Source organism: Xanthomarina spongicola (assembly GCF_003148645.1).
GTDB classification, from domain to species: domain Bacteria; phylum Bacteroidota; class Bacteroidia; order Flavobacteriales; family Flavobacteriaceae; genus Xanthomarina; species Xanthomarina spongicola.
Genome location: NZ_QGGP01000001.1, coordinates 346,029 through 403,699, shown reverse-complemented (window position 1 = coordinate 403,699; position 57,671 = coordinate 346,029). Strand labels below are relative to the sequence as shown.

The following is a 57,671-nucleotide window of genomic DNA, read 5'->3' as shown; positions in this document are numbered from 1 at the left end:
ATGCTAAACAACGATATTGATATCGCTGTTCATTCTTTAAAAGATGTCCCTACAATTTTACCTATTGGTATTGTACAAGCTGCAGTAATAAAACGTGGGAATATTAAAGACACGCTGGTTTTTAAAAATAATGAAGAATTTTTATCGCATAAAGAGGCTATAATTGCAACTGGAAGTCTTCGTCGTCGTGCGCAATGGTTAAACAGGTATCCAACTCATACAGTAGTAGGTTTAAGAGGTAATGTTAATTTAAGATTGCAAAAACTAGAAGATAATAAGAATTGGAATGGAGCCATTTTTGCTGCTGCAGGATTAGGTAGGTTAGATATTAGACCCGAAGAATCTATAAATTTAGATTGGATGATTCCTGCTCCAGCACAAGGCGCCATCATGGTTACTGCTTTAAAAGAAGATGAAGATATAAGAGCCATTTGTGCCGAAATTAATGATGAAGAAACCGAAATCTGTACTACCATAGAACGTAAGTTTTTAAATTTACTTGAAGGTGGATGTTCTGCACCAATTGGTGCTTTGGCCTATATTAATAAAAACGAAGAAGTTGTTTTTAAAGGTGTTTTATTAAGTCCAGATGGTTCTAAGAAAATTGAAGTAACTAAAACTGAAAAGCTTGGTGGACATCATAATATTGCGCAATTCTGTTCTAATTACATTATTGAAAGAGGTGGAAAAACCTTAATGGATAGTATTAAAAACCAAAATAAAAAAACCAATATTTACTCTACAAAATCTTTAACAGAAGGGCAAACACAATTATTTAACGATGGAATTTCTGCAACAAGTAATGATGCTGTAAAAATAAGTTTAAATAGAATTTCGCTAGCTGTTTTAAAAGCACCAATAAAGAACGCTATTATTACTAGTAAAAATGCCGTAGAAGCAATTTTAACCAATTGTCCTGCAGAAGAAATACAATTCGAAAACATTTATTGTGTTGGTCGTAGAACCAAACGTATGGTCGAAAAACGAATTGGTAAAGTAACCCATTCAGAAAATAATGCTAAAGATTTAGCTAACTATTTAGTTGAATATATAGATGGTACAGAAGTTACTTATTTTTGTAGCGATTTAAGATTAGATTATATTCCTATTATTTTAAATGAAAACAAAATAAAAGTCAACGAAATTGAAGCCTATCAAACCAAGTATGATGCCTTTGAAATAGATAAAAATATTGAAGGTATTATGTTTTACAGTCCTTCAACAGTACAAAGCTTTATTAAGAAGAACCATGGAATTGGTATTGCTTTTTGTATTGGAGAAACAACAGCCTTAGAAGCAAAAAAACATTTTAAAGATGTTAGAGTTGCAAAGGTCCCAACGGTTGAAAGCGTTATAGAGTTAGTGAACGAACATTATATATAAACCATTGTCATGCTTAGCTTGTCTAAGCATCTCAATTTTTAAGTAGTTAGATTAAACAAATTCCTGTTTTTTCTCCTTAGGAGAAAGAAGAATAATAAAAATTATGATTAAAAACGATTTATTTTTAAGAGCTTTAAAAGGAGAAACGGTAGATCGTCCACCAGTTTGGATGATGCGTCAAGCTGGACGTTACTTGCCAGAATTTATGGCTATCAAAGAAAAATACGATTTCTTTACTCGTTGTCAGACACCTGAATTAGCTAGTGAAATTACAGTTCAACCAATTAGAAGATACGGAATGGATGCAGCTATATTGTTTAGCGACATTTTAGTAATTCCTCAGGCAATGAATATAGAAGTGCAAATGAAACCAAATTTCGGGCCTTATTTGCCAAATCCTATTCGCAATCAAAAAGATGTAGATAATGTTGTAGTACCAGATGTTACTATAGAATTAGATTATGTATATCAAGCTATAAAAGCAACTAAAGAAAAACTAAACAACGAAATTCCACTTATTGGTTTTGCAGGTTCACCATGGACTATTCTATGCTATTGCGTACAAGGTCAAGGCAGTAAAAATTTCGACAAAGCCAAAGAGTTTTGTTTTACAAACCCAATAGCTGCACATCAGTTACTTCAAAAAATAACAGATACAACCATCGCTTATTTAAAAGAAAAAGTAAAAGCTGGTTGTAATGCTGTTCAGGTTTTCGATTCTTGGGGAGGCATGTTATCTCCTGTAGATTATCAAGAGTTTTCTTGGCAATATATCCAACAAATTATTGATGCTTTAAAAGATGAAACTCCTGTAATTGCTTTTGGAAAAGGGTGTTGGTTTGCTCTTGGAGAAATGGCGAAATCTGGTGCTTCTGCATTAGGTGTTGATTGGACCTGTTCGGCTCAAAATGCTCGTTATCTAACTGGTGGAAACATCACGTTACAAGGGAATTTTGATCCTACAAGATTATTTTCTCCTCCTTCTGAAATTAAGAAAATGGTACATCAAATGATTAACGATTTCGGAAAAGATAAATATATCGTAAATTTAGGTCATGGTATTTTGCCAAACATTCCTTTAGATAATGCCAAAGCATTTATAGATGCTGTAAAAGAATACAAAGTATAAAAATGACTTTTTCTACCGAAACATTTAAACTTGAAGCACTTAAACTCGAAGATGCTTCAAGTTTAAGTGCTTTAATGATAAATAACGGTAAAAGTTTTCAAGAGTATTTACCTAAAACCTTAGCTCAAAATCTATCTGAAATAGATTCTGAAAATTATATTTTAAAAAAAAATAAAGCCCTAAAAGATCAAACAGAATTTACTTTTGCTATAAAAGATATTGACACAAATAAGGTAGCAGGTTTAGTGATTTTAAAAAATTTGGATTACCAGATTAATCAAGGAGAATTTGCTTATTGTATTGGGAGAAAATTTTCTGGAAAAGGATGGATTACACAAAGCATTAAAGCTTTTACCAAATTTGCTTTTAGAGACTTAGGTATAAAAACGCTGCAAATTATTATTCATAAAACAAACGCTAGTAGTATTAATGTAGCTGAGCGTTGTGGTTTTAAGTGGTCTAAAACACTTACAAATGAATTTAAACCTTCCGGAAGAAACCCAATAGACATGGAACTTTATGAATTACATGATGAAAAATAAATTCTACCATTACATACAAAATTTACAAGACTCTATAACCTCTAAACTAGAGGCTGTGGATGGCAAGTCTAAATTTCAAGAGGACATCTGGATTCGTCCAGAAGGTGGTGGAGGACGAACTCGTGTAATTGAAAATGGTCGGGTTTTCGAAAAAGGAGGTGTTAATATTTCTGCTGTCCATGGAGAGCTTCCTGAAACTATGCGTAGCCATTTTGGCGTAAAAGATGCTCAGTTTTTTGCTTGTGGTTTGAGTTTAGTTTTACATCCTAAAAACCCAATGGTTCCTACTGTTCATGCTAATTGGCGTTATTTTGAAATGTATAATCAAGAAGGGCAAATAGTAGATCAATGGTTTGGTGGTGGACAAGATTTAACACCTTACTATTTATTTGAAGAAGATGCCATACATTTTCACCAAACCTGTAAAACAGCTTGCGACAAACACAATCCTGATTTCTATCCAAAATATAAAGAACGTTGCGACGAGTATTTTTACAATTCACATAGAAATGAAGCTAGAGGAATAGGAGGTTTGTTTTTCGATTATTGCAAAGCGACAGACAGTATGAGTATGGAAAATTGGTTTAGCTTTGTTACAGAAGTTGGCAATAGCTTTTTAGAAGCTTATGTGCCTATAGTTGAAAAACGCAAGGAATTAGCATATACTGATTCACAACGTACATGGCAAGAAATCCGTCGTGGTCGTTATGTTGAATTTAATTTGGTACATGATAAAGGAACACTTTTTGGATTAAAAACTAACGGAAGAATAGAAAGTATTTTAATGAGTTTACCTCCTCATGTGCAATGGGTTTATGATCATCAACCTGAACCTGAAAGTGCTGAAGAAAAATTATTAAGTGTCTTAAAACACCCTTTACAATGGGTCTAAAATTAATTAAATATTTCGTCTTAGTTACATTCTATTATTCAGCATATTCACAAAACGATAGCCTCACCAAAAGCACGTATATTAAAGCATTTCAAGATAAAATTTCTACAAGAATTTCTTTAATTAACACATCTAATAGTTTTTATATATATGATAAAAACAATGAAGAGCATTTTAAATTAGAACCCAATAAAACAAATTATTTAGGTTTTTCAGTACTTTTTCGTTCTTTAGAAATTGATTATGGTTTTTCGCCTAATTTTCTGTCTGCAAATAAAGACAATAAAGATTCAAGATTATTTACACTAAACTTTAGAATGTTTTATAATCAATGGATGCAAACCATAGATTTTTACAATCAAAAAGGGTTTTACATTAAAGGTAATAGCAATACTTTTGAATTGCCTGGAGTAAAAACCTTGAAAATAGGAGGCTCTACTTCCTATATATTTAATAAAAATTTCTCCTTTAGAGCTATTGGATTTCAAAATGAGTGGCAATTAAAAAGTGCTGGAAGTTTTATTCCAAGACTTTATTATTACTATACAAAATATAAACTTGAAGAGGATGAAATTAGTGAAAAAGCATATACTTATAATATTGCCATTGCACCTTCGTATTATTATAATTTGGTAGTAACAAAAAATCTGCTTTTCTCATTAGGTGGTTCTGCAGGAATTGGAGTTAATCATAGTAATAATCTAGGTTCAGAAAACATAACATCTGCTTTATACGAATTTACCGGAAGAGCTGTTTTAAGCTATAATTCCGATTCATTTTTTGGTGGAATTAATTCGAACATTATAATTCTAAAGCAAAATGCAGATAAAACTACAAGATTGGATGATGAAATTACTTATCTAGAGTTTTATATTGGATATCGTTTCAAGGCTCCAAAAAAATGGATTAATTTTGCAGACAAGTTTAATGAAAAATACGGTTTTTAAATAATAAGTTATGTACCCAATAAGAAGAAATAGAAGACTAAGAACCAACGAAGCCATTCGTTCTTTAGTTCGTGAAACCATTATCTCACCAAACGATTTTCTGGTCCCTCTTTTTGTCGTTGAGGGAAAAGGTATTAAAGAAGAAATTGCTTCTATGCCTAATTACTATCGTTACAGTTTAGATTTACTTGAAAAAGAGGTTAAAGATCTTTGGAAACTGGGTTTAAAATCTGTGTTACTATTTGTAAAAGTACCCGACAAGCTAAAAGACAATACTGGTAAAGAAGCATTAAACAAAAAAGGACTCATGCAACGAGCTATTAAAACCGTAAAAAATGCTTGTCCAGATATGTTAGTCATGACAGATGTTGCTTTAGATCCATACTCTATTTATGGGCATGATGGTATAATAGAAAATGGTCTAATACTAAATGATGAAACTGCCGATGTTTTAGCTGAAATGAGTATCTCTCATGCCAAAACTGGAGCAGATTTTGTAGCTCCAAGCGATATGATGGATGGTAGAATTTTAACTATTCGTGAGGCATTAGAAGATGAAGGATTTGTCAATACAGGTATTATGAGTTATTCGGCCAAATATGCTTCTGCTTTTTATGGTCCTTTTCGTGATGCTTTAGATTCAGCACCTGTAGATTTAAAAAATATTCCAAAAGATAAAAAAACCTATCAAATGGATTATGCCAACCGTTTTGAAGCACTTCGTGAAACCGAAATGGATATAGATGAAGGTGCAGATATTGTGATGGTAAAACCAGGCTTGTGTTATTTAGATATTGTTAGAGAAATTAAAAACGAAGTCGATGTGCCAGTTGCTGTCTATCAGGTTTCTGGAGAATATGCTATGCTTAAAGCTGCTGCAGAAAAAGGTTGGCTAGACCACGATGCTGTAATGATGGAGCAAATTACTGCCATAAAACGTGCTGGAGCAGATATTATAGCTAGCTATTTCGCAAAAGATGTTGTTAAATTATTAAATAAGTAATATTTAACGCACATATTATTAATTAAAAAATTATATTTAACTATCTTAAATTAATAAATCCTACTTCTATAGCTAAAAAACCCATTTCAATTAATGAATACCTCACGTAAACTCGGTCTCTTTTCATTTTTATTTTTTTTAACTTTTAGTCAAGTTCAAGCACAACTTGAAGCTCATTTAATAGACGGAGACGGTTGGGCTAAAGGAGATTTTATAGAAATAGGAATAAATGAAAAAGGAGTATTTGGGGCTAAGACTAATAATAAGCCTCCAAATTTTCATGATAATAGAGAGTCTGATGGAAATTTCAAATTTGGGTTTATTGCAAACCCATTAGCCGATGGCTGGGTAGATTATGATGGTGATTTTTTTACACCTGGAGTCCCAGAAGAAGGATTCACCATAGAAATTAGTGGTATAAACTATAACAATAATAATTCTGATTACTTGTTCCAAATACCTGGAGAAGTTACAAATGTTAATGTTGTTTCATCTGATTGTTTTGAAGATACAGCACAAATTACTTGGGAAGGCAATGTTGCTGGCTTAAACATTAAACGATACTACAGTGTGACTCAAGATGGTTTATTTATTCAAATGAAAACTATAATAAAAAACTTATCTGATTCTGTTAAAAACGATGTGTTTTTTATGCACAATGTCGATCCAGACAATAATATTACTTTAAGTGGTTCATATGAGACCGATATGAGCTTAATTTCGCAAGCCAGTTCTGCTACAGATGATGTTTGTCTTGTTACTGCTTCTCAATCAGCGCTTGGAATTCCTCAAGATATGGATGGATCGCATGTAAGCTTTTATGCAAAAAATGAAAACATAAGAGTATCATATGGTGGATTCGACAATCGAGTAGCAAGTGATATCTGGAATTCAACCCCTACGCATTTTAGCACTGAAGGTAGTACTACAAATTTTATTGATGCAGCTATTTCATTAGCAATAAATATTGGAGATATTGAATCAAATCAAACCGTAAGTTTTACCTACTTTTATATATTAGAAGAGATTGACGAATCTTTTATCCCTTTTATTGTTAATGTTTTTCAAGAAAACCCTTCAATATGTAATGGTTTAGATGGAAGAATTGTGTTCTCAGGTTTAGATCCTGGAGAATCCTACACCATCAACTATGAAGATGATGGTGTTTTTATTCCTAATGAAACATTTGTTGCAGATGTTGATGGAAATATAGCTATAGAAAATTTAGACGCTGGAACTTATGCTAATATTAATCTATTTTATGCTGCTTGTAACACCAGTATAAATACCGTTTTTGAACTAACAGACCCAGAAGCGCCTAACTATACTATTACTAAAGAGGATGTTACAGATTGCGATAATATTGATGGTGAAATAATAATTCATGGCTTAACTCCATATACAAATTATACATACCAATATACTTATAACGGAGAATTGATAGATGAAATTACTATTGAAGCCAACGCGAATGGTGAAATTATTATTGAGAATCTAGATAGAGGAATTTATTCCAATTTTGTATTAGAACAGTATAGCTGTTTAACTGCTAGTAATGATATTATAGAAATAACTGGTCCACCAATACCATTGTCATACCCTATTCCAGAACAATTTTATTGTGATGAAGATTACGACTATATAACAACTATAGATCTTTCTGGGGCAGATATGTTTATTATTGGTCCTGATAATCCAGCAGATTATGACATTTCCTACCATGAAACTGAATTGGATGTTATTAATAATATTGCTGTTTCAAAAACTAACTATTCAACACCTGGTTTACCTAGCTTTACTTTGTATGCCAAAAAAAGGGATTTGAGTAATGGTTGTTATACTTACATTCCTTTTACAGTAACAATAAATATCCCTCCACAATTTGAATTAAATGATGATTTTTTATGTGTTAATAGCGATGATACACCTAACACTTTTTATGAGCTCCCTATATTATCAACAGGTTTATCTAATACACTACACACATTTGAATGGTATTTTGAAGGCGTTTTAATTCTAGGTGAATCTCTAAGCGATTTAACAGTTACCAATTATGGAAACTATTCTGTTAATGTAACTAATAATTTAACAGGTTGTTTTATAGAAAAACATGCTGTTATTACTCCTTCTGGACCACCTCAAACACTTGAAGTAAATATTGTCTCTGAACCATTTTCTGAAAATCATATAGTAGAAATAATAGCTATAGGACATGGTAACTATATGTATGGAATTGATGAAAGTCCTTATCAAGAAAGTTCAATATTTTATAATGTCCCAAATGGATATCATGAATTTCATATTGGAGATGTTAATGGATGTGGTATAGTTACGGTTGGAAAAACACTAGTAGATTATATAAAATTTTTCACGCCTAATAATGATGGCTTTAATGATCTTTGGCAGATAATTGGTGTAGAAAAATTAATTGAACCTAAAATATATATTTTCGATAGGCATGGAAAGCTTCTAAAAGAATTAAACTCAAATAGTCCTGGTTGGGATGGAACATTTAAAGGTGAAAATTTACCAAGTTCAGACTATTGGTTTAAAGTTCTATTTAAAGATGACGATAATGTAGATCGTGAGTTCACTTCACATTTTACTTTAAAACGTTAAGCGTAAACATAATCGTACTTAAAGTAATTTATAAATTGGATTTTGTAAATTAGCAAAAAATTAAATACACTTTAATGAGCACACTCATTCTTTGGGCCACTATATCTATTTTCTTTTCGTTTTTATGTTCCATTTTGGAAGCTGTATTGTTAAGTGTAACACAAACTTTTATTAGTGTTAAAAAACAAGAAGGTAAAGCCTATGCTTTTAAGCTGGAAGCCCTTAAATCAGATGTTGACCAGCCATTAATTGCAATCCTTACCTTAAACACTATAGCTCATACTTTAGGAGCCATGATGGTAGGTATTGAAGCTGAAAAATTACCTTTTAAATTAGAAATATTAGGTATAAATACTGTTGGAATTATTTCTGCAATCATGACGTTGCTTATATTAATAGTTTCAGAAATTATTCCAAAAACTATTGGTGCTTCTTATTGGAAACATTTAGTTGGGTTTACAGCAACTACTCTTAATATTTTAATTTTTCCACTAAAATATACAGGCATTTTATGGCTATTAAGACTTACAACCAAGCTAATTGGAGGTAATGCACATGGAAGTGTTTTAAGTCGTGAAGATTTTCACGCTATGACAGATTTAGCAGAAGAAGAAGGTATTTTTCATGAATCTGAAAGTAAGGTCATAAAAAACATGCTAACTTTTAAAGAGGTGTTGGCGAAAGATGTTATGACACCTAGAACGGTTATGTCTATAGAAGATGAAAACCAAACCATTGAAACTTTTTTTAAAAATAATGCCAATATAAAATTCTCTAGAATTCCTGTTTTTACCGAAAATCCGGATAATATCACAGGACTGGTTTTAAAAGACGAAGTGTTTAAAGAAATGGCCTTTGGAAATGGGAAAAAATTACTTAAAAATATTAAGAGAAACATTATAATCATCAATCGAAGTATGCCAATACCTCGTTTGTTTGAACAATTAATAGAAAGCAAAAATCACATGGCGCTAATTGTAGATGAATACGGTTCTGTAAGTGGTCTAGTAACCATGGAGGATGTTATAGAAACTCTTTTAGGCTTAGAGATTATGGATGAGCACGACGATGTACCAGATTTACAGCTTTTAGCAAGAAAAAGTTGGGAAGCTCGCGCCAAAAGACTTGGGTTAATTGACGATATTAAACCAAAAGATTAATGGAGATATGTATTATCAAATCACTTTTAGGGTTTACTAAAATAACAGGTGATAATGATGGTGTTTTGTCTATTATAGTTTTAAATTCTGAAGAAAAAGTTACAGATATTATTCCTGATTGTCTTCAAGATTGTGTCTACCAACTTCAAGAATATTTTGAAGGAACACGCAAGAGTTTCGACCTACAGCTAAATCCAGATGGAACCGATTTTCAAAGAAAAGTTTGGGATGCTCTATTGAATATTCCTTATGGGAAAACCGTGTCTTATCTTGATCTTTCAAAACAATTAGGCGACGTAAAAGCCATAAGAGCTGTTGCCAATGCCAATGGTAAAAATCCCTTGTGGATTGTCGTGCCTTGTCATCGTGTAATTGGCAGTGATGGCAGTTTAACAGGTTATGCTGGAGGATTACACAGAAAAAAATGGTTGCTAGATCATGAAAGTCCTTATAAACAGCAATCCTTATTTTAATTAAAGGCTCTAACTCTCTTTAGAGTTCAAATTCAACAAAAAAATATATCTTTAGTCTATAAATTTTTATTAAATGAAATACCTCAAATTTTTTGTTTCACTAATACTTCTAATTAGTGTTTTTTATGCATTGAATACAAAATTTGGTTCTGTGCCAGCTATAGGCGAATTTTTAAATCCTGCTCAAGGCATTTGGCAAAATGAACAAACCGAATCTATAACTGGTAATCTTCAAATTAATGGGCTTTCAGATAAAGTTATAGTCCATTACGACGAAAATCTTATTCCTCATATATTTGCTCAAAATGACACCGATTTATATAAAGCTCAAGGCTATATTACAGCTAAACATAGATTATGGCAGATGGAATTTCAAACTTTTGCAGCTGCAGGACGTCTTTCAGAAATAATAGGAGAAAAAGCTCTAGATTATGATAGAGCTCAACGAAGAAAAGGTATGGGTTTTGGTGCAGAAAATGCTATTGCTAAAATGGAAGCAGACGATCCAGAAATACTAGTGTTCCTTCAAGCATACAGTGAAGGAGTAAATAGCTTCATTGAATCTTTAAAACCAAAAGATTATCCGGTAGAATACAAGTTATTAGGTTATAAGCCTGAATTATGGTCAATTGATAAAACAGCTTATTTATTGATGTACATGACAGACATGTTGTGTAGCAGAGAACACGATTTAGAGTACACTAATGCGCTAAGATTATTAGGCGAAGATAAATTCGATTTATTATATCCAGATTTTTTTGATGTAAATGATCCAATAATTCCAATAGAAACCGATTGGAGTTATATAGATTCAGCCATGACAAAAACACCACAAAGCGAACTACCACTAGACTCTATTTCTGAAACTATGGAAAAACCTCATGCCAATAATGGTAGTAATAATTGGGCTGTTTCTGGAGAAAAATCTTATTCAGGAAATCCTATTCTTGCAAACGATCCACATTTAGGACTCAACTTACCTTCTATTTGGTTTGTTATGCAATTAGCAACTCCTGAACACAATGCATATGGAGCCACACTGCCTGGAGCTATGGGAGTTATCTCTGGGTTTAATACAGATATCGCTTGGGGAGAAACCAATGCCACAAGAGATGTGAAAGATTGGTACAAAATTGAATTTAAAGACGAAAATAGAACTCAATACAGATACAATAACACTTGGAAAAATACAACTGTTAGAGTTGAAGAAATAAAAATACGAGGTAAAGAAACTTATCTAGATTCTGTTATATACACACATCATGGACCTGTAAGTTATGACCATACATTTAAAGGAAATGGGCAAAAAGAAGGTTATGCTATGAAATGGATTGGGCATATAGGAGGAAATAATCAGAGAACCTTAATAGATTTGAATTCCTCTAAAAATTACGACGATTATTTAGCAGCTCTGCAACATTGGATAGCGCCAGCACAAAATTTTGTTTTTGCATCCACCAATGGAGATATTGCACTTTGGATTCAAGGGTTATTTCCAAATAAATGGCAAGGACAAGGCAAATTTTTAATGGATGGAAGCAATCCAGAGCACGACTGGCAAGGCTTTATTCCAAAAGAAAACAATGCTTTTTCAAAAAATCCAGATCGTGGCTTTGTTAGTTCTGCCAATCAGCATCCTGTAGATGCATCGTATCCATTTTATGTGTTTAACGATGGTTATGAAACCTATCGAAATCGTGTAATTAACGATTTTTTCAATTCGAAAGAAACATTCAGTATTGAAGATTTTAAGGACCTTCAAAACAATAATTATAATTTAAAAGCTTCAGAATTAATGCCATACATGCTTGAAAACATGGATACTTCTAATTTAAATCAAGAAGAGCAAGACATCTTAAAGCTAGTTAAAGCTTGGGACTATAATAGCGATATTGATAAAATAGCTCCAAGTATCTGGGATTTATGGTGGAAAAAATTGTATCCATTAACATGGGATGAATTAGATCTTGAAAACACTGCTTTGATGGATCCTTTCATTTATCAAACTATTTACATGCTTAAAAATCATCCAGAAAACGAGTTTATGGATATTGTAGATACTCCGGAAAAAGAATCTGCAAAAGATTTATTTTTAATTACTTTTAAAGAAACTGCACAAGAACTCACCGAATGGAAAAAAGAACATGGTGATTATAATTGGCAAGCCTACAAAGGTGCTTATGTTGGACATTTATTACAAGGATTACCTGCGTTTTCAAGATTTAATTTACCTATTGGAGGAGACAGAAATACAGTAAATGCAGCCGACACAAATCATGGGCCTTCTTGGCGAATGATTGTGGAAATGACTTCTCCACCAACAGCTTTAGGAATTTATCCTGGAGGACAATCTGGAAATCCAGGAAGTAAATATTACGATAATTTTATAGACCAATGGGCAGTTGGAGACTATTTTCAAGCCTTATTTATTCAAGATTCAAATAAAACGGAAGGTGTAATTTCAACACAAATCTTAACTCCATAATCATGACAAAAAATAGCATCAATTTTATAGCAACTATACTCATAGCGTTTCTTCTTTCACAAATTATGCCTTGGTGGTCTATTATGGTTGCTGCATTTGCAACAAGTATTTTTATTAGCTTAAAACGTGCTTCTGTATTTGTAGTTCCTTTTTTAGCAATTACATTATTTTGGATAGCTTATGCTTTTTGGCTAAGTAATACCAACGATTTTATACTTGCAAAAAAGATTGCTGTTCTTTTACCTTTAAACGGAAATGGCTATCTTCTAACACTAGTGACTGGAATTATTGGTGGTATTGCAGCAGGAATTTCTGGAATATTTGGAAAACAATGTGTAACTTTATTAGCGAAACGCTAAAGTTTTAATAATATGATTGACAAGCTAAATCTCGAAAATATTCTCTTCCTAGACATTGAAACGGTTCCAGAAACTCAATATTTTTCTGATTTAGATGAAACCAAAAAAGCACTTTGGGAACATAAAACTCAATACCAAAGAAAAGACGAATTTACAGCAGAAGAATTTTACGATAGAGCAGGCATTTGGGCCGAATTTGGAAAAATTGTTTGTATTTCGGTTGGTTATTTTACTTTTCAAGGAGATATTAGAAAATTTAGAGTGACCTCTTTTTATGGTGAAGAAATTAAAATTTTAAAAGAATTTAAAAACCTTATTATTTCTCATTTTAGTCAGACTAAACATTTATTATGTGCTCATAATGGCAAGGAATTCGATTTCCCTTATATAGCCAGACGCATGATTATCCACAATATAGAACTACCTTACAAACTGAATCTCTTCGGGAAAAAACCTTGGGAAGTACCACATTTAGATACTTTGGATTTATGGAAATTTGGTGATTACAAACATTATACGTCATTAAAATTGCTTACTAATATTTTAGGGATTCCTTCACCAAAAGATGATATTGATGGTAGTGAAGTCTATAGAGTTTATTACGAAGAAAACCAAATAGACAGAATTATTACCTACTGCGAAAAAGACACTATTGCTGTGGCACAAATATTTTTAAGGCTTCGTGGTGACGAGCTACTTCATGATAGTGAGATTATTCATATATAATGTAGATTCTGAAGCTATTTACACTAAAGAAAGAAATCAAAAACCTAACAAAATAAAAAAGTCCAGAATTAAATTCTGGACTTTTAGTTTATTATAAAATTTATATCTTATTTAAGTATAATTTTTTGAGTTTTACCTTGAGTAGCACTCTCCAGTTTAATAACATAAACACCTACACTAAAATCTTTAACATCAATTTCATTTAAAGACGTACCCTCTTTTAAAGTTGTAGAGTACACCAATCTTCCTTGAATATCATATAATTTTGCTGATGTATTTTCATTAATCTGTCCTTTAATTATAATTGATTTAACGCTTTTTGGTGTAAATATTGACACATAATTTAAAGCATTTTCAGGGCTTGACAATGTTTCAGATTCAAATCGTAAAAAGAAACGTCCAGTACCTGATAAATTTGCGTCTGCTGTAAAAACATAATCAGAATTATTCAATAATGTAAATGTGTTAGATAAATTATCTTCAAGAAACACCTCAACATTTTCTGGTAAACTAGAATTATCAATACTAATTGTTATCTGTTGTCCTTGAGCTGCATTTATTCCTAAAGGAATAACTATATCACTACTAAACTCATTATATCCTACAGATTGAATAGCCATATCTTCTCCTTCATTCTCTTCAACTAAAGCAGAATAAATAGCAAAATCAGGAGCAACACCATTAAATACTGTAGCATCATAGCCAAGGTCTAAACCACGTGAAGCGTTATCTGTAAAATAAAAATCCGTATTATATGTGTCTGAAGCACTTGCCATTTGCAGGCTTAAATAAGCGATATCATTATTTTGGTTTTCTCTACCTATAATAAAATCGTCGCTAGACCCTATAGTTCTATATCCTGGTGAAAACGTTATAGTTCCTCCTCCTACTCTTGATGACACTAAGAAACCTTGTCCTGGTGTCAATATTTCATTTGGATTATTTTGGGAATAAGCTAAATTTAAAATCGTCCATTTTCCACCTACAACAGTATCATCGTTATATCCATATATTGCAGCACTTGTACTCAAGAGCTGATTCAAATTTGTTGGATTTAAGAAATCTGCTAATTTAATATATGAAGGATAAGGGTTTCCTATTAAATTCCATTCTGGATAAATTGTCCCTAAATTATATATATTGATAAATACATCACCTGTATTCACATTCCCTTTAAAGGTCAATGTGCCATCATCTGAGGTTGCTGCTCTATAACCAATTCCTGAATCTAGAGTTACTGCTGCTTCTGAAGGGATATCTGTATCATAAGTTAAATATGATTCTGAAGCTTTATCAAATGGTCCAAACATTTTTTCTGAAAGATTAGATGGATTAGAAAAAATATTAGGGTTAGCTGCTGCAAAAGCACCAAATGTTTGTCCAGTTACAGGTGCAGAAATTAAATCGTTTCCTCCTGAACTCGCATTCATATTTACATGTCGATTATATGTAACATCGCCTGTTGCAGTTCCTAATACTATTAAACTTGAATACTGATCTGAAACCGAATTTAGTGTCAAATCTCCATTATTCACTAAATCTCCATTAACATACATCGATAGTGCTTCAGGAATTTCTATAGCAGCTGATGAATTTACTATTAAATTGTTTACAGTAACATCTGTATTTACATTATAGGTTCCATTAAAAACCAATGCATTATCACTACCTGTAGCTCCTGATGGTGCATTAGGAATCCAAGAACTATTTAAATAAAGAAGACCATTGTATTTTAAATTAATGGTGTAATCTTCAACTTCGCCATAACCAAAAGACTCACAGGATGTTGGAATACCATTCCATTTTAAAGACACTCTCATTCTAGTGCTTTCTTCGAATGCGATATCGTCTGGGACAGTAAAGCTTCCTGATACTGGTGTGTTTTGTGTAGCTACTTGCGTCCAAACTTGTTCGCCAGCATCATCAAAATCACCATCATGATTATAATCAATCCATACAGCATATCCTTCATTATAAACAGTTCCTGTCCAATATGGCGTTATCGTTATAGTATATTGTGTGCCACTATATAAATCTGTACTTAAATTTGTGTAATCAGAATATCCTTGACTGGTAATTCCAGGGTTTAAATTATTATTATCAATGGAATTTAATTGAACGCGACCAATATATTCATCGTTAGTGTTATTTCCATTTGAATCACAATAGATAGGATCAAATGTATCTGTAAGTCCAATATGGTCAATCGCTATATCGCTAGCCCATCCATCTCCTGTTAACCCAATAAATCTAAACTTTACATTCCCACCTATATAGCTATTTAAATCGATGTTTTGAAAATTCCATTGGTTCCCTAAATCTCTATTAACAGTAAAGATATTATTCCAATTAGCTCCATCGTCAATAGAAATTTCCAAATCTAATGTTCCAATATCTCCTCCATACATGTGGTAATAAAATGAAAAATATGCTTCTGTAAGACCCGACAAATCATAACATGGACTATTTAAAATTACTGTAGCATTAGCACCAACTTCTCCTGGTGAACCGTTGCTAGATGCTTCAGTAAAGAAATAGTTTCCTCCTCCTGTAATATCATCTGAAGGCCCAGTACCACCAGAAGGAGTTCCATTGGCATCTAAAGTCCAATTTCCATCATCACCTGATGCTTGTGTCCAATCTCCAATACCTGAATCAAAAGTCTCTAAATATGGAAACGTATTAATAATTGTTCCTGTACATGCTGGAATATCTTGAGTTGTAAATTGCCAAGCAGTAGACCAACTACCAATTGTGCAATTATTTACAGCTCGAACTCTCCAAAAATAATTTGTATTATACGATAATCCTGATGCAACAGTTGACATATTAGTTTCACCAGTTTGATTAAATATAATATTTGAAAAGGCAACATCTGTTGCAACATCAATCTCATAAGAATCTGCATTAGCCTCTGTATTCCAACTTAAAGTTGGCGAAGTACTTACAAAAACCTCACCATCAGTTGGTGATAATAATGTAATGGTGTTAAGTGTTCCTGCAGATATTGTGTAACTAATATCATATGTTTGGGTTATTCCACCTCCAACTCCACTAACGGTCACAATATAAGTTCCAAAATTTGCAGTTCCTGGGTCTAAAGTTAATACAGAGCTATTTGTTGGAGTTACCGGATTTACAGAGAAGTTTTCTATAGCACCTGAAGGAAGACCAGAAGTTGATAAAGTAACAGGTGAGTTAAAACCTAATAAAGAGGTTAAATCAATAGTATAATCTGCTGTTGCTGGTGTACAAGACTCATTGTTATCTGGTGTTGCAGACAATAAAAAAGTAGGTGATGAAAGGTTAATTGTAAAATTCGTGTTTGATATATCAAAGAATATATTATTTGATGCTTTTACCATAATTCGATTTTGAGTCCCTGGATTGTTTGGAACGCTAATATCATGTGAACCATCATTAGGTGTCGCTAATGCCAAAGTGATTGGGTATGTAAAACCTCCATCTGTTGATAAAAATATATCGACATTTGCAGCATTAATTCCGTTTCCAGTTGTACCAGCAACATCCCAGGTTACCGTTTCTGTAGATCCTGTATCCCAAGTCACATTTGTATTTGGCGTGCTAACAAGAAATGGTCCTGCTGAAGCAACTGTATTTACAGTCATTAAATCGCTTGCAGTACAACCAGACATCGAATTATTGTCTCTTACAATAAATGAGAATTCCATACTTCTGGAGATAGAAGGTAACACTTCAAAGGTTGGGCTTGTATTATTAACTATAGCTGAAATATTCGGCATATATCTATAAGGTTCTGCTACAGGTAATAACGATCTAAACATAGGTCCAACAGCTCTTGTTGAAGTTGGTGCTGAATTCGAACCAGGGTTTTCCGGATCATTTTGCTCCCAACAATAGGTTAATCCACTATCGTCTGCATCAGTTCCAATTCCTTCTAATTTAAAAGGAGTTGAACTAGGAATCGAATAATTTAAACCTGCGTCTGCTGTTGGTCCACTATTATTTGAAACAATCAACTCTGCGCAACCACTTCCATTACCAAAGTTAATTGATGTCACTATATCTCTAATATTTACATAAGCAAAATAATCATCACTTGCATTTTGAACATTAGCAGAACATATTCCAGCATATCCCATAATAGTACTTGCACTACCAGGCTCTACTTCTGTTGCTCCACTTCCTGAACGACAACTCTGATTACTTTGAGTATGGTATCCTCCAAATTGATGACCCATTTCGTGTGCCACATAATCTATATCAAAAGGATCTCCAATTGGTGCTGCACGTCCTGTATAACCTCTACCTTTATGAGTCCCACTTTGACTAACCGCTAAACATACGCAATCTAAACATCCTGCATTTCCTCCACCAGACGTATTAAAATTATGACCAATATCATAATTATTAACGCCAATTTGAGAATCTAATGTTTGAGCTGTCGTGGTATTATATTCACCATTCCACGGATCTGATCCTGCATTTAAATAAATAACCAAATCGTTATTAGCCACAAATTGCATAATAATACCAAGATCTCTTTGGTAAATACCATTTACTCTATTCATGGTAACATTCATAGCAGCTTGAACAATCGCTTTGTCACCAGCAGTATTACCTGTTGATCCTCCAGCTTGTGCAATGTGATATTGTGCATATTCACCAGTACATGATTGAGCCAATCGATAGCGTCTTAAATTACAGTCTCCCAAAGCATCAACTCGCTGAACATCTTCAACTCTATTAATTAAACCATCACTACTTTCATCTGTATAACATTGAAAATCAATTGAAGTTTGCACCAACTCTTTTCTATAATAAGACATGTAAAATACATTATCCTTAGTAATAGGGTCAATATAAACTGTACTATGTTTTCCTGAAAGAATCATTCCACTAAATCCAAAATATGGTGAATAAGTTATTCGAATAGTTGCTGTTTTATCATCTATACCTTTTCCTGAATAGGTTTTTAATTGAGGAAATTTATTAGCTAATTCAGGATGCATTATTTCTGAATCTTCAAGAGTAAACCTTTCATTTTCTCCATTAGGCATTGGTAATACTAATTCCAGAGTATTGCCTTGTCTCTCGCTAAACATCGATCTTGCATTACTAGCAAAATTTAAAAAAGCTTCGGCATTAAATGAAACTGTTCTATAGGAAGTAGGAATTGAAACTCTATCTTTTAATTCAGTTCTAAAATCGTTAGTATTAGCATTGGTCCAGAAATTATTTTGAGCATAGACATTAACACTCATAATAACAACACTCACTAAAAACAAAATATTTTTTTTCATATCTCTTTTAATAATTTATTGACACTTTTTTGATGTCAAATAATTTTTCTCATTTTTTGCTAAAATAAAGTAATAAAATTAATGAGAAGTTTAAAAGAATCCTTTTTCGATTAAATACTGTAAAAACTAAATTTATTTAGAGTAAACCGTAATTGAAAAACAGAAAATAGTTATTTTTACATATGCCAAGTAAAAATTTGCTCTCTATAGAAAACGTTTCAATTTCATTTATTTCCAATAAGATTGAAAAGGAAATTATCAAAGATATTTCTTTTCAATTAAACACCAACGAAATTCTAGGAATTGTAGGAGAATCTGGCTCAGGAAAATCTGTGTCTTCTCTTGCTATACTTGGTTTATTACCAAAAAATATATCTAAAATCACTAATGGAAGTATCTTGTTTAACGACTTAGACTTAACCCAAATTGGTTCTAAGGAATTTCAAAAAATAAGAGGCAATGATATTGCAATAATTTTTCAAGAACCTATGAGCTCTTTAAACCCTTCTATGACTTGTGGAAAACAAGTACAAGAGATTTTATTGCAGCATACAACTCTGTCTAAAAATGAAGCTAGAGAAGAAACTTTAACGCTTTTTGAGAAGGTTAAGCTTCCAAATCCAAAGCGTGTTTTTAATGCGCATCCTCATGAAATATCAGGTGGACAAAAACAACGAGTTATGATTGCTATGGCAATTGCTTGTAAACCAAAAATATTAATTGCAGACGAACCTACAACTGCTCTTGATGTAACTGTTCAAAAAGAGATTATTCTACTACTAAAACAACTCCAAGCTGAAGAAAATATGAGCATTCTTTTCATTTCTCATGATCTGTCTTTGGTTTCTGAAATTTCAGATAGAATTTTAGTAATGTATCAAGGGCAAATAGTTGAGCAAGGTCCTGTACATAAAGTTTTTAAAGATCCTGTACATATATATACAAAAGCTTTAATAAACTCAAAGCCTTCTCTTGACGTTAGATTAAATAAGCTGCCTACAATTAAGGATTTTATGAATAAAACGATTGATAGTAGCATCGTTTCTAATGAAGATAGAAAAGCATTTCATGATAAAATATATGGAAAAGCACCACTTCTGGAAGTTGTAAATCTAAATAAAACTTATCTATCAAAATCTGGTTGGTTTTCTAAACCTGAAGCTTTTACAGCTGTAAACAATATTAGTTTTAAATTATATGAAGGTGAAACTCTAGGGTTGGTTGGTGAGTCTGGTTGTGGAAAGTCTACTTTGGCAAATGCCATTTTACAATTAGATAAAGCCTCTTCAGGTGAAATTTTATATCAAGGAACTGATATTACTAAACTCTCAAAAACTGAGACTAGAAAACTAAGAAAAGATATTCAAATAATTTTTCAAGATCCTTATGCTTCATTAAATCCAAGAATTCCCGTAGGTAATGCTATTATGGAACCCATGAAGGTTCATGGGATTGGAAATTCGGATAAAGAAAGAAAAACTTTAGTGTTAGATTTACTGCTAAAGGTTGGATTAGACGAGACATTTTTTAATAGATATCCACATGAGTTTTCTGGAGGACAGAGACAGCGTATTGGTATAGCTAGAGCTATTTCGCTTGAACCTAAATTAATTATTTGTGATGAATCTGTGTCTGCTTTAGACATTTCTGTACAAGCGCAAGTACTTAATTTATTGAATGAATTGAAAGTGAATTTTGGATTTACATATATATTTATTTCGCACGACTTAGCCGTTGTAAAATATATGTCTGATCAGTTAATTGTAATGAATCAAGGAGAGATTGAAGAAATGGATGATGCTGATGAAATATACAAGAATCCGAAAAAAGACTATACTAAAAAATTAATTCATGCCATCCCAAAGGGATTATAGCATGAATATTTTTTTAGTTAAATACATTAAACTTCTAATAAAGCGTCTTGTACTTTGCAAACTCGAATAAAGTTTGCTCTCATAACTTGTAGATTGTTCAGGTAGATTTGAGGCAAAATTCATAAGTAGGATTTTATGGTAAATTTGGGTTTCTTTTAAGATTAAACTTATAATAGATTTGGGGCAAATTATAAATTCAACATTTCAAAGAATAGGTTAATTGATTTGGTTCTGCTAATATGAAACTTTTTTTGAGTTGTTCTGCTAAAATACATTATAAATCGTTGAAATACATAAAACTTTAACATTTAAGATATTATATAAGGTGTTTTCCTACAAATATTAAATGCTTAAATTTAACACTAGGTTAAAACAAAGCCACGAATAACAAAAATATTTGTTATTCGTGGCAAAGAATTTTAGTTAAATGAAATTCGCTTAGGAATTTCATCTAAAAAGAATATTATATTATAAGCTCATATTATTTGAAATTCCTATTTTATATTATCGACAAATGGAATTCGTCACAGACTCATTTCAGGAATATCTCCTTCAACAATTAACGTTCCTTCCGTAGTATTCTTAATATCTTCAACAGATATTCCTGGAGCACGTTCTAATAATTTAAAACCATTATCTGTAACCTCAAGTACTGCAAGATTGGTGACAATCTTTTTTACACAACCAACTCCTGTTAATGGTAAACTACAACGTTTAAGTAATTTAGATTCTCCAGCTTTGTTTGTATGCATCATAGCAACTATAATGTTTTCGGCACTTGCAACTAAATCCATTGCTCCTCCCATGCCTTTTACCATTTTACCTGGAATTTTCCAATTGGCTATGTCGCCATTTTCAGAAACTTCCATAGCACCTAGAATGGTTAAGTCTACATGTTGACCACGAATCATAGAGAAACTCATTGCAGAATCGAAAAAACTTGCACCTGGTAATGTTGTTATAGTCTGTTTTCCTGCATTTATTATATCTGCATCTTCTTCGCCTTCAAAAGGGAATGGTCCCATTCCTAAAACACCATTTTCACTTTGGAATTCGACTTCTATATCTTCTCTAACATAATTAGCCACTAATGTTGGAATACCAATTCCAAGGTTTACGTAATAGCCGTCTTTGACTTCTTTTGCTATGCGTTTTGCTATTCCTGTTTTATCTAAAGCCATAATTTATTTTTATTTTAATCAGACACTTCGACTGCGCTCAGTGTGACATATCATTTTAATTTTAGGCACTTCAAGTACTTATAATTTTTAACTTTTTTGTCTAACTGTACGTTGTTCAATTCTCTTCTCGTAAATTTCACCTTGAAAAATACGTTGCACAAAAATTCCTGGAATATGAATTTGATTTGGATCTAGAGTTCCAACAGGAACCAATTCTTCTACCTCAGCAACCGTTATTTTTGCTGCTCCACACATGGCAGGATTAAAATTTCTAGCTGTTCCTTTAAAGATTAAATTTCCAGCAGCATCGCCTTTCCAGGCTTTTACAAAAGAAAAGTCGGCTTTAAAGGCATGTTCTAAGACATACATTTTTCCATCAAATTCTCTGGTTTCTTTGCCTTCAGCAACTTCGGTTCCATAACCTGCTGGTGTGTAAATAGCTGGAAAACCAGATTGTGCAGCACGACAACGTTCTGCTAAAGTACCTTGTGGAATCAATTCGACATCTAATTCTCCAGACAGCATTTGTCTTTCAAACTCGTCGTTTTCTCCAACATAAGAAGAAACCATTTTTTTTATTTGCTTTTTATGAAGTAGTAAGCCCAAGCCAAAATCGTCCACGCCTGCATTGTTTGAAATACAAGTCAATCCTTTAAGGTTTAATTTTACAAGTTCGTTAATACTGTTCTCTGGAATACCACAAAGTCCAAAACCACCAAACATAAAGGTCATATTATCTGAAACACCTTGAAGAGCTTCATGAACATTAGCCACTTTTTTATTAATCATGTTACTATCATTTTTTGTAGTGGAAAAATACGAAATAAAAAAGCCATTCTAAAAAGAATGGCTTTTGTTTTTTTTTAAAAATCCAATTCATCTGGCACTTCAACGTCAGGCATATTAGGATCGGAATTTTCATCAGGATTGTAGTTTTCACAATCTACTTCAATTGAAAGCTCTAAAGGTTTCTCGAAATCTGCTTTAGAAATCTCCAAATCTTCATTTTCATAACAACTCTTCATATATAAACCCCAAATTGGTAAAGCCATTGCTGCTCCTTGCCCATAAGTAATGGTTCTAAAATGTGCTGCTCTATCTTCTGCTCCAACCCAAACACCAGTAACTAAATTTGGAACCATACCCATAAACCAACCATCACTTTGGTTTTGTGTAGTACCAGTTTTTCCTGCTATTGGGTTTTTAAATTCATATGGATAACCAGTTATTATCTCTCTATAATCTGCTCTATAAGCGTCTGCTCCTTTTGTTCTTAATCTGACACCTGAGCCTCCTTCTGTTACACCTTCCATTAATTTAACTGTTACATATGCTACTTCTTCGCTTAAAACATCTCTTGCTTCTGGAGTAAATTGATATAAAATAGTGCCATTTTTATCTTCAATATGAGTTACCATAACTGGTTTTGTATAAACCCCTTTATTAGCAAAAGTGCTATAAGCTGCAACCATTTCGTACACGCTTAAATCGGCTGTCCCTAAAGCGATAGAGGGCACAACTGGAATCTCTGCTTCAACACCTAGTTTTTTTGCTAGATCTACTACAGGTTGTGGGCCAACTTTATCCATTAATCTAGCTGTAATTGTGTTTACTGAATTAGCTAATGCATTTTTTAAAGTTAGTGTACCTCCATATTGAGCATCGGAATTTCTAGGAGTCCAAGGTTCTGGATTTCCAAATTTCTCAGCTTCTATAGTTATTTGCGTATTTGGTAGCTCATCACAAGGAGATAAATGTAATTGGTCTATTGCTGTTGCATACACAAAAGGCTTAAAAGTAGAACCTACTTGTCTGCGACTTTGTTTTACATGGTCGTATTGAAAATGTTTGTAGTTTACACCTCCAACCCAAGCTTTTACATGTCCTGTTTGTGGATCCATAGACATCATGCCTGTATGTAAGAATGCCTTATAATAACGCATAGAATCCATAGGTTTCATAATGGTGTCTATCTCTCCTTTCCAAGAAAAGAGTGTCATTTGTGTTGGCTTATTGAAGGAAGCAATTATTTCATCTTCATCTTTCTTTAAATCATATTTCATATGCCTCCAACGCTCGCTCTGTTTCATAGAGCGTTTCATTAATGCATCTATTTCAGATTGGCCTAATTCTAAAAATGGTGCTGTAGGATTTCTATCTGGTGTGTTTTGATGATTGAATTCTGCTTGAAGCCTTGGCATATGTTGTTGTACAGCATCTTCGGCATATTGTTGCATTCTGGAATCAATAGTTGTAAATACTTTTAAACCATCTCCATATAAATTATATTTTTCGCCATCTGGTTTTGGATTATTCTTTATCCAATCTTTCATAAAGCCATCTAAATAAGCTCTAAAATATGTTGCTATGCCATCTCGATGCGATTGTGGAGAATACCGTAATCCTAATTCTGTTTTTTGTAGTGAATCTTTAACTTCTTCAGTAATAAAATCATATTTTTCCATTTGGTCTAAAACCACATTTCGTCTGTTTTTAGTACCAACTGGGTTTCTATGGTCTCTAGGATTATAGAGAGATGAGTTTTTAAACATGCCTACCAGCATAGCAGATTCTTTAATATCTAACTCTTTAGGCTCTTTATCGAAGTAAATACTAGCTGCCGAACGGATACCATCGGCATTATTACCAAAATCGTAGATATTAAAATACATGGCAATAATTTCTTCTTTGGTATATTGGCGTTCTAATTTAATGGCAATAATCCACTCTTTTAATTTTTGGGTAATCCTACTTAATGTGCTTGTAGATGCTACACCAACAAATAATTGTCTTGATAACTGCTGAGAAATAGTACTAGCTCCACCTTTACTTCCTAAAAACACAAATGCTCTAACAGTTCCACGAGCATCAATACCAGAATGCTCGTAATAACGAACATCTTCTGTTGCAATTAAAGCATCAACTAAATGTTGTGGCAAATCGTTATAACCAACTGGTGTTCTGTTATCGTTAAAATAAAATTTTCCTAAAGTTTTTCCGTCTGAAGAAATAATTTCGGTAGCCAGATTTGTTTTAGGATTTTCTAAAACTGTATAATCTGGTAGCTCTCCAAAAGCTCCCCATGATGCTAATAAAAAAATCAGTGCTACAAATAGAGTGCCTGTAATAAATAATTTCCAGAACCATCTTACATAGCTGGAAAAATCTTGATTATTTTTTGTTTGTTTCTTTTTTACTTTAGCCATAAATTTATTCTGCAGCTGGTTTTTCAATTCTAAATCCTATATCTGTAATACCTTCTAGGTTAACAACACCATTTACCTTACCATTTTCCCTCATGGCTTGTTGAATGTTTACTTTGTATTCTCCAGATTCACTAAAGACTACATTTTCTTTGTACCACAACTTGTTTTCTTTTACCTCAGCAAATCCTGTGCCTAAAAACTCGCCATTTGGTTTGGCCATTCTATATTCCAGTGTGTCTTTAATAGTTTTTCCATGTGGAAATTTCATCTCAACAATTAAAAATAAGTTACTATACTTATAGTCGTTGTTGTTTCTAAGGTTTACATATAAGTTATACGAATTTAATGTGTCTGGTGGATGTATTTTAAAACTAATAATTGAATCTTTATGCCATTTGTTTGGAACTGACTTATAGGTATCAAACACTTGTTTAGAATCGCAAGAGACTATTATTATTGCAAGAAGGATAAACAAAACACTATTTCGCATTTTTTTTACTGTTTTGTGGATTTCTCTTCCTTTTGTTCCTTCTATTGTTTTTGCTTTTTCTATTTGGTGCTTTTGAGTCAAATCTTGTTAAACTATCTTGTCCTACAACGTTTTCAAATTCGGTTTTAGTATTCTCAATTAATTCTGAAGCATATTCTTCTAAGCTAGCAACTTTCTGTTTATTCTTATTTAACTCTAAAATTTCTATAGCCTGATCTTTTGTAATTACATGCCAATTACTCCATTCACCTTCATAAGCAAACCACATATGACCTTTAAAAATATCTGTTTTCTGACAAACTGCAGTCCCTTTTTCAGTGTATAATTTAATGTCTGATTTAGGGAAATCTTTAAGAGCATCTAAATACGTATCTAATTCATAATTTAAACAACATTTTAATTTACCACATTGTCCTGCTAGTTTTTGTGGGTTTAAAGATAGCTGCTGGTATCGTGCAGCCGAAGTACTAACCGATCTGAAGTCTGTTAACCAGGTAGAACAACATAATTCTCTACCACAAGAGCCAATACCTCCAAGTCTTGAAGCTTCTTGACGAAAGCCAACCTGCTTCATTTCTATACGTGTTTTAAACTCTCTAGCATACATTTTAATAAGCTCTCTAAAATCAACACGTTCTTCGGCAGTGTAGTAAAAAGTTGCCTTACTACCATCTCCTTGAAATTCGATATCTGAAATTTTCATTTGCAATTTAATATCTATAGCAAATTGACGAGCTTTAACTTTCATTGGCTCCTCTTTGTCTCTATAATCAGACCAAATATCTATATCTTTTTGAGTAGCTTTTCTGTAGATTTTTAAAATTTCCTCGTCATTTTCAGAAACTTTTTTACGTTTCATTTGAACTCTAACAAGCTCTCCTGTAAGTGTTACCATGCCAACATCGTGACCAAATTGAGCTTGAGTAGCTACAATATCTCCAATACTTAACGTTAAATTTTCAGTGTTTTTATAATAGTGTTTTCTCCCGTTTTTAAAACGTACTTCCACCCAATCGAAAGGTTTTTCACCATTTGGGAGTGACATATTTGAAAGCCAATCGAAAACTGTTAATTTGTTACAACTATCTGTTCCACATGTGCCATTATTTTTGCAACCTTTAGGTTGTCCATCTTTACCAGTTGAGCAACTGTTACAACTCATAAGTTTTATGTATATATTGATTCTGAAGCCCTTAGACAACAGAAGAAAATTAATAAAAATATTTTTGTTTAAGTAATTTCCACATTTGTAGAAAATACAACTCAAAGTAAATACTTTGGATTGTAAAGGTAAGATTATTTACGGACTTTAAAATAAGCTTTTTTTAATTAAACTCAACTTCGTAATTTAATCTATTTGAGAGGGATTTTAATTCTTTTTCAGATTTAAATATGTTCGACCATAATAACTTACCCCAGCCAATTTTTTGGGAATAGACATTAAAGCTTTCATTATTCCAATCGAAACCATCTTTCCAAAATTTTTGTGGAGACACATAACAAAAGGTATAGTCGAAAATTAAACTAGATGCATTCGTACTTTGGTCTTTAGGAATAGTATTTGGCGCTAATAAGGTGATGTGATTTTCCTTACACTGGGTTCTAATGTCTTTAATTAATTGAGGATATTCTGCCCGAATACTATCTAAATCAAAATCGTTATATTCGGTATTACCTATTTTCTGGATAGGACGAATTTGAAGAATATCGAAGCTTTCGCCATTAAAATGTTTGAAAAAATCAGCTAGTTCGTAAAAATTATCTTTGTTGAAGGTATAATTGATTCGAACTTTAAAATCGTACTGTTTTTTTAATTTTTCAAAGGCTTTAAAAGCATTATGAAATTTTTCATAACTGGCTTTTTGCATGAAATTTTCATAGCTTTCTTTATGAACTCCATGAAGCGAAATAGTGAACTCATTCAAACCAGCTTTTAAAAGCGCTTCAATTTTTTCTTCATCTAATAAATTGGCATTGGTAGTAATGGAAATATATGGCACATTATAAGCTTTTCCTAGTTCTACAACTTTCACTAAATCTTTATATAATGTTGGCTCAGTACCACAACCAATTTGAAGTTTTAAAGCGCGTTTAAAAATGGTTTTTGCTACTTGATTTAGTTCGTCTTCTTTAAATTGGCCTTTTAGGGTTTTAACATAATCTGCATCTGTAAAATAACACATTTTACATCTTAAATTGCAGGCCATTACTGGATCTATATTTACAGCTAAATAGCGTTGATTAAACTTATGCAACAGATAGAGCCCAAGAAATTTAATTCTATGACTTTTTATCTTTCTATTAAGTTGTAACAACTTGTAAATATTCATTCTATTATTTATTAATCAATTTATTTTAACACTAATAATATTCACTGGACAGGCTTTTGAAGCATTTTCGCAAGCTTCCAAAATGTTAAAATCGTTTGATTTTAAAGTGAAAAATCCTTTCTTCTCAATTCCATGTAACAAAACCGTTTTTCCGTCTTTTTTTGACATCTGGAATTGGCTTGGTGCCATTTCCACGCAGTAGTTACAGCCAATACATTTATTGCGTTGTAAGGTAATAATTACCATTAGGCTTCTACTTTATTTTCAACAATTTTATACAATTTATCTGATGGTCTTATTCTAAAATCGATTGGGATAGTTACCAAATCGCCTTTAGAACCTTTATCAGATTTCAAATCGTTTACCATCATGTCTGTCACTTCCATTTCTTTAGCTCCAGTTGTTGGACCAGTAACTAAAATAGTGTCTCCAACAGTAATATCGAAGGCTTCAATTTTAAATTCGGCAATTTTTGCTTTTGGATAAAAGTGTGTGCCTTTTCCTAAATACACTTTCTTTTGTGTGGCATGAGATCCGGAACCTGTACTCCATTCGCCTAATTTCTGCCCTAAATAATAACCACTCCAAAAGCCACGATTGTATACTTTTTCCAATTCTTGCATCCAAGAAATTACTTTTTCTTTGCTGTATGTTTCATTTGCAACACTATCGATAGCATCGCGATAACATTTAATTACTTTAGCTACATATTCTGGTGCTCTTCCACGACCTTCAATTTTCAAAACTTTAATTCCTGCATCTACAATCTCATCTAGAAAATCGATGGTACATAAATCTTTTGGAGACATAATATATTCGTTATCCAACTCCATTTCAAAACCAGTTTCCTGATCGATAACTGTATATTTTTTTCGACAATTTTGTTTACAAGCACCTCTATTTGCTGAAGAGTTATGTGAATGTAAACTCATATAACACTTCCCAGAAACTGCCATACACAATGCGCCATGACCAAAGATTTCAATTTCTATCAATCTACCTGAAGGCCCTTTTATTTGCTCTTTTTCTATGTGTTCGGTTATTTTTTTTACTTGTCTTAAACTCAATTCACGACTCAAAACCATGGTGTCTGCAAACATGGCGTAAAATTTAACCGTTTCAATATTCGTGATATTTAATTGTGTAGAAATATGCACTTCCATACCAATCTCTCTTGCTGAAGCAATAACAGCCTGATCCATAGCTATAACAGCTGTAATATTAGCTTCCTTGGCTTGTTTCAGTAAAGTTTTTACAATGGATAAATCGTGATCGTAAATTATGGTATTTAATGTTAAATAGGTTCTAACATTTTTGGTTTCACAGCGTCTTGCAATTTCAGGCAAATCGGCAATGGTGAAATTTAAGGTTGCACGAGCTCTCATATTTAGTTGCTCTACTCCAAAATAAATGGAATTTGCACCATTATCTAATGCTGCTTGAAGCGATTCGAAATTTCCTGCAGGTGCCATTAATTCTATATGTTGCATAACTATGGCTTTTAAGAATTAGTGCTTTTAAAATTTTCAAAGATGTTGCGCAAATCCTTTTTATAAGGTAAATGATCGGCTCTTCCTTTCTTAAAGATATCGTTGCTATTGCCTTGACCTTTTCGTAAGGCTTTCTGCTCTTCGTAAGATAAATGAGTTATTTCTTGACAATTTGTAGAACAGCAGTTCTCCATTTTTTCCTTACAAGCATCACATTGAATAAATAATAAATGACAAGCTTCGTTTGCACAATTAGTATGCAAATCGGCTGGTTCTCCACATTGATGGCAATGTGCAATTACATCATCGGAAATACGTTCTGAACGACGTTCATCGAACACAAAATTTTTGCCTATAAATTTATTTTCAAGGCCTTTAGCTTCTACTTGTCTCACATAATTGATGATACCTCCTTCAAGTTGATACACGTTTTTAAATCCTTTATGTTTATAGTAAGCACTTGCTTTTTCGCAACGGATTCCACCAGTGCAGTACATGACTAGTTTTTTATCTTCTTTGTGTTCTTTTAAATCGGCTTCAATAATGTCTAAAGATTCACGAAAGGTATCCACATCTGGAGTCACAGCATTTTTAAAATGGCCTATTTCACTTTCGTAATGATTTCTCATATCTACCAAAACCACATTTGGATCTTCAATAAGCTTATTAAATTGTTCAGCTTCTACATGAATGCCTTTATTGGTTACATCAAAAGTGTCATCGTTTAAACCATCAGCTACAATTTTATCGCGCACTTTTACTTTCAGCTTTAAAAAAGAAAAATTATCATGTTCAATGGCAATATTTAATCTTACATTTTCTAAAAACGAAATAGTGTCTAAATGATTTTTAAACAGATTAAAGTTATCTGCAGGCAGAGAAAGTTGGGCATTTATGCCTTCGTGAGCGACATAAATTCTGCCTAAAACATCAAATTTATCCCAAGTAAGAAATAGGTGATCTCTAAAAATGTCTGGGTTGTCAATTTTGGCGTATTTGTAGAAAGAGATGGTCAAGCGTTCTTTTCCAGCTTGCTCAATAAGTTCTGCTCTTTCTTTAGCGCTTAAGGTATTGTACAGTTGCATGCTATACTAATTATTTAAGGTTAAAGATTATTCTAATATAATTTGATGCAAATGTAGTGTTTTTTATGAGTTTATGAATTTGTATAAATCAAAAAGCACTTTATAAAATTTATAAAGTGCTTTAAGTAGACTAACTCGTTATTAATATTTTTTAATTTATTTTCTAAATCGAAAAAACATTTTTACGAGTTAACCTCCATCGGCTTTACAGTTGCTATTTATAAATATAGCCACTGAAACACCTAGTGCATTAATACATTTTTTAAAAAATTTCATAGCCTATACACTTTTAAGTTAAAACTATTAATTTGTTTAAAAGTGAGTTGTTTTTTTCTTTTTCACAGCTAAATTTTCCCCACTTTATATAGTAGATGCAAAAAGTATAAAAAGGTTGCGTCATAAAATTGTAAAGTGAAAAAAGAAGTAGTATTTTAGCATCACTTTCACAAGATAAAATATAGAGAAATGAGCAACGAAAAAGAAGCAAAATTAAAAGCACTTAAACTTACTTTAGATAAATTAGATAAAGCATACGGCAAAGGAACAGTTATGAAAATGAGCGATCAAGCAGTAGTTGATGTTGATGCCATTTCATCTGGTTCATTAGGTCTAGATATCGCTTTAGGAGTTGGTGGCTACCCAAGAGGAAGAGTTATAGAAATTTATGGGCCTGAATCCTCAGGAAAAACTACATTAACTTTACATGCCATTGCCGAAGCTCAAAAAGCTGGTGGTATAGCAGCATTTATTGATGCTGAACACGCTTTCGATAGGTTTTATGCCGAAAAATTAGGCGTTGATATTGATAATTTAATTATTTCTCAACCCGATAATGGTGAACAAGCGCTTGAAATTGCAGATAATTTAATTCGATCTGGTGCTATAGATATAGTAGTTATCGATTCTGTTGCTGCTTTAACTCCAAAAAGTGAAATTGAAGGCGAAATGGGAGACTCGAAAATGGGTTTACATGCACGTTTAATGTCTCAAGCTTTAAGAAAGCTAACAGCCTCAATTAGCAAAACAAATTGTACAGTAATATTTATTAACCAATTACGTGAAAAAATTGGTGTGATGTTTGGAAACCCAGAGACTACAACTGGTGGAAACGCATTAAAATTCTATGCTTCTGTTCGTTTAGATATTAGACGTTCTACACAAATAAAGGAGACAGATGGGAATGTTACTGGAAACAAAACCAGAGTTAAAGTAGTTAAAAACAAAGTAGCTCCACCTTTTAAAATGGCAGAATTTGACATCATGTATGGTGAAGGTATTTCGAAGGTAGGTGAGATTTTAGATATTGCTGTCGAGTTTGAAATTATTAAAAAAGCTGGCTCTTGGTTTAGTTATGGTGACACCAAATTGGGTCAAGGTAGAGATGCTGTTAAAGCATTAATTAAAGACAATCCAGAATTACAAGATGAACTGGAACTTAAAATCAAAGAGCAACTAAAAGCAAATAAAGAATAAACTTTTAAACCTTAAAATCCCGAAATTTTCGGGATTTTTTAATATCTCACGCAACCTTTTTATACTTTCTGCATCTACAAGTTAAATATGTGTTTTTTAATGAAAAAATTAATAGCCTGTCTATTCGTATTTTTATTTTTTTCTTGCAGCACTAACGATGATAGTACTCAAGATATTTATTACGAAATTTTACCTGTAGAAAGTGCTGTTTTACCAGATGAATTCCAATTAGGTGAAGTCTATGAAATTACTTTAACCTATATTAGACCATCGACTTGTCATGCTTTTAATAATATGTATTATTTAGAAGAATTAAACGAGCGTACTGTTGCTGTAGTAGCATATGTAATTTCTGGAAATGGTAACTGTCAACCAACAGATATTGAAGCAGAAGCCTCGTTTGATTTTAAAGCTGAAGATAGTGGATCTTATGTTTTTAAATTTTGGCAAGGTGGAGATAACTATTTGGTTATTGAAGTTCCAGTAGTAGATTAAATTAAGTTAAATTAATACGTATTTCATTTGGGTTTAAAACAACTCATACAAAAATGTAGTAATAATGATACTCAAGCACAAAGTGAATTATATCAACTCTTTTCGAGTAAATTGTTTTCTGTTTGCTTAAAGTATTGTAAAAACTATGCTGAGGCAGAAGATAATCTGCAAGATAGTTTTGTGACTATTTTTAGCAAAATATCTCAGTTTAATAACAAAGGTTCTTTTGAAGGCTGGCTTAAGAGAATTACTATTAATACAGCATTACAGCGTTATAGAAAACAAGGTGTTTTCGAAATTATTGACGACAGTAATATTGAAGATGTTGAATTAACTGTTGAAGAAGATGATATCTCTTTAGAATTTCTTCTCCAAATAATTCAAGAATTACCAGATAGATACAGATTGGTTTTTAACTTGTATGTGTTAGATGGTTTTTCGCATAAAGATATTGCAGAGATGCTTTCTATAACAACAGGAACATCTAAATCTAATTTGGCTAGAGCTAGAAAGATTTTAAAAGATAGAATTGAAGATTATAAAACAAGCTTAAAATCACAATCATTATAATGAGTGATAAAAAACATATAGATAGAATTTTTCAAGAAAAATTCAAAGATTTTGAAGTTTCACCTAAACCAGAAGTTTGGAATGGCATTCAAAATAAACTAAACCAACAAGAAAAAGACAACAAGAAAATCTTCCCATTATGGCTTAGACTTGCTGGAGTTGCAGCTTTGTTGCTTTTAATGTTTACAGTTGGTAGTTTGGTTTTCAATAACACTACAGAAAAATCAAATAACACCAAAGTAGTAGATACTGAAAAAAGCACAAAAGACACAACAAGTCCATCTTTAGAAACAGATATAAATTCAACAATTGTAAACTCTAATAACACTGATAACAATTTAGAAACTGATTCAAATTCCCAATTAAACAGCAACTTAAACAATCCACTAGAATCTTCAAATAATACTCAGATAGCTTCAGAAAATACTACAGAAAGCATCCATTCGCTAAAAAATATAAATGCTTCTAAAAACAATTCAAACACTACGCAATTAGAAAACAAGACGTCTCTAAATAATTCTAATGATACCAGAATTACACAAAATATAGATTCAAAAAATAATTTGGATACCAATGCTAGTCCTACTAAAATAGATAAGAAGAAAAACATTGAAAACAGTAATAGAATAGCAGAAACCCAAAATACCGAAATAATTAACGAATCAAATTCTATTCCTGAATTTGATGATGAAAAGGCTGTAGACCAAATACAACAATTACAAAATAACGCAACTGAAAATGGAGTTGCTGAAGAAGAAAATACAGAAGCTGAAATAGAAGAAACTGTTGAAGAAGAACTAAACAAAACAGATCTTACCATTGAAGAAGCTATTGCAGCAAACGAAGATATTATTGAAAAGGAAGAAGAAGAACTAATAAACAGGTGGCAAGTTTACGCAAATGTTGCGCCTGTTTATTATAATTCGATGGGAAAGGGCTCGCATATTGATGGTCAATTTTCAAACAACTCTAAAACTGGCGAAGTAAATACAAGTTATGGTGTTAATGTAAGCTATAATTTAAATAAAAAGTTATCTATACGTACTGGAATAAGTTCTTTAAACTTGAGTTATGACACTAACGATGTTATTTTATATGAAAATATTTCTGGTAGTATTCCTGCTACTAATCCTTTAAAAAATATTAATTTATCAAGTGGAAACGAATCCCTTACAGCCTTAAGTGCAGATAATATTGGTGTTTTTCAGGTAGATAATGCCTTAAGTCCACAATCCAATGCTGCCATAAGTCAACGTATTAGTTATTACGAAATTCCAATGGAAGTGAATTATAGAATAGGAAATAGAAAACTAGGCTTAAATGTAATTGCAGGATTTAGTTCATTTATTTTAGATGACAACGAAGTTTTCTCCGAATTAAAAGATGAAAAAACCTATATAGGAGAAGCAAATAATATTAAGAGTTTTAGTTTTAGTACCAATTTTGGTGTTGGGCTAGACTATAAATTTTCAGAAAAAGTTAAGTTTAACTTAGAGCCTACTTTTAAATATCAAATCAATGCGTTTGAAAATACATCAGGTAATTTCAATCCATACATTATTGGTATTTATACAGGATTAAGTTATAAATTTTAGTTTTTGGTTGGTTAGATTTATTTGTTATTCCTTTTTGAAAAACAATGACAATCTTAAAAAAAAAGCTGCTCTGTGCCAAGAGCAGCTTTTTATTCTATAAAGTTTTGATGTCTTTTTCTATGTCCTCTGAGAAATTTGAATATTTCTTGATGATTATACCATTCTTATCTACAAGAAAATACGTTGGAAAACTATTTATTTGATATTTTTCAAGTAATGTTTCCGAGCCTTTTAAATTTATATATTCTATGTTTTTACTTAAAAGAATATGCTTTGCTTTTTCAGGACTTTGCGTTGAAACTCCAATAACAGTAATTTTGCTTTTATACGTGTTTTGAAGCAACTTAAGTTTTGGTAAAGAATTTATGCATGGACTACACCAAAACTCCCAAAAACTTATTAATAAAGGAAAATTATTTGAAATTTCTACTGGCTTATCATCCCACAAATTAGGAAGGCTTTCTGTATTAAATTCTGTTCCAATTAAAGACGTAATTATTGGTGCTTCCTCTTTAATAAGCCTTATAGCTTGAAGTTTCTTTTTCTGGTTTTCAATAGAGTTTTTAACTTTATCATTTACTAAAACACTATCGAACTGAAAAATTTCAGCAGCTCGTTCTCCTCCTCTTTCAAAAGTCTTAACTATTTTAATGGGTAAAAAAGTGGTTTTATCAATGTCAATGGTTTTTTTAATGTTTCTAATATCATAAACAGTATCATTTTCAAAAGTATATTCTAATTGAAATTTATTTTTGGTCTCAACTATTTCTACGGTTTTATAAATATTATCTAGCCCAAAAAAAATATCTGAAACCAATTGACCTCCAGGACTTCCAAGAAAACCCTTAGAGTAGATTATTTCATAGGTATTGTTTTTGATAGATATCTCAAAACCATTATAATTATCGTATAAATAATTATTGCTATGTGTGTATGAATTTGTAAAGAAAGACATTCCAAAAAGTGTGTCTTTCTTGTTTTTTTCTATCAGAACCTGACCAGTTTTATTCCATGTATTGTCTTGAGAAAAGGTATCTATTCGTCTAATATGGTATTCAATTTTATCATAGGAATTTACTTTTGCATTGTATGTATTTATAACATTGTCTGACGTGCTTTTATGTTGACAGTTAAAAAGTAGAATTGATAGAAATAAAACAAAATACTTCATTATTGTGTTTTTTGACCTTTTCAAGGTAATAAAATTATTTATCAGATTTGATAAGCTCATTATAAATAACCTCTCTCGCTCTACTATTTAAGCTCTTTGTGTCTTTTATAGTTAAACCTTCTGTCTCAATAAATGGATGTACTTTAACACGCATGCTTCCAGGTCCACCACTACAAAAAGTATAAGAAAATCGTTTTTTGTTATCTAAAAATGTCATTGGGACAATTGGTATTTGATGATTAATTGCCAATCTAAAAGCGCCATCTTTAAACGTGTCTAAAACAACGCTTTCATCTTCTGGAACACCTCCTTCAGGAAAAATACAAATACTTAACCCTTGTTTCAATCTTCTCTGCGCTCTTAAGAAAACAGCTTTTCTACTTCTTTCTGAACTTCTATCGACTAAAATACAAGTTCGCTTATAGAAAAACCCAAATAATGGAATTTTAACCAACTCCTTTTTACCAACAAAAACAAACGGGTTTTTGGCTGACACCAACATAAGCATGATATCTGCCATAGAGGTATGATTGGCAATAAACATGTAGCTTTTACTAGAATCAAGAGCTTGTTTATGTTCAATTTTCCATACAAAACCCATTCCTGCTAAAATAAATTTAGCCCACAATCGAGCTAATTTAAAAAAGAAAGGATACCAAGATTCTTTTAAAATAGAAACAAAGAGAAATGGAAAAAGAACTATAATTGGCAAGGCTACAAGTATATAGAACCAGATGCGATATAAAATCCAAAACAAACACTTAAATAGTCTCATAGAGGTCAAAACTACTTAATTTTATTGAGCTATTACTTCAAAAAAATTACCTTTGTGCTTTTAAATAGAGATTAAGTTTAATTTAATGAGATTCCCTCTTTCGTGGGAAATACTATGGCAAGAATTTTAACAGGCATTCAAAGTACAGGAACACCACATTTAGGAAATATTTTAGGCGCATTAATTCCAGCCATTAATATGGCTAACAATCCTAAAAACGACTCTTTTTTGTTTATTGCTAATCTACATACACTAACTCAAATTAAAGATGCAGAACTTTTGAGAAGTAATACGTATTCTACAGCTGCTACTTGGCTAGCTTTTGGTTTGGATGTAGAAAAAACCGTATTTTACAGACAAAGCGATATTCCTCAAGTAACAGAGCTGTCATGGTATTTAAGCTGCTTTTTTCCATATCAACGTTTAACATTGGCTCATAGTTTTAAAGATAAAGCAGATAGATTAGAAGACGTTAATTCTGGTTTGTTTTTCTACCCAATGTTAATGGCTGCAGATATTTTATTATATGATGCCGAACAGGTTCCTGTTGGAAAAGATCAATTACAACATATAGAAATGACACGTGACGTGGCTTCTCGATTTCATACTAAAATGGGAGACACTTTTGTCTTGCCAGAAGGAAAAGTCCAAGAAAACACCATGCTCGTTCCTGGAACCGATGGAGGAAAAATGAGTAAAAGTAGAGGGAATATAATCAATATATTTCTGGATGACAAAAAGCTGCGTAAGCAAATTATGACTATAGAAACAGATAGTACGCCATTAGAAGAGCCTAAAGATTGGAGTACATGTAATTGTTTCGCTCTTTATAAATTATTAGCTTCAGAAACTCAAATAGAAAGCATGAAAGCCAATTACGAAAAAGGTGGTTATGGTTATGGACATGCCAAGCAAGCGCTTTTCGAATTAATAGTTGAAACTTTTGCTACAGAACGTGAACAATATAATTATTACATGGATAACCTTCCTGAAATAGATAGGCTTTTAGCCATTGGAGCAGAAAAAGCTAAAGTGGTTGCTAATAATGTTTTAAAACGTGTTCGTGAAAAAGTAGGCTACTAACTTTCAAAATTTTATAGGTAATATTTTAATAGTATATTTAGTTTCTCAAATTGCTATTTAATGAAGTATTTATTCCTTATCCTTTTTGTTATTTCAACTATTTTGGGCTATTCTCAAGAAGGAAAAAAATTCTCTTCAAATAAAAAATTCTATTTAAAAGGGAATTCTACTATTATTGGTAACAGCATTGTAAGTACAGATGCAACTAAACCATTTAATGATGCTTCTGAAATTAACGATGTCCTAAAAATGGAATATGTTGATGTGGATGATGATGCATCAACCTTTAGCTCCAGTCAAGCTACTTTAAAACTTTCTGAAGATGCATCAAATATTAAATATGCAGCCTTGTATTGGAGTGCAGTTTATAAATACGACAAAGGTGTTCGAAAAATAATAAACTTCGAAAAATTGGTTTACGATGGTAAAGACGAACGCTCTACAAACGTAAATTCTATCTTATTTAAACAACCAAATGGTAATTATAATACACTAACAGGATCCATTATTTTTGATAGTTATAAAACCGAGTTATTCGAAGACACAAAACCATATGTTTGTTATGCAGATGTAACCTCTTTATTAAAAAATGCTAATACCATAAATGGAATTTATACTGTTGCTAACATAAAAGCTACCGAAGGTTACGTTTCTGGAGGAGTTGCTGGTGGTTGGCTGCTTTATGTGATTTATGAAGATGAAGCAGAAACTGCAAAATATTTTACTACTTACAATGGATTTGTAGGCGTTGATAAAACAGCTACAGATATTCAATTTAAAAATTTTAAAACAGATGAAGTTGGTAACATCAAAACCTCACTTTTAATTGGAACTCTAGAAGGTGACCAGAAATATAAGACTGATAATTGTGCCATTTTAGATGCTGAAAAAAAATCGTTTGTCTTACTGTCTAACAAACAACGACCAGGAAATAATTTTTTTAATAGCAAAATTACTATTGAAGACGAAACTTTTTTAGACCGAAACCCTAACAGTTCTAACACCTTAGGATTTGATGTCTTGAAAATGTCTATTCCAAATGAAAACAATAACATTCTATCTAATAATTCTTCTGAAACAACCATTAGATTTAAAACTCGTGCTGACGGATTTTACTTGTTTTTTGTGGCTTTTGAAACAGAAATAAGTCCTATTTATATGGAAGGTAAAAGCAATGAAGATACCTTAGCTGTTTTTGAAAATGAAGAATCAACAGATACTATAGAGGTAGAAAAAGAGGAAGAAATAATTGTGGGTAAACCTGAAGTTTCAGAACCAGTTAAAACTATAAAAACTGAAACTCCAAAACCAAAAAAGAAAAGTGGTTTAGAACGTATTGAAAGTTTAAAATCTATTAACATTCCTAACCTAGCAAAAGGTTATTATTTAGTAACTAATGTGTTTTCCGTAAAAGAAAATGCTGACAATTGGATAAAAACTTTAGAAGAAAAAGGTCATTTACCAAAATCTTACATCAATCCTAAAAATAATTGGAATTATATTTATTTAGATAACAATGAAGATGCAAGCGTTATTTATCAAAGACAAAAGGAACTTTCCAAACTAGATTATTTTCAAGATATCTGGATTCTTAAAATAAACTTTTAGATTACTTCAAATAATTTTCCAGGCAAAGGTCTTATAACCCCTTTAAGTTCCATATTCAACAAAACGCCAGCCATTTTATAAATAGGCATGTTACATTCTAAAGCTATAACATCTAATAATTGTTTATTCTTCACTTTCAGATAGTTATAAACTATTTTTTCGTCGTCGTCCAACTCCACAAAAAGTTGTTTTTGAACAGGAACTTTTTTATTGTCTTCCAGTTCCCAATTTAACATATATGGAATATCTAAAGGATTAGATAGCACATGAGCTTTTTGAAATTTAATTAAATTGTTACAACCCAAACTCTGACTATCAGTTACTCTTCCTGGAACAGCAAACACATCTCTGTTATAAGAATTTGCAATATCTGCAGTTACCAGACTACCTCCTTTTTCGGCAGATTCTATAACTATGGTTGCTTCGCTTAAACCAGCAATAACTCGATTTCGTTTTAAAAAATTGTTTCTATCAAATGGGTCGCTACTCCAAAAATCGGTAAAAAATCCTCCATGTTTTTCAACCTCAGCCACATATTTTTTATGTGTTTTAGGATAAATCTGGTTTAAACCATGAGCCAAACATCCTATAGTTTGCAGGTTGCTTTTAATTGCAGCTTTTTGAGCAGTTATATCTGTTCCATACGCAAATCCAGACACAATAACTGGATTAAAAACAGTTAGTTCTTCAATAAGTTTATTACAAAAAGCAATACCATAAGTCGTAATTTTTCGAGTGCCAACCACACTAATAATGCGTTGCTTTTTTAAATTAATATTTCCAGATTGAAACAATAGAATAGGACTATCGATACAGTGTTTTAGTTTTTCAGGATAATCTGATTCAGCAAAATATAATGTAGTTATATTATTCTCTTGAATATACTTTAGTTCTTCTTCGGCAGCTGTAAAATGACTTTTATTAAATAAGTCGCTAATAACTAAACTACCTATACCATCAATCTTAAGTAAGTTTTGTTTTTTCTCGTTAAAAACAGCTTCTACAGAACTACAATGTGAAATCAGCTTTTTAGCAGTAATATCACCAATATTTGGCACATGTTGCAAAGCTAAAATATGAAGTAAGCTATTTTCTGTCATCTTAAATTTTTGATTTAGAGACTACAAGAAAAGAATTTTTATCATGTTAATAAATAGTTAAGCTGAATTTTTGTTCGCTTTTAAAAATTAGTAACTTTGTTTTTATGCAATTAGAATCTTACATAAGCGATTTATTATATAGATATGAATGTGTTACAGTTCCTGAATTTGGCGCTTTTTTAACGCAACGTGTTTCGGCAACCATTCACGAATCTACAAACGCCTTCTATCCTCCAAAGAAAATGCTTTCGTTTAACGAGCAAATTCAGAAGAATGATGGTATTTTAACTCATTATATTGCTGATGTAGAAAAGATTCCTTTTGAAGAGGCTTCAAAAAAGATTGAAAAACGAGTTAAAGCTTTAAAGTCTTATTTAACAGAAGGTGAAACCATTTCTTTTGAAAACATTGGAGATCTTTTATTAAATAACGAAGGGAGAATTGTTTTTGAACCTTCATATCATTTAAACTATTTAACTGATGCTTTTGGATTATCTCAATTTGTATCACCTTCTGTAAGTAGAGAAGTTTACAAAGAAGAAGTTCAAGAAATTGAAAAAGTTATTCCAATTGCCATTACTCCTGAAAGACGCAAATCTAGAGGTTATTTAAAATATGCTGCAGTAGCTGTTATTGCACTTACTATAGGTGGATTTGTGGCTTCAAATTATTATGTAAATAACATAAACACACAAAATCAAATAGCTCAAGAAGAAGCCAACCAACAACTTGAAAGCAAAATACAAGAGGCTACTTTTATTATAGAGAATCCACTTCCTGCTGTGACACTTCATGTTACTAAGAAAACTGGCAACTACCATATAATTGCTGGTGCTTTTAGAATTGAAGAAAACAGCGATAAAAAAGTAGATCAACTTAAAGCCTTAGGTTATGATGCTAGAAAAATTGGTGTCAACAAATACGGTTTACATGAGGTTGTTTATGCTAGTTACGAAGACAGATTAGAAGCATTAAGTGCTTTAAGAGAGGTAAAACGTGCTCATAATTCTGCTGCTTGGTTATTAGTAAAAGAGGTGGATTAATCAACGCTTTTTAGAATTTAATTTCTTTTTATTCCTCTTTTAATTCTAATTATTTTTTCATTTTAAATTCCCTTTAAAATCTAAAATGGCTTTACCTTTGCACTTTAAATTATCTAAGCCATGCAATTAAAAACACCTGAGCAATCTAAAACCATCATGACAGACTTAGTGCTGCCAAGTGAAACAAACCCATTAAATAATTTATTTGGTGGCGAATTACTGGCTAGGATGGATCGTGCTGCAAGTATTGCTGCTAGAAGACATAGCAGACGTATTGTAGTGACGGCTTCGGTAAACCATGTAGAATTTACTCGTTCAGTTCCTGTTGGATCTGTAGTAACGGTTGAAGCAAAAGTATCTCGTGCATTTAGAAGCTCGATGGAAATATATTTGGATGTTTGGATAGAAGACAGAGAATCTGGATTAAAAACCAAAGCCAACGAAGCTATTTATACCTTTGTAGCTGTAGATGAAACTGGACGTCCTGTGGAAGTTCCTGAAATTACCCCTGAAACCGACTTGGAAAAAGAACGCTTTAAAGGTGCTTTAAGACGTAAGCAATTAAGTTTGGTACTTGCTGGAAAAATGAAGCCTGCTGATGCTACTGAATTAAAGGCTTTGTTTATATAATTATTCCTTTTTAATAAGATTCCTGCCTTCGCAGGAATTTGTTACATCTTGTAAATCCACAAAAGTGTTTCAAAATGTTATCACATTTTGTAAATCCAATCTGCTGGATTTTGAGTCGCGCTTTCTTTAAAAATGCTAAAACTTAAAATAGTTTCTTTGTTGGAAGGGTTTGTAAATACTTGTCCAATTTCTTGTTTGGTAGTTACATTATCACCTTTTTTAACATACACTTTCGATAAGTTTTTATAAACTGTAACGTAGTTACCATGTTGAATTAAGACTGAGAGATTTCCATGTTTTATGGCTTGGACAGCTAGTACTTTTCCATTAAAAACAGCACGAACTGGAGCGCTTTCTTCGGTTGCAATACGTACACCATTACTTTGTATCATAACTGTTCTTACCACTGGATGTGGTTGCTTTCCGTAACGAAGTTTTACCACACCTTTTTCAACTGGCCAAGGTAATTTTCCTTTACTAGACACAAAATTATCTGCTAACAATTTATCTTCTGGAGTTAGTGCAAATCCACTAGATGCTGTGGTTGTTTTCCCTGCACTTTTGTTAGAACTAGCAATGGCTTCACGAATAATTTTTTCAATTTCTCTATCTATTTTGTCTGCTTCTCGTTGTTTTTCTCTTATTTGAGCTGTGTAATTATTTAAATTCTTATTAATAGAAGCCATCAAGCTTTCTTGCTGTTTTAACTCAACTTCAAGTTCTCTTTGAGCGATTCTATTTTCATCTATAAGCTTTTGTTTATCTTCTTTCTGTTTTAATAGTGCTGCATTTGTTTCCTGTAGTTCTTCTGTTTTTATTTTTATGGTTTCTGCTTGTTCTTTCTGGTATTCGGCATACTGATTTATGTATTGAACACGTTTATAGGCTTGTTGAAAATTACTAGACGACAATAAAAACATGACTCTGCTCTGTTCGCTTTTACTCTTATAAGAAGTAACAATCATTTTGGCATAATTGTCTTTAAGAGTCTGCAATTCGTCTCTTAATTCTGTTATTTTCTTCTGATTTGTATTAATTTCTCTAGTCAACAAATTAGCTTGTTGATTGGTAACCTTAATCAAGTTTTGACGAACACTTACTTTATAATTTAAGTCTTCGATTAAAGACGTTTGTGATTTTTTTTCAGATTTATTTTTAAATAGTAAATTATTGATACGTTGTATTTCGAGACGTAATTCTTGACGACGTTCTTCTAATTCTTGTTGTTTCTTACTTTGCGAAAATCCAACGATGCTACTTAATAAAAAAACAAGTAGGAGTAAATAAGTATATGTGTTCTTGTGCATCATTTATTTAAGAACTATTTCTTCAAATCCTGATGGCATATTAAAAGGATATCGTAATTCTTGGTCCAAAGATACCGATTTGAATTCCATTTCTATAGTAGTTTCTTTATCTCCTTCTAAAACAATTATTTTTATGTTTTCTGGTAAACTTTCCTTGTCAACTTTTTGATAATTTAAATAATCTATTTGTAGAAATCTAGCTTCAATAGTTTGAGATAGTTGCTGAGAATCTATTTTAAAATGAGTTGGATTTATAATATAAAACAACTCGAAAAGTGCTAATTGTTCATTTGGTTGAAACAAGTATGCATTGTTATTTACAGACATACTATAATCTGTTTTATTTAATTTAAACAATGGATTTCCAAGAAGTAAATTCTGAACTTTTTCGAAATCTAAATCAGTACCCAAAATGTCGCTTAATAAACTAAAATCTCCATCAAAAAAAGTGTTATCTAATTTGTTATAATAGCTAACTTTTTCAGGAGTAATCATGACTCTAATAATGTTAAATGAAGAGCTTAACCAGATAATCTGATCTTTTAGCATACGCATAGTAACTGTATGTGTTTGCGAATCGTTTCCTTGTGTATAAGCAACTCTAACTTTTGCTTGTAACGTTGTAAAATTAGGAGATGTTTTAAGGTTTTCTTTTATTACTTCTTTTGAAGATAGGTTTAAATTAGCAACTCCATTTGAAATATTTTTTGTGGATTTACAGCCAAAAAAAACGAATAAGAGGCATCCAATAATGGTGGATTTTTTAAAAAAAGATATACTCATTAATTTGTAGATTCTAACTGTTTTGCTTTATCACTAAACGTTTTAGCTTTAACTGTATTGTTTAATGTGGTGTAAGCTAAACTTAATTGTTTATAAAAATCTGCTTCCATTTTTGGGTCGTCTATAATATAATCTAATCCTATTTCAAGTGTTTCAATAGCCTGGTTAGCACGATTTAATTTATTTAATGCAACGCCATTTACTAAATAAAGTAATGGCTGTGATGGGAATTTTAATAAGGCTTCTTCGCTTTTAGATGCAGCTGCTTCATAATTTTGTAAATCTATTTGAAGTAATAAAACATTTCTTAAAATATTAAAATTATCTCCATCTAATTTTAAAGCTTCATTATAATATTCTAAAGCTTTTGCTTTATCTCCTTTGGTTAAATAGTATTGCGCTAATTCAACAAGACTTTTTTCGTTGGTGTCATCTAATGTGAAACTGGTAGCTTCAACTAAATCTTCTTCATATTGAGGATTATCGCCAACAAATTTTACAAAATCCGACAGAACCATCATTTTAGCTTCTGCCTTAATTTGTGGGCTTTGAAGCACAATTTTCATAGATTCTATGGCTTGCTCTGGATTGTTTTCTTCTAAGTAAAACTTATATAAAGCTAAATGAACCAGTTGAGAGTTCGGTTTAATTTCAAGTAATTTTTTAGCAGTTTCGAAAGCCTTTTCGTTTTCGTTGTTTTCGCTATACCTATAGATTAGTGCCAAGTAATTTGATTCTTCGTCTGGATTGTCTTCAACACGTTCTTCTAGGTTTTCAATCTGATCTTTTTTTCTACCTGTTGCAGCATAAATTTGATTCCTTAACATGTCTCTTGAAAGAGTAATTCCTTGTTCTTTATCTAATTCGTCAAGAATCTCAAGAGCATCGTTATATTTTTTAGTTCTATAATAAAGGTTTGCTAAGTCTTCTTTATAATCTGGATGGTATTTAACAAGTTGTTTAACCGTTTTAATAGCTTTATCGTAATCGTTTTGTTGTGCATATACTTCGTAAAGTTCGTCCAAATACCATTCGTTATCTGGTTGTTCTTTAACGGCTTTTTTTAAAGCATCTTCTGCTTCGCCAAAGTTTTTTAACAGGTTGTAATTTTTTCCTAATTCGTAATAAAAAACCGATTGCGATTTATCGATTTCTATACATTGTAAAAGAGCTGTAACTGCACGATCGTAATTTTCTATTGCCTTTTGTTTTAAGGCTTCAAAAAATAATTCTTGGGTTCTATCTTCAACATCTCCTAAATCGTCGTCTGGCGTTTTATTAAAATCTATTTGCGCATAGTTTATCTGTGGAGTGAAAATCATTCCGAAGAAAAAAATGAATATGTAGATTTTTTGTTTCATAACATGCCTGTGTTAGCAGGTATTTTAGTGTTGACTTTTAAATTATTTTCATTTAGAGATCAATTGTCAATACTATTAGCTAAACTATATGAAAATCAACGCTCCAATTGTATATCATTTCGATCAGATTCAAATGTACTTTTTTTATTATTAAGAGATTCTTGTCTTTTCAGGAATATTATTCTAAAACTGAATAATCGCCAATACTAACTTTTGTGAAATTGCCATCGAAACTCACATGATTACCTATCATTGCGTCGTCTAAATTAGCATTTTTAATAGTAGTATGGCTTTGTATTAAGCTATTTTTAACGGTTGAAGCTTCAATCTTACAATTGTTTCCAATAGATACATTTGGACCAATAGTAGCATTATTTAGAACGACATTCTCGCCAATAAAACATGGTTCTATAATGGTAGAGTTATTGTTTTTAACTGTTGAAGCAATTAATTGCTCGTCTCCATCAGCCTTTAAAAAGCCTAACATTCTTGAATTGGTTTCGATGGTTACTGGTTTATTACCACAATCCATCCACTCATTTACAGTTCCTGTTTTAAAAACTTTTCCTTTTGCCATCATACCTTTAATACCATCATTAATTTGGTATTCTCCTCCATTAATAATGTTGTTATCCAACACGTGTTGTAGCTCTTCTTTTAAAACAGCCACATCTTTAAAGTAGTAAATGCCAATAACAGCTAAATCACTTACAAAAGTTTTTGGTTTTTCAACCAGTTCTATAATTTCATTTTTGTCGTTTAATTTAACGACTCCAAAAGCTTCAGGTTTATCGACTTGCTTGACCCAAATAACAGCATCTGCTTCTGGATCTAAGTTGAAATCGGCTCTAATTAAGGTGTCTGCGTAAGCAATAACTGCAGGACCAGAAAGAGATTCTTTAGCACACATAATGGCATGACCTGTACCTAAAGGTTGGTCTTGACGATAGATGGTTGCTTTTGCATTTAAGCTTTTTGCTAAATCCTGAAGACTAGAAACAACATCGTCTCCAAACCATGCTGGATCTCCTAGAACAAAGGCTATCTCTTCTATGGGTTGATTTAACACTTTTACAATATCATTTACCAGCCTATGAACAATAGGTTGGCCAGCAACTGGAATTAAAGGTTTTGGAACTGTTAAACTATGTGGACGAAGACGAGATCCTCGTCCTGCCATTGGTACTATTATTTTCATTGAAAATTTTATTTTCATTCCCTCGAAGGAGGGAATCTTATTATATTAATTATCTAGTATTAGATTCTTCACTTTGTTCTGAATGACACTTCCTTTATTTCACTCCTGTACTTCCAAAACCACCTTCGCCTCTTGAGGTTTCAGAAAGTGATTCAACTTCAACCCAATCTGCACGTTCGTGTTTTGCAATAACTAATTGCGCAATACGTTCGCCATTTTGAATGGTAAAATCTTCGTTAGAAAGGTTTACAAGAATCACACCAATCTCACCTCTATAATCTGCATCTATGGTTCCTGGTGCGTTTAAAACGGTTATTCCTTTTTTGGCTGCCAAACCACTTCGTGGACGTACTTGCGCTTCAATCCCAACTGGTAATTCAATAAAAAGACCAGTACCAACAATGCTTCTTTCTAAAGGTTTTAAAACTCTTGACTCTGATAAATTCGCTCTTAAATCCATTCCTGCTGAAGCTATAGTTTCATAGTGTGGTAATCCGTGACTGGATTTGTTGATTATTTTTATTTTCATCTTATTTTTTTTCTCTTTTATTCTCGATTATTATTCCAATTATTTACCTGTAATGCCAATAAAACACCAACTATTAACAGAATAATCTCACCAATAGTGAATTTTAAATAACGTCCAGTTTTATTCTCGTCCAAAAGTTGTTTCAGTATTTTATTAAAGAACTTTATCATTAACTATTTTTGATAAGCATGCGTTTTAATTCTTTCTTTTCTAATAGATAAACAAGACCTAAAAATACTAAAACTAAAGCTGTATTAATATAATAGTTATTATTAGTGTTTAACACAATTATTGACAATACAATTGATGAAAATAAATACCCTAAAATTCGTTTCAAATTATAAGGCACAGGATAATGTTTTTGTCCGAAATAATATGAAAGCATCATCATCATCCCATAAGCTGCTAATGTTGCCCAAGCAGCTGCTATAAAGCCTATTTTTTCTATCATTATTAAATTAAATACAATAGTTATGATTGCTCCAACTATCGATAAATACATACCATAACGTGTTTTATCTGTTAACTTATACCAAATAGCTAAATTAAAATAAATGCCTAAACAAAGATTCGCTAACAACACAATTGGAACGATATTTATTGCAATCCAGTAACTCTCATCTTTAACAATTAGAGATTTAAAAACATCTAAATAAGCAATTATAAAAACAAGCATGAAACTACCAAAAATGACAAAATACTTCATTATAGTAGCATAAGTTTGCTGAGCATTTTTTTCTTTAGAATGATTAAAGAAAAATGGTTCGGCTCCTAGTCTGAAAGCTTGAATAAAAATAGTCATAAACATCGCAATTTTATAACAACCACTATAAGCTCCATTAATATCTTTTCCTAGAACACTTGGCAAGAGCCATTTATCAAAATTCTCGTTAATAACATAGGCTAATCCAGCAACCATAATTGGCCATCCATAATTTAAAAGTTGCCTGAAAATTACTTTATTAAAATGAAGTTTAAACTTAAAGAAATATGGTGTTAACAATAAAAAAGTAACCATACTTGCTACTAAGTTGGCTATAAAAATATATTGAACTAAATCGTTTTTATCATAGTTTGGAAAATTTATACCAAACTTTGGAATGGCCCAAAGGAAGAAAAAGTTTAAAGCTACATAAATAGCGATATTGGAAAGTTTTATAGCAGTGAATTTTATAGGTCTTCCTGTAGCTCTTAAATATGCAAAAGGAATTACTACAATGGCATCTAAAACTAAAACACCTATTAATAAATTAAAATAAGATTGTTTTAAATTTACTAAATCTGCTAATTGCGAATTAAAAGATATAACAACTAATAAGAACAATAAAGCTGTAATTGTTAAGCTAATTAGTGCAGTTGAAAATATCTTACTTTTTTCTTCGCTTTTGCTAAAAAACCTAAAGAATGCTGTTTCCATTCCATAGGTCAATAATACATTAAAAAAAGCAGCATATACGTAGAAAGTTGTATTGTCTGAATAGCTAGAGGTTTCTAATTTATCTGTATGTAGAGGCACTAAAACAAAATTCATGAGCCTTGGCAAAACGGTTGCCAATCCATAAATTATGGTGTCTTTAAAGAACTTTTTTAATGTGCTCAAGAGTTGGTTTTTGGTCTGCTAAATATACAGTTTTAAAAATCTATTTACAATGTATTAATTTATGGTTGCTTTGGTGGTGCAGATGGATACTCCTCTCGAGGCTTTTCAACTAGGTTATTTACTTTAAGATATTTAGTTATATCTTTCTCAATATAACTGATAACACATTCATTTTCGGCTAAATTAAAAGGAAAATTGCTATCTTTTAATGGTGGTTTGTTGCCAAATTCATCTTGACCATTATTACTCATAATAATGTCCTCTCGTTGATTGATTTCTGTTTTTATATTTGCTACATAGCCCATTTTACCTATTTCAATTTCAGCTTTATAACCTCTAAAATAAATAGAATCGAAAACCACATTATTTTTATTTGAAACAACATGAATTAACATATGAATTCCAGAACCTCCTCCTTGAACACCAGCCACCCAATTTTGAAACATAACTTGACCTAACTCAAAAGATGCTTTTTCTTCTAGTTTTTGAGCACTAGAACATTGTGTAAAGCTTAATATAATTACTGATATAAAAATGAAGCTTAAAACCTGATTCTGTATTTTCATTGTATGCTGTTTTTCATGTTATAAAGATACTAAATCAAATAGTGTTCCATAAAAAAGCCTCACTTATAAAGTGAGGCTTAATATATTTAAATTTAAGATTCTTCGTTTTCGATATCTAACTGTTCAATGCTTCTGCACTTTTAATAATTTGGCTTTGCCTAATTATTAAGTGCCTCAGCACCTCCAACAATTTCTAAAATTTCGTTAGTAATAGCTGCTTGACGTGCTTTGTTGTAAGTTAATTTTAATTGATCTCTTAACTCTGTTGCGTTGTCTGTTGCTTTATGCATAGCAGTCATACGAGCTCCATGTTCGCTTGCAAAAGAATCTCTAATGCCTTTAAACAATTGTGTTTTTAAGGACTTAGGGATTAATTGCTCTACGATTTCAATTTTTGAAGGTTCAAAAATATAGTCTAGGTTTACATTTGTATCTGCTTCTACTGGCACAATTGGTAAAAATTGTTCAGTCATTACTTCTTGAGTGGCAGCATTTTTAAATTTATTGTAAACAATTACAATTTTATCGTAATCGCCTTCTGTAAACATATCCATTAAACGTTTAGCAACATTTGCGACGTTATCAAACGTTAAATCATCAAACAATTCACTGTAATTACCAACAACTATTTGCTTTTTAGAAAATGCGTCATTAGCTTTCTTTCCAATAGCTAAAACAGATACTTTTTTACCAGCATACGTATTACTAATTAGGTTTTGCGTTTGCTTAATAATGTTTGAATTAAATGCACCACATAACCCTCTATTAGAAGTAATAGCAACAACTAATACATTATTAACTTCGCGTTGTACAGAATATTTGCTTCCTGAATCTTCATCTAAAGTAGCACTTAAACTCTGTAAAAGTTCAGTTAACTTATCTGCATAAGGACGCATTGCTGTAATAGCATCTTGAGCTTTCTTTAACTTTGCAGCAGATACCATTTTCATGGCACTGGTAATCTGCATGGTTGAAGATACCGATGATATTCTGTTACGTATTTCTTTTAAATTTGCCATATTTTAAAATATGAAATAAGATTCCCACTTTCGTGGGAATATTAATTAAGCTTTATACTTTCCTGATAAATCTTTAGCTACAGCCATTAAAGTATCTGTAACCTCATCAGTTAATTTCCCTGCTTTTAATGTACTTAATACATCAGCATGTTTTGCTTTTAAGAATTCTATAAAATCTCTTTCAAATTCTTTAACTTTTTCAACAGGTACGTCTCTTAATAAGTTTTTAGATCCTGCATAAATAATTGCAATCTGATCTTCAACTGTAAACGGATCGTTTTGTGCTTGTTTTAAGATTTCAACGTTACGTTTTCCTTTCTCAATTACATTTAAAGTTACAGCATCTAAATCTGATCCAAACTTAGCAAACGCTTCTAATTCGCGATATTGTGCTTGGTCTAATTTTAAAGTACCTGCTACTTTTTTCATAGATTTAATTTGTGCATTACCACCAACACGAGATACCGAAATACCTACGTTAATAGCTGGACGTACACCAGAGTTAAATAAATCTCCATCTAAGAAAATTTGTCCATCTGTAATAGAAATTACGTTAGTTGGAATATATGCTGAAACGTCTCCTGCTTGTGTTTCAATAATTGGTAATGCTGTTAAAGAACCACCTCCTTTTACGATTGGTTTTAATGAATCTGGAAGGTCATTCATTTCTTTAGCAATATCATCGTTATTGATAATTTTTGCAGAACGCTCTAATAATCTTGAGTGTAAGTAGAAAACATCTCCAGGATACGCCTCACGTCCTGGTGGACGACGTAATAATAAAGATACTTCACGGTAAGCTACTGCTTGTTTTGATAAATCATCAAATACAATTAAAGCTGGACGACCAGTATCTCTAAAATACTCTCCAATAGATGCTCCAGTCATTGGTGCATATACTTGCATTGCTGCAGGATCTGATGCATTTGCAGCAACTATAGTTGTGTATGCTAAAGCTCCTCTTTCTTCTAATGTTTTAGCAATTAATGCTACTGTTGAAGCTTTTTGTCCAACTGCAACATAAATACAATATACAGGTTCTCCTGCATCGAAAAATTCTTTTTGATTTAAAATGGTATCAATACAAACTGCTGTTTTACCAGTTTGTCTATCTCCAATTACCAACTCACGTTGACCTCTACCGACAGGAATCATTGCATCAATTGCCTTAATACCTGTTTGTAATGGTTCTGTAACTGGCTCTCTAAAAATTACACCTGGAGCTTTACGCTCTAGAGGCATTTGGTAAGTTTCTCCAGTAATAGGTCCTTTACCATCAATAGGGTTTCCTAAAGTATCTACAACACGACCAACAATACCTTCACCTACATTAATAGATGCGATACGTTCTGTACGTTTTACTGTAGAACCTTCTTTAACTCCAATGGATGTTCCTAATAATACAATACCAACATTATCTTCTTCAAGGTTAAGTACAATACCTTCTAATCCACCTTCGAATTCGACTAACTCACCATATTGAGCGTTAGCTAATCCGTAAGCACGTACAATACCATCACCTACAGTTAATACTGTTCCAACTTCGTCTAATGTAGCTCCTGCTTCAAATCCTGAAAGTTGTTGTTTTAAGATTGCTGATATTTCAGCTGGTTTTACTTCTCCCATCTTATTATATATTTAGATAAAATATCTTAGTTTAATGTAAATTCTCTTTTTAACTTATTTAATTTATTTGCAATACTTGCATTATATTGAATATCTCCAACACGTAATATGAAGCCTCCAAGAATGCTTTCGTCTATCGTGCTTTTAACTTCAACATCTTTTCCTGTAAGCTCTTTAACTTTAGCTAACACCTTTACTTTTAAATCGTCTGTTAAAGGTACAGCTGTAGTAACTTGAGCAATCTGAGTTCCTGTTAATTCGTCAAATAATATATTATACTTTAAAGCTACTTCGCCTAAAAGTGGTAATCTTTTATTTGTAATTAACGTATCTATTAAATTTCTAGTTATTTCATTAGAGTCTTTAAACACATCTAATATAACCGTTTTTTTAATTGATGAACTAACTACAGGACTTTGAAGCATATCGCTTAAGTCTTTGCTTTCTGCAATAGTATTAGCTATTAGCTTCATATCGTTATTTACAACATCTGTTGTATTTTTATCTGATGCTAAACTTAAAACTGCTTTTGCGTAACGTATTGCTGCTCTTGCTCCTGCCATTATATATTAGTTTAATTTTGCTTCACCTAACATAGACTCAACCAATTGAATTTGCTTGTCTTTATTAGATAATTCTGCACGTACTACTTTTTCTGCTATTTCTATAGATAAACCTGCTACATGATTTTTAAGTTCTGCCATAGCAGCTTTCTTTTCGCTTTCAATAGCAGCTTGTGCTTGTTCTATAATTGCATTTGCTTGAGTTTGTGCTTCACCTTTAGCATCATCAATCATTTTATTTTTAATATCACGTGCTTCTTTAAGTAAAGATTCGCGTTCAGCTCTTGCCTCTTTTAAAATACGCTCATTATCTGCATGAAGGTTTTCCATTTCCTTACGAGCATTTTCTGCAGATGCCAATGCTTTTTTAATACCTTCTTCTCTATCGCTTACAGCTCCTAGAATAGGTTTCCAAGCAAACTTTTTTAAGATAATAAGCAAAAACAAAAATGTAATTACTGTCCAAAAGACAAGTCCTAAACCTGGTGTAATTAAATCCATTTCTTAATATATTTAGTTTTACAATCCCACAAATGGGCCAATTGTATGAGGCTTGCCTCAAATTTAAAATTATTTCCTATGTTAAAACCTTAATGTTTAAATCGTAAGGTTTTTCTTGAACTTCAATTAAAATACAGAGGCAACCAACCGTTACCTCTGTACTTTGTAATCATAATTAAACGATTAATGCAGCAACAACACCAAATAGTGCTACTGCTTCTACGAAAGCTGCTAAAATAAGCGCTGAAGTTTGGATTTTTCCTTGGATTTCCGGTTGACGTGCCATGGCATCCATAGCAGAACCACCGATTCTTCCAATTCCCATTCCAGCTCCAATTGCTGCTAAACCAGCTCCGATTGCTGCGATTCCTGTAATAGTCATAGTTATAAAATTTAAATTAATTAATGATGTGCTTCTTCAGTTGCCATGCCAATATACAAGGCAGACAACACTGTAAATATATATGCTTGAATTGCAGTTACTACAATTTCTATTAATCCGATAAATAATGCGAACGCTACTGAAACTGGTGCTACAGCAATAGTCTCAAAAATAAATATTAAGGACATTAAAGCTAAAATAATAATATGTCCTGCTGTAATGTTTGCAAACAAACGAATCATTAAAGAGATTGGTTTAACAAACATTCCAACTATTTCTATAGGCATTAAAAATATTTTCATTGGAACAGGAACTCCTGGCATCCAGAAAATATGTTTCCAATAATTTTTATTACCACTTATGGTTGTAATGATAAACGTAAATACAGCTAACGTTAAAGTAAAGGCAATGTTACCACTTACGTTTGCTCCATTAATAATTGGAATCAATCCAAAAATATTATTAATCCATATAAAGAAAAATACGGTTAATAAATATGGCATGTATTTATTGTACTTATGCTCTCCTATCATTGGTTTTGCAATCTCGTCGCGTACAAAAACAATTAATGGCTCCATAAACCCAGCGATTCCGGTTGGAACCTTGTTATTAGATTTTTTATAAACTCTAGCTGTAGATATAAAAACAAGTAATAAAGCAATTACCGAAATCCACATCATAAACACATTTCGTGTAATTGACAAGTCTGTTGGCAAGCTTGCGTTGGTTGGATGATGTTCTGCGTCGAAAGCAACTTCCTGAGCATTAGCATCTAACTGATAAATTTTCTCATGATATTTTACAAATCTCATACCATCTTTCTCAACAATATGAGAACCTGAATCGTCATGATGAAACTCGCTAGACATAAAGGTTGTTAGTCCTTGATCTGTCCATAGAATAATAGGTAAAGCAATAGTAATTGGTTTACCATTCCAATCAACAACATGAAACTCATGCGCATCCTTAACGTGATGCATAATCATTTCTTTGGCATTGAACTCTTTATCGTTCTCGTTCTCTGGGCTTTCTGTTGCATATCCAACAAATGAAATTGCTAAAAATAATACAGAAAAAAATACGTTTTTAAAGGTGTTTAATGTCATTCTATATTGATTAAAAATACCTTGCTTTAAATTCCGTGCAAATGTACGTACATTATATTAAATGTCAAACACTTTTTTAATGATTATTTAAAGCCTTGTTTTTAGAGGGTTTTCAAGGCTTTTTTTGAAGGAAACTTGTTAAAGAAAAGACTTCAAAAAACAAGTATAAAAAGTAAGGGATAAAAAAGTTGAATACATCTGGCTGCTTATGTTCTGTATCCGACAATAAAACTGGGAGTAAAAAAACGATAGCTAAAATCATTTTTAAGAATGTAAACCCCATAAATATGTTGAAAATCTCGGTTTTCCCTCTAGAATATTGAAAATTAATGACTGAATATAATAAGGTGGTAACCACAAAATGAAAGACATACACTTGCCATAAAGGAATAATATAGTTGATGTTTTCAGCAAAATGATATAGCAAATAACTGTGTATCCCAAATAAAATAAGGGTTACTGCTATATTTTGAATTAAAAACGAAAGTTGTCTAGATTTAAAAGCTGGATTCATTTAATTGTCTTCTTTTGAGATTGCAATAATACGTCTTATTACAAAAACAATAGCAAAAATTACAAACACTAAAGATAGAATAATGGTATAGAGGTTGTGTTTATTTGGAAACGCATTGTCTAATTTTACACCAACAAAAGCCCCTATGCCAATAATAGCAAACATTTGAAAAGCAATACTGGAATAACGAGCGTAAGTATTAAGCTGTTTCTTGTCCAGATTTTGGGAGTTCTTTTTGTTCACTTCTAGAATTAAAATCTTTTACAGCGCCTTTCATAGCACAAGTTACATTAAATGTTGCTCCTGGCTCTACTTCTAGTTTACCTAATACAACTTCTCCTTCAATATGTGCTGTAGATTTTAAAGTTAAGGTTCCAGATAAAGATAATTTACCAGAAAATTTACCTTCAAAATGTGCATCTGTACCACTTAACGTCCCTTTAATATAACCTGTTTTTCCAACTACTACTTTTCCAGGAGTTCTTAAATTCCCTTCAATAGTTCCATCTATTCTTAAATCGCCTTCACTTGTTAAATCTCCAACAATTTTTGTGCCTTTAGAGATAACATTCTGACTTGAAGTTAGTTCAAGGCTTGTTTTGTCTTTTTTATTTTCAGAAAACATAATGAACTGTTTTAATGGTTATTCAAAATTTAAATACTCATCAAAATTCTTGTGAATTTGAATGATTCTGTAGTTAGATGAAGAAATTGCAAAAAAATCATGCACAATTCTATCTTTCTTTTTCTCTTGAAGAGATTGCGCATATCCAATGGCTCCATCTTTACTTTTTAATCCATGTACTATAACAAAAGTTGTAGTTGAATTATAAATATCCTCTGAAACAGAAAGCTCGTAAACGTTCACTTTTTCTATTTCCTTATCTAAAGCTTTTTTAAATTTATCAATTTCTTCATTAGATGAATTAGTGAAGTAATAAACTATTTTAAAGTTTCTGTCTTCATCACTATCTATAAACTCTTTGTTAGCTAATTTAGGTAAAACATTATCAGTTATTTCTTGAGCTCTTACTCCTTCAGGAGTATTCGCGTAATTTAAAGCTACAAAATTTAAGGCACTACTGTAGGCTTCAAAACCATATAGCCTACCTGTTGCAGTTGCTTTTAGTAATTCGAATTTTGCCACCATTGGATCGCCTTCAAATGTTGTAATATATTCTTCGCTTTGAGTGATTACTACACTGTATTCCTGATTTTCTAACTTATCGTATAATATTTTATAAATATAATCTGGACTATTTTCATCTTTTGCTGCTCCTGCTTCTGGATTCATTAAAATAGATGCATAACGCGAGTCTGGATAATTAGCAATAATATTGTTTTTAGCAATTTCAGCTTCGTCGTTTTCTCCCAATAAAATATATAGCTTATATAGATTATATTCAGATGGTAACACTAGTTTATGTTCTGGTTCTTTGCTTAATAGGTCTTGAAAAGTTTCTTTAGAAAGTTCATATTCTTTAAACTTTTCTTTATAAATAACAGCTAATTGGTAATAAGCAAAATTTCGCTCTTTTATAATGCTGTCAATTTCTTTTTGTTCTGTTGGGATTCTATCTATATAATATTTTGGATTGAATAATTCGTTTTCAGCAACTACAGCAGTTTCCTGACTTTTAGCATTTTCGTTGATTATAGATTTACTTTTTGTAGACCACCTCCAATCGTCAGCTAATTCTCTGTTTCCCCAGTTTTTAATAAAATCATTCTTACCATAAGCAACAGTAGTTGGATTATAGAAATAGAAACTAGAAGCTGGAGGTCCATTTATTGGTCCTCTAGAGGTTTTCATATTTTGATCTTTCCCACCAAAATTATTTTTAGAAATGTTTTGGTTGTCAAACTCTTTGTTTCTTTCTTGAATTTCTTTTAACTCTTTTTCTTTTTCGGCTTGAATTTTTAATTGATCTGTATAATCTTCAAAGTAAGCTAATTGCTCATCGTGTGACAAAGCTGTAAGCGATATAATACTATCGTTAACGAATGCTATATCTTCATAATAAATTACATCATCTAAATTATCTCTTTTTCGCTTTATAATCCTAAACGGCTTACTGTTTGTAACCATATTGGTCATTGTGCTGTCGTAATAAGCTCCTGCTATTTTGTATTGAGAGTAATCGAAAAAATAATCGCCTAAAATCTCGTAATTTATAGCTTTTAATTTTTTATCTCCTGAATTGGTTCTTAAGGATTTATTATAATATTCAACAGCTAAAGAATCAGACTCAATAGAACGATAAAAATCCCCTTTCTGATGGTATATTTTGTCTAGATAAGGTCTGTTTTCTCTGTTTTCTTCTAAATCTGTTAGAGTTTCTAAGATTATATCCTTATTATCTTCTGCAATACTATAATTATTAGCTTGCTCTAAATGAGCTGCAATTAAATAT

General features: G+C 31.9%; 52 protein-coding genes (2 of these 52 cut by a window edge). 21 read left to right on the top strand and 31 right to left on the bottom strand.

The window, feature by feature from the left end; genetic code table 11:
* The 12 genes from hemC to LX78_RS01710 form a co-directional block, all read left to right on the top strand.
* A protein-coding gene (gene hemC, locus LX78_RS01765; protein ID WP_109680918.1) for a hydroxymethylbilane synthase crosses the window boundary here: on the top strand, window positions 1-1,383 show its 3' portion. 198 nt of this gene lie to the left of the window's left edge; the window shows 1,383 of its 1,581 coding nt (coding positions 199-1,581); its start codon lies off the left edge, out of view; its stop codon occupies window positions 1,381-1,383.
* Window positions 1,384-1,486: 103 nt separating this feature from the next.
* Window positions 1,487-2,512, top strand: a complete 1,026-nt coding sequence (hemE, locus tag LX78_RS01760) for a uroporphyrinogen decarboxylase (protein ID WP_109680917.1) — start codon at window positions 1,487-1,489, stop codon at window positions 2,510-2,512.
* A 2-nt stretch (window positions 2,513-2,514) separates the two neighbouring features.
* Complete coding sequence (locus tag LX78_RS01755) at window positions 2,515-3,054, top strand: GNAT family N-acetyltransferase (protein WP_109680916.1); 540 nt, start codon at window positions 2,515-2,517, stop codon at window positions 3,052-3,054.
* On the top strand, window positions 3,044-3,946 hold the full coding sequence (gene hemF / locus LX78_RS01750; protein WP_109680915.1) for an oxygen-dependent coproporphyrinogen oxidase: 903 nt from the start codon (window positions 3,044-3,046) through the stop codon (window positions 3,944-3,946). The genes LX78_RS01755 and hemF overlap by 11 nt, the downstream gene beginning before the upstream one ends.
* A complete protein-coding gene (locus tag LX78_RS01745; RefSeq protein ID WP_109680914.1) occupies window positions 3,937-4,893 on the top strand; it encodes a DUF4421 family protein in 957 nt (318 codons plus the stop codon). Before hemF ends, LX78_RS01745 begins: the two co-directional genes overlap by 10 nt.
* 10 nt (window positions 4,894-4,903) lie before the next feature.
* Complete coding sequence (hemB, locus tag LX78_RS01740; RefSeq protein ID WP_109680913.1) at window positions 4,904-5,896, top strand: porphobilinogen synthase; 993 nt, start codon at window positions 4,904-4,906, stop codon at window positions 5,894-5,896.
* A gap of 93 nt (window positions 5,897-5,989) precedes the next feature.
* Window positions 5,990-8,515, top strand: coding sequence for a T9SS type B sorting domain-containing protein (locus LX78_RS01735; protein WP_109680912.1), 2,526 nt, complete (start codon window positions 5,990-5,992; stop codon window positions 8,513-8,515).
* Window positions 8,516-8,589: 74 nt separating this feature from the next.
* Window positions 8,590-9,675 carry a CNNM domain-containing protein gene (locus LX78_RS01730; RefSeq protein ID WP_109680911.1) on the top strand — a complete coding sequence of 362 codons (1,086 nt, stop codon included), beginning with the start codon at window positions 8,590-8,592 and terminating at the stop codon, window positions 9,673-9,675.
* Complete coding sequence (locus LX78_RS01725) at window positions 9,675-10,148, top strand: methylated-DNA--[protein]-cysteine S-methyltransferase (RefSeq protein ID WP_109680910.1); 474 nt, start codon at window positions 9,675-9,677, stop codon at window positions 10,146-10,148. The genes LX78_RS01730 and LX78_RS01725 overlap by 1 nt, the downstream gene beginning before the upstream one ends.
* Before the next feature lie 73 nt (window positions 10,149-10,221).
* Window positions 10,222-12,633, top strand: a complete 2,412-nt coding sequence (locus LX78_RS01720) for a penicillin acylase family protein (RefSeq protein WP_109680909.1) — start codon at window positions 10,222-10,224, stop codon at window positions 12,631-12,633.
* 2 nt (window positions 12,634-12,635) lie between these two features.
* Entirely contained in the window at window positions 12,636-12,992 is a 357-nt protein-coding gene (locus tag LX78_RS01715) for a hypothetical protein (protein ID WP_109680908.1), read from the top strand.
* Between the two features lie 12 nt (window positions 12,993-13,004).
* Window positions 13,005-13,718, top strand: a complete 714-nt coding sequence (locus tag LX78_RS01710) for a 3'-5' exonuclease (protein WP_109680907.1) — start codon at window positions 13,005-13,007, stop codon at window positions 13,716-13,718.
* A 107-nt stretch (window positions 13,719-13,825) separates the two neighbouring features.
* On the opposite strand, the gene LX78_RS01705 is transcribed toward LX78_RS01710, so the two are convergent.
* Window positions 13,826-19,003 carry a reprolysin-like metallopeptidase gene (locus LX78_RS01705; RefSeq protein ID WP_109680906.1) on the bottom strand — a complete coding sequence of 1,726 codons (5,178 nt, stop codon included), beginning with the start codon at window positions 19,001-19,003 and terminating at the stop codon, window positions 13,826-13,828.
* Between the two features lie 182 nt (window positions 19,004-19,185).
* Between LX78_RS01705 and LX78_RS01700 the strand changes: the two genes are divergently transcribed.
* A complete protein-coding gene (locus tag LX78_RS01700) occupies window positions 19,186-20,877 on the top strand; it encodes an ABC transporter ATP-binding protein (protein ID WP_109680905.1) in 1,692 nt (563 codons plus the stop codon).
* Window positions 20,878-21,401: 524 nt separating this feature from the next.
* Here LX78_RS01700 and LX78_RS01695 read toward each other — a convergent pair.
* The 9 genes from LX78_RS01695 to trhO all read right to left on the bottom strand — a co-directional run bounded on the left by LX78_RS01695 (window position 21,402) and on the right by trhO (window position 30,659).
* The gene (locus LX78_RS01695) at window positions 21,402-22,058 is read right to left on the bottom strand and encodes a CoA transferase subunit B (RefSeq protein WP_109680904.1); all 657 of its coding nucleotides are present in this window, start codon (window positions 22,056-22,058) and stop codon (window positions 21,402-21,404) included.
* 87 nt (window positions 22,059-22,145) lie between these two features.
* Window positions 22,146-22,847: a CoA transferase subunit A gene (locus LX78_RS01690; RefSeq protein ID WP_109680903.1), complete on the bottom strand. Its 702-nt coding sequence runs from the start codon at window positions 22,845-22,847 to the stop codon at window positions 22,146-22,148.
* Between the two features lie 74 nt (window positions 22,848-22,921).
* Entirely contained in the window at window positions 22,922-25,264 is a 2,343-nt protein-coding gene (locus LX78_RS01685; protein WP_109680902.1) for a penicillin-binding protein 1A, read from the bottom strand.
* A 4-nt stretch (window positions 25,265-25,268) separates the two neighbouring features.
* A complete protein-coding gene (locus LX78_RS01680; protein ID WP_109681349.1) occupies window positions 25,269-25,754 on the bottom strand; it encodes a gliding motility lipoprotein GldH in 486 nt (161 codons plus the stop codon).
* Window positions 25,744-26,916, bottom strand: coding sequence for a PSP1 domain-containing protein (locus LX78_RS01675; protein ID WP_109680901.1), 1,173 nt, complete (start codon window positions 26,914-26,916; stop codon window positions 25,744-25,746). Before LX78_RS01675 ends, LX78_RS01680 begins: the two co-directional genes overlap by 11 nt.
* 163 nt (window positions 26,917-27,079) lie before the next feature.
* On the bottom strand, window positions 27,080-28,084 hold the full coding sequence (locus LX78_RS01670; protein WP_109680900.1) for a radical SAM protein: 1,005 nt from the start codon (window positions 28,082-28,084) through the stop codon (window positions 27,080-27,082).
* Between the two features lie 15 nt (window positions 28,085-28,099).
* On the bottom strand, window positions 28,100-28,330 hold the full coding sequence (locus tag LX78_RS01665; RefSeq protein WP_109680899.1) for a ferredoxin: 231 nt from the start codon (window positions 28,328-28,330) through the stop codon (window positions 28,100-28,102).
* Complete coding sequence (locus LX78_RS01660; RefSeq protein WP_109680898.1) at window positions 28,330-29,574, bottom strand: peptidase U32 family protein; 1,245 nt, start codon at window positions 29,572-29,574, stop codon at window positions 28,330-28,332. The genes LX78_RS01665 and LX78_RS01660 overlap by 1 nt, the downstream gene beginning before the upstream one ends.
* An 11-nt stretch (window positions 29,575-29,585) precedes the next feature.
* Window positions 29,586-30,659 (bottom strand): oxygen-dependent tRNA uridine(34) hydroxylase TrhO, encoded by a 1,074-nt coding sequence (gene trhO, locus LX78_RS01655; RefSeq protein WP_109680897.1) that lies wholly within the window; start codon window positions 30,657-30,659, stop codon window positions 29,586-29,588.
* Window positions 30,660-31,124: 465 nt separating this feature from the next.
* Here trhO and recA point away from each other — a divergent pair, with 465 nt between their 5' ends.
* The 4 genes from recA to LX78_RS01635 all read left to right on the top strand — a co-directional run bounded on the left by recA (window position 31,125) and on the right by LX78_RS01635 (window position 34,792).
* The gene (gene recA, locus LX78_RS01650) at window positions 31,125-32,132 is read left to right on the top strand and encodes a recombinase RecA (RefSeq protein ID WP_109680896.1); all 1,008 of its coding nucleotides are present in this window, start codon (window positions 31,125-31,127) and stop codon (window positions 32,130-32,132) included.
* A 99-nt stretch (window positions 32,133-32,231) separates the two neighbouring features.
* Window positions 32,232-32,627 (top strand): hypothetical protein, encoded by a 396-nt coding sequence (locus tag LX78_RS01645; protein ID WP_245881454.1) that lies wholly within the window; start codon window positions 32,232-32,234, stop codon window positions 32,625-32,627.
* Between the two features lie 27 nt (window positions 32,628-32,654).
* Window positions 32,655-33,197 (top strand): RNA polymerase sigma factor, encoded by a 543-nt coding sequence (locus LX78_RS01640; RefSeq protein WP_109680894.1) that lies wholly within the window; start codon window positions 32,655-32,657, stop codon window positions 33,195-33,197.
* Window positions 33,197-34,792 carry a porin family protein gene (locus tag LX78_RS01635; protein ID WP_109680893.1) on the top strand — a complete coding sequence of 532 codons (1,596 nt, stop codon included), beginning with the start codon at window positions 33,197-33,199 and terminating at the stop codon, window positions 34,790-34,792. The genes LX78_RS01640 and LX78_RS01635 overlap by 1 nt, the downstream gene beginning before the upstream one ends.
* Before the next feature lie 94 nt (window positions 34,793-34,886).
* On the opposite strand, the gene LX78_RS01630 is transcribed toward LX78_RS01635, so the two are convergent.
* Both LX78_RS01630 and LX78_RS01625 read right to left on the bottom strand, forming a co-directional pair.
* Window positions 34,887-35,963: a TlpA family protein disulfide reductase gene (locus LX78_RS01630; RefSeq protein WP_170109783.1), complete on the bottom strand. Its 1,077-nt coding sequence runs from the start codon at window positions 35,961-35,963 to the stop codon at window positions 34,887-34,889.
* Between the two features lie 34 nt (window positions 35,964-35,997).
* Window positions 35,998-36,738 (bottom strand): lysophospholipid acyltransferase family protein, encoded by a 741-nt coding sequence (locus tag LX78_RS01625; RefSeq protein ID WP_109680891.1) that lies wholly within the window; start codon window positions 36,736-36,738, stop codon window positions 35,998-36,000.
* 114 nt (window positions 36,739-36,852) lie between these two features.
* Between LX78_RS01625 and trpS the strand changes: the two genes are divergently transcribed.
* Both trpS and LX78_RS01615 read left to right on the top strand, forming a co-directional pair.
* Window positions 36,853-37,821 (top strand): tryptophan--tRNA ligase, encoded by a 969-nt coding sequence (gene trpS / locus LX78_RS01620; protein WP_109680890.1) that lies wholly within the window; start codon window positions 36,853-36,855, stop codon window positions 37,819-37,821.
* Window positions 37,822-37,881: 60 nt separating this feature from the next.
* Window positions 37,882-39,429, top strand: coding sequence for a hypothetical protein (locus LX78_RS01615; protein ID WP_109680889.1), 1,548 nt, complete (start codon window positions 37,882-37,884; stop codon window positions 39,427-39,429).
* Here LX78_RS01615 and dprA read toward each other — a convergent pair.
* Entirely contained in the window at window positions 39,426-40,529 is a 1,104-nt protein-coding gene (dprA, locus tag LX78_RS01610) for a DNA-processing protein DprA (RefSeq protein ID WP_109680888.1), read from the bottom strand. The two genes, LX78_RS01615 and dprA, sit on opposite strands and share 4 nt — an antisense overlap.
* Window positions 40,530-40,633: 104 nt before the next feature.
* Here dprA and LX78_RS01605 point away from each other — a divergent pair, with 104 nt between their 5' ends.
* Both LX78_RS01605 and LX78_RS01600 read left to right on the top strand, forming a co-directional pair.
* Complete coding sequence (locus LX78_RS01605) at window positions 40,634-41,572, top strand: HU domain-containing protein (RefSeq protein WP_109680887.1); 939 nt, start codon at window positions 40,634-40,636, stop codon at window positions 41,570-41,572.
* Window positions 41,573-41,692: 120 nt separating this feature from the next.
* Entirely contained in the window at window positions 41,693-42,202 is a 510-nt protein-coding gene (locus LX78_RS01600) for an acyl-CoA thioesterase (RefSeq protein WP_109680886.1), read from the top strand.
* Window positions 42,203-42,282: 80 nt separating this feature from the next.
* On the opposite strand, the gene LX78_RS01595 is transcribed toward LX78_RS01600, so the two are convergent.
* The 18 genes from LX78_RS01595 to porW form a co-directional block, all read right to left on the bottom strand.
* Window positions 42,283-43,509 (bottom strand): murein hydrolase activator EnvC family protein, encoded by a 1,227-nt coding sequence (locus LX78_RS01595; protein ID WP_408068256.1) that lies wholly within the window; start codon window positions 43,507-43,509, stop codon window positions 42,283-42,285.
* Between the two features lie 3 nt (window positions 43,510-43,512).
* Window positions 43,513-44,292 (bottom strand): DUF4292 domain-containing protein, encoded by a 780-nt coding sequence (locus LX78_RS01590; protein WP_109680884.1) that lies wholly within the window; start codon window positions 44,290-44,292, stop codon window positions 43,513-43,515.
* Entirely contained in the window at window positions 44,292-45,653 is a 1,362-nt protein-coding gene (locus LX78_RS01585; RefSeq protein WP_109680883.1) for a tetratricopeptide repeat protein, read from the bottom strand. Before LX78_RS01585 ends, LX78_RS01590 begins: the two co-directional genes overlap by 1 nt.
* A 178-nt stretch (window positions 45,654-45,831) precedes the next feature.
* Window positions 45,832-46,851 carry a sugar phosphate nucleotidyltransferase gene (locus tag LX78_RS01580; RefSeq protein WP_109680882.1) on the bottom strand — a complete coding sequence of 340 codons (1,020 nt, stop codon included), beginning with the start codon at window positions 46,849-46,851 and terminating at the stop codon, window positions 45,832-45,834.
* Window positions 46,852-46,945: 94 nt separating this feature from the next.
* Window positions 46,946-47,380 carry a dUTP diphosphatase gene (gene dut / locus LX78_RS01575; protein WP_109680881.1) on the bottom strand — a complete coding sequence of 145 codons (435 nt, stop codon included), beginning with the start codon at window positions 47,378-47,380 and terminating at the stop codon, window positions 46,946-46,948.
* 17 nt (window positions 47,381-47,397) lie between these two features.
* Window positions 47,398-47,550, bottom strand: a complete 153-nt coding sequence (locus tag LX78_RS14760) for a hypothetical protein (protein WP_170109782.1) — start codon at window positions 47,548-47,550, stop codon at window positions 47,398-47,400.
* Window positions 47,550-48,980 carry an oligosaccharide flippase family protein gene (locus LX78_RS01570; protein WP_109680880.1) on the bottom strand — a complete coding sequence of 477 codons (1,431 nt, stop codon included), beginning with the start codon at window positions 48,978-48,980 and terminating at the stop codon, window positions 47,550-47,552. Before LX78_RS01570 ends, LX78_RS14760 begins: the two co-directional genes overlap by 1 nt.
* 59 nt (window positions 48,981-49,039) lie before the next feature.
* Complete coding sequence (locus LX78_RS01565; RefSeq protein ID WP_109680879.1) at window positions 49,040-49,546, bottom strand: hypothetical protein; 507 nt, start codon at window positions 49,544-49,546, stop codon at window positions 49,040-49,042.
* Window positions 49,547-49,704: 158 nt separating this feature from the next.
* Window positions 49,705-50,565, bottom strand: a complete 861-nt coding sequence (gene atpG, locus LX78_RS01560; RefSeq protein ID WP_109680878.1) for an ATP synthase F1 subunit gamma — start codon at window positions 50,563-50,565, stop codon at window positions 49,705-49,707.
* 45 nt (window positions 50,566-50,610) lie between these two features.
* Window positions 50,611-52,191 (bottom strand): F0F1 ATP synthase subunit alpha, encoded by a 1,581-nt coding sequence (gene atpA / locus LX78_RS01555; RefSeq protein WP_109680877.1) that lies wholly within the window; start codon window positions 52,189-52,191, stop codon window positions 50,611-50,613.
* A 26-nt stretch (window positions 52,192-52,217) separates the two neighbouring features.
* Window positions 52,218-52,754: an ATP synthase F1 subunit delta gene (gene atpH, locus LX78_RS01550; protein ID WP_109680876.1), complete on the bottom strand. Its 537-nt coding sequence runs from the start codon at window positions 52,752-52,754 to the stop codon at window positions 52,218-52,220.
* Window positions 52,755-52,760: 6 nt separating this feature from the next.
* On the bottom strand, window positions 52,761-53,255 hold the full coding sequence (locus LX78_RS01545; protein WP_109680875.1) for a F0F1 ATP synthase subunit B: 495 nt from the start codon (window positions 53,253-53,255) through the stop codon (window positions 52,761-52,763).
* Window positions 53,256-53,430: 175 nt separating this feature from the next.
* Window positions 53,431-53,637 (bottom strand): ATP synthase F0 subunit C, encoded by a 207-nt coding sequence (atpE, locus tag LX78_RS01540; protein ID WP_007647348.1) that lies wholly within the window; start codon window positions 53,635-53,637, stop codon window positions 53,431-53,433.
* Between the two features lie 20 nt (window positions 53,638-53,657).
* Window positions 53,658-54,743: a F0F1 ATP synthase subunit A gene (atpB, locus tag LX78_RS01535; RefSeq protein WP_109680874.1), complete on the bottom strand. Its 1,086-nt coding sequence runs from the start codon at window positions 54,741-54,743 to the stop codon at window positions 53,658-53,660.
* Window positions 54,744-54,855: 112 nt separating this feature from the next.
* Window positions 54,856-55,257 (bottom strand): hypothetical protein, encoded by a 402-nt coding sequence (locus tag LX78_RS01530; RefSeq protein ID WP_109680873.1) that lies wholly within the window; start codon window positions 55,255-55,257, stop codon window positions 54,856-54,858.
* Window positions 55,258-55,500 (bottom strand): AtpZ/AtpI family protein, encoded by a 243-nt coding sequence (locus tag LX78_RS01525; protein WP_281267891.1) that lies wholly within the window; start codon window positions 55,498-55,500, stop codon window positions 55,258-55,260.
* On the bottom strand, window positions 55,457-55,882 hold the full coding sequence (locus tag LX78_RS01520) for a bactofilin family protein (RefSeq protein ID WP_109680871.1): 426 nt from the start codon (window positions 55,880-55,882) through the stop codon (window positions 55,457-55,459). Before LX78_RS01520 ends, LX78_RS01525 begins: the two co-directional genes overlap by 44 nt.
* An 18-nt stretch (window positions 55,883-55,900) precedes the next feature.
* Window positions 55,901-57,671: the 3' portion of a type IX secretion system periplasmic lipoprotein PorW/SprE gene (porW, locus tag LX78_RS01515; RefSeq protein WP_170109781.1), read on the bottom strand. 800 nt of this gene lie beyond the right edge of the window; 1,771 of the gene's 2,571 nt are visible here — the last part of the coding sequence; the start codon falls outside the window, past its right edge — the gene reads right to left on this strand; it ends in the stop codon at window positions 55,901-55,903.

Excerpts from the sequence above, each read along its gene's own strand:
- hemE (WP_109680917.1), top strand. The coding sequence starts at position 1,487 with ATGATTAAAAACGATTTATTTTTAAGAGCTTTAAAAGGAGAAACGGTA.
- LX78_RS01755 (WP_109680916.1), top strand. The coding sequence starts at position 2,515 with ATGACTTTTTCTACCGAAACATTTAAACTTGAAGCACTTAAACTCGAA.
- hemF (WP_109680915.1), top strand. The coding sequence starts at position 3,044 with ATGAAAAATAAATTCTACCATTACATACAAAATTTACAAGACTCTATA.
- LX78_RS01745 (WP_109680914.1), top strand. The coding sequence starts at position 3,937 with ATGGGTCTAAAATTAATTAAATATTTCGTCTTAGTTACATTCTATTAT.
- hemB (WP_109680913.1), top strand. The coding sequence starts at position 4,904 with ATGTACCCAATAAGAAGAAATAGAAGACTAAGAACCAACGAAGCCATT.
- LX78_RS01735 (WP_109680912.1), top strand. The coding sequence starts at position 5,990 with ATGAATACCTCACGTAAACTCGGTCTCTTTTCATTTTTATTTTTTTTA.
- LX78_RS01730 (WP_109680911.1), top strand. The coding sequence starts at position 8,590 with ATGAGCACACTCATTCTTTGGGCCACTATATCTATTTTCTTTTCGTTT.
- LX78_RS01725 (WP_109680910.1), top strand. The coding sequence starts at position 9,675 with ATGGAGATATGTATTATCAAATCACTTTTAGGGTTTACTAAAATAACA.
- LX78_RS01720 (WP_109680909.1), top strand. The coding sequence starts at position 10,222 with ATGAAATACCTCAAATTTTTTGTTTCACTAATACTTCTAATTAGTGTT.
- LX78_RS01715 (WP_109680908.1), top strand. The coding sequence starts at position 12,636 with ATGACAAAAAATAGCATCAATTTTATAGCAACTATACTCATAGCGTTT.
- LX78_RS01710 (WP_109680907.1), top strand. The coding sequence starts at position 13,005 with ATGATTGACAAGCTAAATCTCGAAAATATTCTCTTCCTAGACATTGAA.
- LX78_RS01705 (WP_109680906.1), bottom strand. The coding sequence starts at position 19,003 with ATGAAAAAAAATATTTTGTTTTTAGTGAGTGTTGTTATTATGAGTGTT.
- LX78_RS01700 (WP_109680905.1), top strand. The coding sequence starts at position 19,186 with ATGCCAAGTAAAAATTTGCTCTCTATAGAAAACGTTTCAATTTCATTT.
- LX78_RS01695 (WP_109680904.1), bottom strand. The coding sequence starts at position 22,058 with ATGGCTTTAGATAAAACAGGAATAGCAAAACGCATAGCAAAAGAAGTC.
- LX78_RS01690 (WP_109680903.1), bottom strand. The coding sequence starts at position 22,847 with ATGATTAATAAAAAAGTGGCTAATGTTCATGAAGCTCTTCAAGGTGTT.
- LX78_RS01685 (WP_109680902.1), bottom strand. The coding sequence starts at position 25,264 with ATGGCTAAAGTAAAAAAGAAACAAACAAAAAATAATCAAGATTTTTCC.
- LX78_RS01680 (WP_109681349.1), bottom strand. The coding sequence starts at position 25,754 with ATGCGAAATAGTGTTTTGTTTATCCTTCTTGCAATAATAATAGTCTCT.
- LX78_RS01675 (WP_109680901.1), bottom strand. The coding sequence starts at position 26,916 with ATGAGTTGTAACAGTTGCTCAACTGGTAAAGATGGACAACCTAAAGGT.
- LX78_RS01670 (WP_109680900.1), bottom strand. The coding sequence starts at position 28,084 with ATGAATATTTACAAGTTGTTACAACTTAATAGAAAGATAAAAAGTCAT.
- LX78_RS01665 (WP_109680899.1), bottom strand. The coding sequence starts at position 28,330 with ATGGTAATTATTACCTTACAACGCAATAAATGTATTGGCTGTAACTAC.
- LX78_RS01660 (WP_109680898.1), bottom strand. The coding sequence starts at position 29,574 with ATGCAACATATAGAATTAATGGCACCTGCAGGAAATTTCGAATCGCTT.
- trhO (WP_109680897.1), bottom strand. The coding sequence starts at position 30,659 with ATGCAACTGTACAATACCTTAAGCGCTAAAGAAAGAGCAGAACTTATT.
- recA (WP_109680896.1), top strand. The coding sequence starts at position 31,125 with ATGAGCAACGAAAAAGAAGCAAAATTAAAAGCACTTAAACTTACTTTA.
- LX78_RS01645 (WP_245881454.1), top strand. The coding sequence starts at position 32,232 with ATGAAAAAATTAATAGCCTGTCTATTCGTATTTTTATTTTTTTCTTGC.
- LX78_RS01635 (WP_109680893.1), top strand. The coding sequence starts at position 33,197 with ATGAGTGATAAAAAACATATAGATAGAATTTTTCAAGAAAAATTCAAA.
- LX78_RS01630 (WP_170109783.1), bottom strand. The coding sequence starts at position 35,963 with ATGAAGTATTTTGTTTTATTTCTATCAATTCTACTTTTTAACTGTCAA.
- LX78_RS01625 (WP_109680891.1), bottom strand. The coding sequence starts at position 36,738 with ATGAGACTATTTAAGTGTTTGTTTTGGATTTTATATCGCATCTGGTTC.
- trpS (WP_109680890.1), top strand. The coding sequence starts at position 36,853 with ATGGCAAGAATTTTAACAGGCATTCAAAGTACAGGAACACCACATTTA.
- LX78_RS01615 (WP_109680889.1), top strand. The coding sequence starts at position 37,882 with ATGAAGTATTTATTCCTTATCCTTTTTGTTATTTCAACTATTTTGGGC.
- dprA (WP_109680888.1), bottom strand. The coding sequence starts at position 40,529 with ATGACAGAAAATAGCTTACTTCATATTTTAGCTTTGCAACATGTGCCA.
- LX78_RS01605 (WP_109680887.1), top strand. The coding sequence starts at position 40,634 with ATGCAATTAGAATCTTACATAAGCGATTTATTATATAGATATGAATGT.
- LX78_RS01600 (WP_109680886.1), top strand. The coding sequence starts at position 41,693 with ATGCAATTAAAAACACCTGAGCAATCTAAAACCATCATGACAGACTTA.
- LX78_RS01595 (WP_408068256.1), bottom strand. The coding sequence starts at position 43,509 with ATGCACAAGAACACATATACTTATTTACTCCTACTTGTTTTTTTATTA.
- LX78_RS01590 (WP_109680884.1), bottom strand. The coding sequence starts at position 44,292 with ATGAGTATATCTTTTTTTAAAAAATCCACCATTATTGGATGCCTCTTA.
- LX78_RS01585 (WP_109680883.1), bottom strand. The coding sequence starts at position 45,653 with ATGAAACAAAAAATCTACATATTCATTTTTTTCTTCGGAATGATTTTC.
- LX78_RS01580 (WP_109680882.1), bottom strand. The coding sequence starts at position 46,851 with ATGAAAATAATAGTACCAATGGCAGGACGAGGATCTCGTCTTCGTCCA.
- dut (WP_109680881.1), bottom strand. The coding sequence starts at position 47,380 with ATGAAAATAAAAATAATCAACAAATCCAGTCACGGATTACCACACTAT.
- LX78_RS14760 (WP_170109782.1), bottom strand. The coding sequence starts at position 47,550 with ATGATAAAGTTCTTTAATAAAATACTGAAACAACTTTTGGACGAGAAT.
- LX78_RS01565 (WP_109680879.1), bottom strand. The coding sequence starts at position 49,546 with ATGAAAATACAGAATCAGGTTTTAAGCTTCATTTTTATATCAGTAATT.
- atpG (WP_109680878.1), bottom strand. The coding sequence starts at position 50,565 with ATGGCAAATTTAAAAGAAATACGTAACAGAATATCATCGGTATCTTCA.
- atpA (WP_109680877.1), bottom strand. The coding sequence starts at position 52,191 with ATGGGAGAAGTAAAACCAGCTGAAATATCAGCAATCTTAAAACAACAA.
- atpH (WP_109680876.1), bottom strand. The coding sequence starts at position 52,754 with ATGGCAGGAGCAAGAGCAGCAATACGTTACGCAAAAGCAGTTTTAAGT.
- LX78_RS01545 (WP_109680875.1), bottom strand. The coding sequence starts at position 53,255 with ATGGATTTAATTACACCAGGTTTAGGACTTGTCTTTTGGACAGTAATT.
- atpE (WP_007647348.1), bottom strand. The coding sequence starts at position 53,637 with ATGACTATTACAGGAATCGCAGCAATCGGAGCTGGTTTAGCAGCAATT.
- atpB (WP_109680874.1), bottom strand. The coding sequence starts at position 54,743 with ATGACATTAAACACCTTTAAAAACGTATTTTTTTCTGTATTATTTTTA.
- LX78_RS01530 (WP_109680873.1), bottom strand. The coding sequence starts at position 55,257 with ATGAATCCAGCTTTTAAATCTAGACAACTTTCGTTTTTAATTCAAAAT.
- LX78_RS01520 (WP_109680871.1), bottom strand. The coding sequence starts at position 55,882 with ATGTTTTCTGAAAATAAAAAAGACAAAACAAGCCTTGAACTAACTTCA.